Consider the following 57469-nt stretch of genomic DNA (forward strand, 5'->3'; position numbering starts at 1 on the left):
CATAGTGCATGAGCCCCCCCCCCCGGGGAGGGGGCTCATGCACTATGCCTTCAGGAAGGCGCCCCAGCGCTCCTCCCCCACCATTGCCGGATGCATCCGCTGATGGTTTACTGCTGTCAAAACCCGGAGAGCCGCCTGTGAAGTTCAGACATTTCTTTCTCGCCACGCTCGTTTTGATCGCGGGTCTTTACGGCTGGTTTTCCTGGGGCCAGACACTGTTCCGCCCCGCAGCCGGCGACAACGAAGCGGAGCTGATCGAATGGCTGGATTCTCGCGGATTTAAATGGATTGATTACGAAACCGGGTCTACCACCGTGAGAGGCCTTATCGATATGAACAACAACGTTGGCGTTGAAATAATCAAGCTTGGTGAACGAAAACGAAACGGGACGGTTCTCACCACAGTGGCGAGCAAGCGCACAAGCAGTGGCATCTGTGGTGACATCTATTCGATGATTTTCTGGCGCGTAGATCCGGACCAGACTATCGCGGAAATACATTACGACACTTATTGGTGTTTCGTCTGAAACGGGCAGATCCGCACGTAAGCGCCACCTCCATCGCAAACACGCGCCATTGCGATCACCACGCACTTGCGCGGCAGAGCCGCGCAGCATCCCCATCCCCCCCAGGGGGGATGCTTTTATGCCATGCTGTCAGGACGGCACCACCGAACACCATTTCAGAACCACTGCACTTGCACATCTCTGATGTGCAGCCCCCTCCCTCCCCCCATGGGGAGCGGGCTTATGCGCTATGCTGTCAGGACAGTTGATAATATACGAACAATCCGCACGCTCGCTTACGGTAACGTCAAAGCGTCAGTCTAAACCGCCGGCAAACCGACGTTCCCCCGGCGTTCCCGGTTTTGCACAACCCGGGCCCCCGATTGTGCAATTTTCACATAAGTGCGCCGCCCTTCCGCCGGGGTGAGCACAGCGGGCGGGGTCTTCATATCTGAACCGCGGCAAGGCGCGCCAAAAACAAGCGCCCGCCCGGTTAACAATCGGGTTTACTGATACTCGGCCAGACGCGCCACATAGCGCGCCAGCGTATCGATCTCCAGATTGATCCGGTCGCCAACAGTGGCATCGCCCCAGGTGGTCACCTCTTTGGTGTGCGGGATGACATTGATGCCAAAGCGATTGCCCTCAACCTCATTCACCGTCAGCGAGGTGCCATTCAGCGTCACCGAGCCCTTGGACGCGACAAATTTGGCAAGCTCTTCAGGGGCTTCAAACAGCATCCGCGTGCTGTCGCCCTCGTCATGCAGCTCGACCAGATGGGCCAAACCATCGACATGCCCCGAAACAATATGACCGCCGAGTTCATCGCCAACCTTCAGCGCACGCTCCAGATTGATGCCCTTGCCGACCGCCCAGTCGCCAAGATTTGTCCTCGACACGGACTCAGCGGATATCTCAACGTCGAACCAATTGGCCGGCGTATCGCCCAGCGCGATCACCGTCAGACAGACGCCGTTACAGGCGATCGAGGCGCCCAGGTCGATACCATTGATATCATACACAGTTTCGATGCGCGCCCGCAGATCTCCGCGCTGTTCCAACTCGGTGATCCGGCCAATATCGCTGATGATACCTGTGAACATGGGGCTTCCTTTTCTTACAACCGCCTCTGGCGTAACGCGCAATCCCGGCACTGACAAGCCCCGCTCCCACAACGCTTCCACAGCACCCCGCGGCAGGCGCCGCCGGCGGCAGGTCAAATATTAACGCCCCTGTGCCAGGTTGAAGGCTGGACGCCACAGAAACGCCGCGCTTTATGGTTAATGACAAATTGCGGCCACCTGGTTAGACAGAGACAAGAGCAAAGAGATACAGGCACAAATGACGCAACACACTGAAGCAAAGAAGAAATTCCTGTTTCTTCAGGGACCGCATGGTCCTTTCTTCAACCGGCTGGGCCGGATGTTGCGCATGGCAGGTGCGGACACGTACCGCGTCGGCTTTAACGCCGGGGATCAATTTTTCTGGTCGGATGCAAAGACTTACATGGCTTTCACCGACACCCCGGAGGCGTGGCCCGGCTATTTTTCCGACCTGATTGCGCGCCTGGGCATCACCGATATCGTGCTTTATGGCGACACCAGGCCCATTCACGCTGAGGCTGTGAAAACGGCGCAGAAAAATGGCCTGCAAGTACATGTTTTTGAAGAAGGATATCTGCGCCCCTACTGGGTCACCTATGAGCGCGGCGGCACCAATGGCCATTCCCGCCTGATGGGTCTGAGCGTGGAAAACATGCGCGAAGCGCTGGCCGGATCGGATCACGACAGGACCGAAGCGCCCGACCATTGGGGCGACATGCGCCAGCACGTGTATTACGGCGCGCTTTACCACTGGTTCGTTATGTTCAGAAATCAGCAATACAGCCAGTTCAGACGCCACCGGGATTTGCCGGTTTCGCGCGAGTTTCAACTGTATTTCAAACGCTTGCTCTTGATGCCGCTGCATTGGGCGGACCGGACCCGGGCCACCGCACGCATCCGTAACGGCGGCTACCCGTACCACCTGGCTTTGCTGCAACTGGAGCATGATTCCAGCTTTGTGATGCACAGTCCTTTTGCCGAAATGAGCGAATTTCTCAATCTGGTGATCGAAGGCTTTGCCAGTTCCGCTCCGCGTCATCACCACCTGGTGTTCAAGGCCCACCCGCTGGAAACCGGGCGGCGCAACCTGCGCGGTGAAATACTTGAAATCGCAACAAAATACGGTGTGTCTGACCGGGTCCACCATGTGCGCGGCGGCAAACTGGCGGCATTGCTGGACCATGCGCGCTCGGCCGTCACGGTGAATTCCACCGCCGGACAGCAGGTGCTCTGGCGTGGCCTTCCACTCAAGGTTTTTGGCGAAGCTGTTTATGACAAACCCGAATTTGTCTCGACCCAGCCGATCACAGAGTTTTTCAAATCCCCCCACCGCCCCACAGCCGGCGCCTACGGGGAATTTCGTCAGTATCTGCTGGAAACGTCGCAAATCGCCGGCGGGTTTTATTCTCTGCGCGGGCGGCGCCAACTGCTGCGCCTGGTGGTCGATCTGATGTTGGCAGCCGATGATCCCTATGATGCTCTCCTTGCCGGAACCGCAGCACCCCGTCAGGCGCTGCGTGTGGTGAGCTAGGCTAATCACAATATCCAGGGGGCATCTGCTATTCCAATTCTATCCCCAGGCATCGCGCGCCCCTGGTGCAACACATCCCGCAGCAAAGATCGCAGCACTGGATTTTGCCTCAACTTTACCGTACCTTAAGAAAAAAAGACTGAGGCAGACTTCAGGTTCAGGAGACCAGGCAGTGAAAATCAAGACATCACGCGGAGCGAGGCTCGCGGCGGCTCTGGTGCTGAGCGCCATTGTTTCAGCCTGTGCTTTGCCACGATCCGGACCCAATAAACGTGAAATTTTTGCCGGTTCCGTGCAGCGCGACGGGGATGCATTTGTGATTGCCGTGAACGACAGGGTGACCCGGGCGACCGCTGTGGTGCCGTCCCTGGGCTTTTCAGAGGCCTTCCAGCGCGCCGGAAAGGTTGGCTCAGATACCATCCGCCCTGGCGATACGCTCGGGCTGACCATCTGGGAAAACGTCGATGATGGCCTGTTGACGGTCCAGGGCGCTGCCGCGACTTTGGAAGAGGTCCAAGTCGATGATTCCGGTTTTATATTCGTACCTTACGCCGGCCGGATCAAAGCGTCCGGCAACTCTCCTGAGGCCATCCGCCGCCTGATCACCCAAAAGCTGGACACCCAGACGCCTGATCCTCAGGTGCTGGTGCGCCGGCTTGCCGGGGACGGATCCACCGTATCAATTACGGGTGCGGTAAATGGCCAGGGCGTTTACGCCATTGAACGGCCAACGAGGACTTTGACAGCCATGCTTGCGCGCGCCGGCGGTGTTGCCATCGAACCTGGTATTGCACAAATCACCGTGATGCGCGGCAGCCAGAAAGACACCATCTGGTTCGAAGATCTCTATGAAAATCCACGCTTTGACATCGCGCTGCGCGGCGGCGACCGTATTCTGGTGGAAGAGGACAGCCGGGCGTTTACTGCCCTTGGCGCCACCGGATCGCAACAGCGTATGTCGTTTGACAGCCAGACTCTTTCCGCGATTGAGGCCATTGCTCAGGTTGGCGGTCTGAACACCAATCTGGCGGATCCCACCGGGGTGTTTGTCTTCCGCAATGAATCCGCGGAAATCTCCAACCAGGTTCTGGCGCGCGAAGATCTGACCGGTGATCAACGCATGATTTATGTGCTGGATCTGACTGAGCCGAACGGCATCTTTATTGCCCGGGATTTTGTGATCCGGGACGGCGACACGGTTTACGTCACCGAAGCGCCATTCTCGCAATGGTCCAAGACACTTAACGCAGTCACTGGCACGTTGGCCACTGCTGACTCGATCAATTCCCTCGCCGGTGGCTGACCCGGTCCGATGAAACATACTGCAAATACCAATGCCGCCGGAGAAGATGCCCTTCCCCGGCGGCTTTACGTTTATAACGGCGGGTTTCTGACCCAGGGACGCATCCGCCGGATCCTGAAGCTCGCAGGCTGGGAGATCCGGCTCGGCGCGCCCTCGGAACCGGACACCAGGCCGGGCATCGGCCGGGACACGGGCTGGGTCGGGATCTGGGGCAAGTCGCCCACCTCCCACCGGGGTGAATCTGTAGCCCGAAAACGTGAAGCCCCGGTATTGCGGGTCGAAGACGCCTTTCTGCGCTCGGTTCACACCGGGCGGGAGGGCGATGCGCCACTGGGTCTGTTGCTGGACCAGAGCGGGGTGCATTTTGACAGCAGTTGCGCCTCGGACCTTGAACAGATCCTGGCGACACATGCGCTGGATGACACCGCGCTGTTGGATCGGGCTCGAAATGCCGCCGATCACATGCGGTTGTCGCAATTGTCCAAATATAATGCCTTTAATCCACAAACCCCCTGCCCGGATGCCCCATATGTGCTGGTAATAGATCAGACCCGCGGCGATGCATCGATCCGGTTTAGCGGGGCGGATGAGATGCGGTTTCGTGAAATGCTGGTGGTGGCGCAGCTGGAACACCCCGGCGCAAAGATCCTGATCAAGACCCACCCCGAGACTGTGGCCGGGCACCGTCAGGGCCATTTCACCGCGAAGGATGAAAGCGACCGCATCCACCTGGTCACCGAAGCGCTCAGCCCCTGGGCTCTGCTGGAAGGCGCCATCGCGGTCTACACCGTCAGCTCGCAACTTGGCTTTGAGGCAATCTACGCCGGTCACCGCCCTCGGGTATTCGGGCAACCGTTTTATGCCAGCTGGGGGCTGACCCAGGATGAATACCCGGTGGCCAGGCGCCGTCGCAAGCTGACCCGGGCACAGCTGTTTGCCGGTGCGATGATCCTGTACCCGACCTGGTATGATCCCTGCCGCGACCAGATCTGTTCGCTGGAAACAGTGATGGCGCAGCTGGAGACAGACGCGGCGACCTGGCGCCAGGATCAGCACGGTTATGTCGCCTCCGGCATGCGGCTGTGGAAACGACCGGCGCTGCAGGGTTTTTTCGGCCAGAGCAAGCGGCTGCGATTTGAGAACAAGGCACCCCAGGCCAACCGCCTGGCGCAGCGCCTGACGCGGCCGCATATGAGCTGGGGCGGCAAATCCGGGGGGGCTGACATTACCATCTCGGTTGAGGACGGATTTCTGCGCTCTCGCGGGCTTGGTGCGGCGCTGACACCGCCGCTGTCACTGGTGGCAGACGATCTCGGCATCTATTATGACCCGACACGGCCCTCCAGGCTGGAACAGCTGATCACCGCGCGCAGCCCGCTGCCCGCCCATGCGCGCGCGCGGGTGGAACGTCTTATTTCCGGGCTGATCCGCGCCGGAATTTCGAAATATAATCTGGGTCGTCCGGGGCCGTCTTTGCCCGAGGGCCACCGCATTCTGGTACCAGGCCAGGTTGAAGACGATGCGTCCATCCTGAAAGGTTGCAGCGATGTGGCCAGCAATCTCGGGCTGCTGCAAGCGACACGTGCCGCCAACCCGCAGGCGATCATCCTGTTCAAGCCCCACCCCGACGTGGAAGCGGGCTTGCGCGCCGGTGCTGTGGACAGGAGTGAAGCACTGCAACACGCCGATGCGGTGATTGAGGACACTGACCCGGTGGCGCTGATAGATCTTTGTGACGAGGTCTGGACCCTGACTTCACTGCTGGGCTTTGAGGCGTTGTTGCGTGGCAAACCTGTGACCTGCCTCGGGGCGCCGTTTTATGCCGGCTGGGGGCTGACACAGGATCTCGGCAAGACCCCGGCAAGACGCGCTGCCCGCCCGACGCTGGCGGCGCTGACCCATGCCACACTTATTGATTATCCACGCTATTTCGACCCGGTCTCGCGCAGATTATGCCCGGTCGAAGTGGTGGTGCAACGGCTGGAACATGGCGATACCGGCGGCGCCAGCCTGGTCAACCGCCTGCTGTCAAAGACCCAGGGCGCGCTGACGAGTTATTCCTGGATCTGGCGCTGATCTGCGCGTTTCCAGTGGTGCAGCACATCCTCTCCCACCGCGCGGCAGGACTGCAGCTTGTAGCGGGACGCCTCGGACAGGTGGTTCAGGCCCAGACCGCCAAGCGCCGGACGCCCCTCGGCCCCCAGGGCCAGACCGGCCGAGAACCAGATAAGTTCATCGACCAGATCCGCCTTCAGCAGCGCCGCAGCGAGCGCGCCGCCGCCCTCGCAGAACACCCGGGTCAGCCCGGCGCGACCCAGCGCCTGCAACGCCGCCGCCGGATCCAGCTGGCTACTGGCGTCCAGCGCGCTTTCAATCAGGACCACACCAGTGTGCTGCCAGGTCCGCAGGAGATCCGCCGCCACATCCGGCCCGTGGCAGATCCAGACCGGCACCTCACGCGCACCGAGCGCCAGATTGCCGTCCAGCGGCATGTTCAGACCGCGTGACCACACGAGGCGCAGCGGTTGATGCTCAACACCCAGCCCACGCACAGTCAGTGTCGGATTGTCGGCGCGCGCGGTGCCACCGCCGACCAGGACCGCATCATGGCGCGCGCGCATCGCATGCACCAGACGGCGCGCCGGCGGACCGGTGATCCACTGACTTTCGCCGCTGGCGGTGGCAATGCGCCCGTCCAGCGAAGACGCCATCTTCAGCGTCACCATCGGCCGGCCCAGTGTCACGCGGTTCAAAAAACCGACCTGAGCGGCCCGCGCCTCTGCTTCACAGATCCCGGTTTCGACTTTGATCCCCGCCGCTTGCAGTGCCGCGATGCCGCGCCCGTTCACGCGCGGGTCCGGGTCGCCAAGCGCGACCACCACCCGCGCCACACCGGCTGCGATCAACCCGTCGGCACAGGGCGGCGTTTTGCCATGATGGGAACAGGGCTCCAGCGTGACATAGGCAGTCGCCCCGCGCGCCGCAGCACCGGCCTGGGCCAATGCGACGGTTTCCGCATGAGGCCGCCCGCCTGGCTGGGTAAATCCGCGCCCGACGATCTGAGTGCCATTCACGATCACACATCCAACCGCAGGGTTGGGCCAGACACGCCCGAGGCCCCGCTCTGCCAGGGACAGAGCGTGCCGCATGTGCCGGATATCATCAGTCATCTGAGGGGGTTACTCTTCGTGGGCTTCATTGGGGCGAAGTTCAGAGACGAACTTGTCAAAATCATCCGCCGCCTGGAAATTCTTGTAAACGCTGGCAAAGCGCACGTAGGCCACCGTGTCGATACGGGCCAGGCTTTCCATCACAATCTCGCCAATCGTGGTGGAGGGAATGTCGGTTTCGCCCATGCTTTCCAGGCGCCGCACGATGCCGGAAATCATCTGATCCAGACGGTCCTGTTCGATCGGGCGCTTCTGGGTGGCAATGCGGATTGAGCGTTCCAGCTTATCGCGGCCGAAATCTTCGCGCCGCCCGTTGGACTTCACCACCACGAGATCGCGCAGTTGCACCCGTTCAAACGTGGTGAACCGTCCGCTGCAGGAAGAACAGAACCGGCGCCGGCGAATGGCCACGTGATCTTCTGCCGGACGGCTGTCTTTAACCTGAGTATCTGTATTTCCGCAAAACGGACAGCGCATGATGCGTCCCCTTATCCACTTTATCTCTGCCACCCCCAGGGGAATTACCCGGGTTATCCACAGGCACTATATGGCAGTGCCTGGGTTTTGGGTAGAGTCAAAAGAAAGCACACCAGATAAAGGAAATTCCCGGTTTTAATTCTTTATAGAGGTGAATCGCAGCAAAATCGCAGGCGACACGCACAAGGCATTTGAAAATATGAGCACGCATTCTTCTCCCCGGGAATTTATTCACGGCTTGCTGAGCGAAATCGGCAGCAATGCGGTGGCCAACACCACTGCGACACAACAGCGTAAACAGCGCAACCAAACGCTGTTGAACGACGTAAAGGGTGCGCATGACAATCTGAACAACGTGCGCAACTCGCAGCTGCAGATCACCGAAAACACCCAGGCAGCGGCAGGCTTCATGCAAGAGGTGTCCGACTTGCTCGGGGAGCTGAACAAAGGCACCGGCACCGGTCTTGAGCGCCTCGGCCAGATCAATGAGGAAACTGACGCGCTGCGGATAACGTTTGAACAGGTCCGCGCATCCAGTGAAGCGATGGCTCAGGTGGCCCTCACTGCCAACCTGTTGTCGCTGAACGCTTCGGTTGAGGCTGCCCGCGCGGGGGAACACGGGCGCGGTTTTGCGATTGTGGCTCTGGAAATGCGCAGTCTTGCCAATAATTCGCGCGAACGTTCCCAGGAGATTTCCGACCAGATGGAAGCCCTGTCCGACCGGCTGAAACATATCACCCAGCTGTTGGACGCCAATGCCGGCTGGCTGCGTGACACTTCAGAACGCACTGGCACGGCCGTGCACCGCTCGGAAACTATTCAGGTCGAAATCGAAGACGTGGCACAGCGGGTGCATACCAACCGGCGCAGTGTGGCGGAAGGTGTTGATGCGCTGAACCACATGAGCATCGCGCTTGAGGAAAACCTGACCGCCATTGACCAGACCCTGGTCAACACCCAGCGAAATGTGGAGTTAAGCGAAAGCGGGCTTGCGGTACTGGCGCATCCGCGCCGCTGACCCGCCGCGGATAAATGCCCCTTCGCTATCCCCCGCGCAGCAGTAGCGCCGCCACCTGGCGGTGGTGCGGCGCATTGCGGTGTTCAAACAGATAGATCCCCTGCCAGCGCCCCAGCGCCGGTCGTCCGTTGATGACCGGAAGCTGCAGGCTGACCGGCAACATCGCCGCTTTGATATGGGCTGGCATATCGTCGGGCCCCTCATAGGTATGGGTCAGATAACCCATCGACGGATCCGTGGTTGGCGGCACCAGCCGGTGGAAAAACGCCTGCAAATCACTCTGAACTTCGGGATCAGCATTTTCCTGGATCAGCAATGAGGCCGAGGTATGCTGCACAAATAATGTCAGCAACCCGTCGCCCTGCGGCGCGCACCAGTCACTGACCTGTTGGGTAAATTCATAAAGGCCGGGGCCCGATGTGGTGATGTTGAATGTGCAATGCATAAGCAGAGTGTCGCCGATTGCGTGCTGCCAGGCCAGAAAAACACAACAATATCACCCCGCTTTCCACTTTAACGTGTTATTTGAACGGCAAGGGCGATAATGCGGCCGGTTTTCTGCTGCTTTTCCGCCTGTTGAACAGGAGGAAATTATGACCCGGATGACAGCAAAAGACTTTGATCAGGAACTGCTCGACCTCTATGATTTCTATGCCCATGGCAAAATCACCAAACGCGAATTTCTCGACAAGGCCGGCAGGTTTGCGGTCGGAAGTGTCACCGCGCTGGCACTGTTAAAAATGCTCAGCCCCAATTACGCGCTGGCGCAGCAGGTGGCGGCTGATGACGCTGGCATTGACGCCGGCTACATCACCTATGACTCCCCCGATGGCAATGGCGAAGTCCGCGCCTATCAGGTGCGCCCTGCCGGCGTCGACGGCCCCCTGCCCGCCGTGTTGGTGGTGCATGAGAACCGCGGGCTGAACCCCTATATTGAGGACGTCGCGCGCCGCGTGGCCAAGGCAGGATTCCTGGCGCTGGCACCGGATGGGCTGACTTCGGTCGGGGGCTATCCTGGCAATGACAATGACGGGCGGGCGCTGCAGAAAACCGTTGATCGCACCAAATTGATGAACGACTTTTTCGCCGGCGTCGAACACCTGCTGGCGCGCTCTGACATCAGTAAAGTCGGGGCGGTCGGCTTTTGTTACGGCGGCGGTGTCTGCAACGCGCTCTCGGTGGCCTTCCCGGAACTGGCCGCCTCAGTGCCGTTTTATGGCCGGCAGGCCAGCGCGGCAGACGTGCCGAAAATCCAGTCGCCGCTGCTCCTGCATTACGCCGGGCTGGATGAGCGCATCAATGGCGGCTGGCTCGACTATGAAGCGGCGTTAAAAGCCAATGGCAAGACTTACACCGCCCATATCTATGACGGCGTCAACCACGGGTTCCACAACGACACCACACCGCGCTATGACGAAGAGATGGCGGAACTGGCCTGGACGCGCACCATCGCATTTTTTGGCGAACACCTGAGCTAAACGGACGTCTGATCCTGGCCGGCAGGTGATGCAGGCCATCACCAGACAGCAAAAAGCCCCGCAGGTTTGCGGGGCTTTTCACAATTGGAACAACCGCTAAGGCTGAAGTGCTTACTGATCCAGGAAGCTGCGCAGCTTGCGCGAACGGCTGGGGTGTTTCAGTTTGCGCAACGCTTTGGCTTCGATCTGACGGATACGTTCGCGGGTGACCGAGAACTGCTGGCCGACTTCTTCCAGCGTATGGTCGGTGTTCATGCCGATACCAAAACGCATCCGCAACACCCGCTCTTCGCGTGGAGTCAGGCTGGCCAGAACCCGCGTGGTAGTTTCCTTCAGGTTTTCCTGAATGGCCGAGTCCAGCGGCAGGATCGCGTTTTTGTCTTCGATAAAGTCGCCGAGCTGGCTGTCTTCTTCGTCGCCAATCGGAGTTTCCAGCGAAATCGGTTCCTTGGCGATCTTCATCACCTTGCGCACTTTTTCCAGAGGCATCTGCAGCTTTTCAGCCAGCTCCTCGGGAGTCGGTTCGCGGCCGATTTCATGCAGCATCTGGCGCCCGGTGCGCACAAGTTTGTTGATCGTTTCGATCATATGCACCGGAATACGGATGGTGCGGGCCTGATCCGCGATGGAGCGGGTGATCGCCTGCCGGATCCACCATGTCGCATAGGTGGAGAATTTATAACCGCGGCGGTATTCAAACTTGTCCACCGCCTTCATCAGGCCGATGTTGCCTTCCTGAATCAGATCAAGGAATTGCAGACCGCGGTTGGTGTATTTCTTGGCGATCGAAATCACCAGGCGCAGGTTGGCTTCGACCATTTCTTTCTTGGCCTGGCGCGCTTCTTTTTCGCCCTTCTGGACCTGCTGCACGATGCGGCGGAATTCGCTGACATCCACACCGATATACTGACCAACCTGGGCCATTTCGCCGCGCAGCTCTTCGATTTTCGGAGTGAACCGTTCGACATAAGTCTGCCAGGCGCGGCCGGTGTTGGCGCCCATGCGTTCCAGCCAGGTCGGGTCCAGCTCGCTGCCGCGATACGCATCGACAAATTCACGGCGGTTGATGCGGGCCTGGTCTGCCAGTTTCACCATATTGCTGTCGATCGACATGATGCGGCGGTTGATGCCATAAAGCTGGTCGATCAGCGCTTCGATCCGGTTGTTATGCAGGTGCAGCTCATTCACCAGCAGCACGATCTGAGAGCGCAGTTTCTGATAGGCCGCCTCCGATGCATCGCTGAAAGAGCCGTCCTGGTTCAGGGTCGCGGACATGCGCAGATCCTGCATTTCCGACAGTTCTTCATAATCATGGGCGATGATTTCCAGCGTTTCCAGAACCTGCGGCTTAAGCACAGCTTCCATCGCGGCGAGCGACATGTTGGCCTGCTCGTCTTCATCATCATCGTCATCGTCGACCTGAATCGGATTGCCGTCCGCATCCAGCTCCTGTTTGACTTCTTTTTTCTCTTCAGCGGCCGGGGCGCCCGCGACCACTGGCGCAACCACACCGTTATCGTCGTCGCCCTCAACACCGCTGCCAAATGTGGCATCCAGATCGATCACATCGCGCAGAAGAATGTCTTCTGACAGAAGTTCGTCGCGCCAGATGGTGATCGCCTGAAAGGTCAGCGGGCTTTCACAAAGCCCGGCGATCATCGTATTGCGGCCGGCCTCAATGCGTTTGGCGATGGCAATTTCGCCTTCGCGGGACAGCAGTTCAACCGAGCCCATTTCACGCAGATACATGCGCACAGGGTCATCGGTGCGGTCCAGTTTTTCCGCCGCGGCGGTCGACACCGCAACATCGCGGTTGGCGTTGGCCTCGACCAGAGCGGTGGAGCCTTTGCCCTCTTCCTCTTCGGCCTCTTCATCTTCGATGATGTTGATACCCATTTCTGACAGCAGAGACATCACGTCTTCGATCTGTTCAGATGACACCTGTTCCGGAGGCAGAACTTTGTTGAGCTGGTCGTAGGTGACGTAGCCTTTTTCGCGCGCCTCAGCGATCATCTTTTTGACGGCGGCCTGGCTCATGTCCAGACCTTCGGCGTCCTGATGGTCACGTTTCTGTTCGTCGGTGTCTTTAGCGGCCATGCGGCACTCCTTCAAGAGAGCGGGTCTTTAAAACGATATCTGTGTCCGGCGAAGTGATTCGCCGCAGAGTCGACGTCGAATCAATACCCGTGGTCAGATGATTCGGACAGTCGATATCCCTGATTTCTTTATGTCTGATTCCAGTTGCGGGCAGAATCAGGGGTTATTTGGTTTCTTATAGGTAATTCTGCTCAATAATTCATCAAGCGACCCCCGTTCTTCACGGTTCATAACAGCGCCGTTTTCCCCGGTGTCATATTCCATCTTATCTTCCGATTCGGAGCGGGTTGCTTTGTGGCTGCGCTCGGCGGCCTGCTGCAGGCGCCAGGTCAGTGTCTCACTACCAGTTTCAGCGCTGCGCAAATCCTCCATCGCTTCAGACAGTTCGCGTTTCAGACCCCGGCGCGCATCGAGCTTGGCGAATTCTTCTTCCAGACACTGGCGCGCGATTTCCGCATTGTCACGGTTCCGCACTGCGGGGGCGATCTTTACATGGTTAAGCGCAAACAATGTTTCAAGTGTGTCCGGCCCGAGCGCTTGTTCCATGTCTGCGCGCAACGCCTGACAATCGCGCCCAGGCGCCAGGCGCAGCACCGCGTCCCGGATCAGCATCAGATCTATATTGTCCAGCTCAAGCTCTTCCAGAGCCTCTTCAAAATCCACCACGACCGACGGGGTCGAAACACAGGCGGCCAGGACCACGCAGGCCCGCATGTGCATTTCGATTTCATCATCGCTGGCGCCGACCAGAAAAGAGCTCCGGGCGGTCGGGGATGCCGGTGCCGGCGCGCCAAAGCGGGATTTGGAGAATTTGCCTTTGCTGAATTTTCCTTTTGCGCCACCTGCCCCGCGCGCAGCGCCGCCATAACTGCCGCTGCCACCATAACTACCACCAGCGTCACTGCCGCCGCTGAAATTATTGCTAAAGCCGTCGCCATAGCTGTCACCGCCATAGCGGTCACCGCCGCTGCCGCCATTGCCGCTGCCGCTGCCGCTGCCGCTGCCGCTGCCGCTGCCGCTGCCGCTGCCGCCACTGCGGAAATCGTCTTCATAGTTGCCGCTGCCAGCACGGAAATCATCGCCATCGCGGAAATCGTCGCTGCGCCAGTCATGATCGTCGCCGGGACGCTGGTCCTGGGTCGACGGTTTGCCGCCACGGAACAGCTGCCAGCGCAGATCTTTGATATCGTCGCCATAATGCTGACGGATTGAGCTGTCTTTGATCTTGCGGATCGCCTGGCGCAATGATTTGTCCAGCGCCGCTTTGCGCTCAGGGCTGTCAAACACCTTGCCTTCGGTCTCGCGTTGCCACAACAGCTTCACCATCGGTACAGCGCCATCAATCACAGCCTGCATGGCTTCGCGTCCCTGGTCCTTGATCAGATCATCGGGATCGAGCCCGTCGGGCATGATGGCAAAGCGCAGCGCCTGCCCGGCTTCCAGCAATGGCAGCGCCAGATCAATCACCCGCATCGCGGCGCGCAGACCCGCCTTGTCCCCGTCCAGCGCGATCACCGGCTCCGGATGAATACGCCACATCAGCCGCAGCTGGTCCTCGGTGATCGCCGTGCCCAGCGGCGCAACGGTGGCGCCAAAGCCGGCTTCTGCCAGCGCAATCACATCCATATAACCTTCGGCGACGATCAGCTGCTGATCTTTGCCCGAAGCCTCACGCGCGGGGCCGTGATTATAGAGGCTGCGCCCCTTGTCAAAAAGTTCGGTTTCCGGACTGTTCAGATATTTCGCCCGCGCGTTGGTATCCATCGAGCGTCCGCCCAGCGCGATACAGCGCCCGCGCGCATCCCGGATCGGAAAAATTATCCGGCCACGGAACCGGTCGTAAGGTGCGCCGCCATCATCGGGTTTCGCCGCCAGACCAGCGTCAATGATCAGATCCGGCGCAATGCCCTTGTCGCACAGATGGCGAAAGGTTGCCTGGCGCCCGTCCGGCGCATAGCCAATGTCAAACCGGCCACGGGTGGCAAGCGACATGCCGCGCCGGTCCAGATAGTCCCGTGCACCCTGACCGGCTGCAGTTTTCAGGGACATGGTAAAAAACTGCACCGCTGCTTCCATCACTTCGGTCAGCTGGGTGCGGCGGTTGGCTTTTTTCTGCGCCTGGGGGTCGCGCGCCGGCATCGCCAGCCCCGCTTCGCCGGCGAGAATCTGGACCGCCTCCATAAAACCGACATTCTCGGTCTCCTGGACAAAACTGATCGCATCGCCTTTGGCCTGACAGCCAAAACAGTAATAAAACCCTTTACGGTCATCGACGTGGAAACTGGCGGATTTTTCCTGATGGAACGGGCACGGCGCCCACATGTCGCCTTTGCCCTGATTTGATTTGCGCACATCCCACATCACCTTGCGCCCCACGACCTGGGTCAGCGAGGTTCGGGTGCGCAACTCATCAATAAATCCGGGGGGCAAGCTCATAGGCACAATATCGGATGCCCGCGAGCCAAAGTCCAGACACGTTGCGGACATGGCCCCGCTTCTCATTGTTCACTTACTGGAAACAGTTATCCGGACCGTTCCATTTTGTGGCAAATCGCGCCTCAAATTCCCTTTTTAAATAGTTAACGGCCTTAGTTTTGCCACGACTCGATGGTTTCTGGGATGGCAGAAATACGCCCGGGGTTGGTAAAATACGGTTCAGTTTTTCAGCATCTCCGCCCCTGCAGCCCAGACCACACCGAATGGGAGACCGCCAGAATGACACAGACACCTAAATTGCCGGGGTCGCGCCGCCGGAAACCCCGCCTGCCGGTCTTGCTGGCATTTGGCCGCGACGAAAACGGCTCTCTGGTGGTGTTCAGCCTGTTTATTTTTGTCATGATGGTGCTGGTTGGCGGCATGGCGGTTGATTTTATCCGCTTTGAAAACACCCGCACCCGGCTGCAAAACACGCTGGACCGCGCCATTCTGGCCGCCGCAGACCTGAACCAGACCTTGCCGGCCAAGGACGTGGTGCTCGACTATTTCGATAAGGCAGATCTGTCAGAGTATATTTCAGAAGATGACGTCATTGTTGAAGAATCGACGACTTACAGAACGGTGACAGCCACGGCGACAGCCGAGCTGCCCTCACTGTTCCTGAATGCCATAGGCATTGACACTCTGGCTGCACCTGCCGCCGGCTCCGCGGAAGAACGCATCAGCGACCTGGAAATTTCGCTTGTGCTCGACATATCCGGCTCCATGGGCAGTTACAGCCGGATCAGCAATATGCGCACCGCGGCGCGCAATTTTGTCGACACTATTTTTACAACCAGCGAAGACGGCAAAGTCTCGATCTCGGTGCTGCCCTACTCCACGCAGGTGAACATGAGCGGCATGTTTTTGCAAAACTACAGCCGCAGCCACGCCCAGAGCAATTCGTTCTGTGTTGACTTTGACGGCTCCGATTTCAATTCCAGTTCAGTTTCCCCCACCACCGTGCTGAAACAAACTGCGGAACTCGATCCGTGGAAAAGCTACCGCTCCGGCCAGACGCCGACAACCCGGGTCTGCCGCACCGGCAGTTCTGCAGAAGCGCTGATCATGTCCGGCAATCAGACCGCGATCAAAGACAAGATCTCGGCCCTGACCGCCAGCGGCAATACCTCCATCGATATCGGGGTGAAATGGGGCACAGCTCTGCTTGATCCGGCGACACAACCGATCATCAACAGCCTGAGCGAAGCGGGTTCTGTTGCCGCGAATTTTGCGGCCCGCCCAGCGCCCTACAGCGACACACAAACTATGAAAATTCTGGTGGTGATGACCGATGGGGTGAACACGTCGCAATATTACATGCCTGACCTGTATTCGAGTGGCCCCTCCGGGCTGTTCAAGGATCCCGACAGCGGGCGTATCTCAGTTCCCTATGACAATTGGGTGTGCGACGGCGGCTGCGGTTATCAGACCTGGTATTACGAAATCCGGAGCAACACCCGCGCAGCAGAGCCCTATGGCGACACCAGCGGTGACCCGGCGCTTGAAATGGACTGGCGCGATGTCTGGAGCGAAATCACGGTCAACTATCATGCCTACATGCGCTACCGGGCGGAAGGCAGTTCCAGCGTCTATTACAGCTGGCGCGATGCCACCCGGCCCAAGGTCAGCAGCAGCACCAAGAACGCCCGGCTGGATTCGATCTGCACCGCCGCCAAGAACCAGGGCATTCTGATTTTCACCATCGGATTTGAAGTCACCGACAGCTCGGCGGTTATTATGGAAAGCTGCGCCAGCTCGGCCTCCAATTTCTTTCGGGTCGCCGGCACTGAGATTGACGATGCCTTTGCTTCAATCGCCACCAAAGTTCAGAGTCTGAGGCTGATCCAATGATGTTGAAACGCGCAAAATCATTTCTGTGCCGCGATGAGGCCGGCACGGCGACGATCGAATTCGTCATCCTGTTCCCCATTTTCATGACGCTGCTGCTTTCGGCCTTTGAAGTCGGAATGTTCATGACCCGCCAGGTCCTGCTGGAACGCGGCGTTGATCTGGCGGTGCGCGACCTGCGGCTGGGGCTGATGGTCAACCCGACACCAGCCTCGCTTAAAACTGCGGTCTGCGAATATGCCGGCCCGTTGGCCGGCTGCGCCAGCACGATCAGCATTGAGCTGCGCCCGATCAGCAAAGAGACTTGGGTCCTGCCCACAGCAATTGTGCAATGCATCGACCGTAACGAAGAAATCAACCCTGACCTCACCTTTGATACCGGCACTGAAAACGAACTCATGCTGGTGCGGGCCTGCATGGTGATCGACCCGGTGTTTGCCACTTCGGCCATTGTGGCACAGATGCCCAAAGATGAGTCGGGCGGCTATCAGATCTACTCCAGTTCCATATTTGTAAACGAGCCGAACACATGACCCGTTTTTCCCTGCTGAAAGCACGCCTGCGCGGCTTTGCTGATGATGCCACCGGCACCCTGTCTGTTGAAGCGGTGCTGATGTTCCCGCTGCTGGCCTGGGCCTATGTGGCAATGTTCACTTATTTTGATGTTTTTAAGGTGCGCAACATTTCGCAGAAATCGGCCTATGCGGTGTCCGATGCCCTGTCGCGCGAAACCGATGCGGTGGACGAAGCCTATATCAATGGCTTGCAGAGCCTCTACGCCTACCTGACGCCTTCGGCCGACACGACGCGGCTGCGGGTGAGTGAAGTGAAATATGCGGTGGACGCAGATACAGGCGAGGGAGACTATTCAGTGACCTGGTCTTACGCCACCGGGACCTCTTACAATATGACCACTACAGAGCTGCAGGGCTTTCTGAACAGACTGCCGGTTATGGCCAACGGGGAACGTGCCATCCTGGTCGAAACCCTGTCCAGTTGGGTGCCGGTGTTCAATATCGGGCTCGACAGTTTTATCTTCAGCGATTTTGTGGTCACCAGCCCGCGATTTGCGTCGCAGCTCGCCTGGTCCGGACTTGCCACCTTTACCGGTGGTGGCAGCGATAACAATGACCTGGTTGGGGTCTATGACAGTGACGACGATGATCCGTCCGGTGTGTACGAATCTTACTGGCAGGGCGGATAGCCTGGTCCCGGAAATCGCGCTGGCCCCGGCCGGCACCAGCAGATCCTGATGCTCCCGGCCAGTGGGCGGCGCTTAGTCTTTCTGCAGTTCCATCAGCTGCGCCTGCATCACTTCGGACATGAACTTGCTCTGGCTGGCCGGGGTAACGCCGCCAATACCGATCGATTTTCCAATCCGCCACCACACACCGGGCGCCCAGTGGCGCGGACCAGCGGTTTTGGTCCGGATCAGAAAACCATTGGATGGTTTCAGTGCAAAAGTACCGCGGTTGATCGAAGTAATATCTTCGATCCGGCAGATCACCTGACCGCCCTGAACCCGCAATTCGGTCCCGGTCAGCTCCAGCGTCATCGCCGAAGCGCGCCACGTTGCCTTGCCGAGCCACAGGGCACCAAACCCCATCAACCCCAGCAGGATCTGCCAGCCAACGGAAGAGGGCGGCGTCGAGAATGTGAGGTAGAGCAAAACAACGCCCAGCACCACCAGCACGCCAACACCAAAATAGCGGCGCGCAGTCGCAGATGAAATTTCAGCAATCACAGTCTCGGGCGAAATAGAGGGCATGGGCATGGCTTTCCTGTCTGGTTGCCATGACATAGCCCCATATGGGGCCAAATACCAGTCGGTGCTACTGGGTAGGGCCAGCGCCCGTCCCTGCCGCCCCGACGGCGCCCCGGACCATATCCAGGTAGATTGTTTCCACGTCAGAAGCACTGAGGCGGCCGCCCTCGCGATACCAGGTGTTCACCCCGGTCAGCATCGCGATCACCGCCAGCGTGGCCAGTTTGATATCGGGCACCGAAAACACCTGCGCGGCGGCGCCCTGCTGCAGGATGGCTTCAAGCGCCTGTTCATAGCGGCGGCGCAACGCCTCGATGGTGGCGAAATTATCCTCTGACAGGTTGCGCAGCTCCATATAGGCGATGAACACATGATCAGGCCGGTTCAGGTGGTAACGGATATGAAAACGCGCGAATGATTCCAGCTGCGCCAGCGGTGCCTCGCCCTTGTCCAGAGCTTGCCATTCCGCCAGAAGATGCTCCATATGCTCGCGCATCAGATCAAACAAAAGCGTTTGTTTGTCCGGAGTATAAAGATACAGCGCCCCGGCCTGCACGCCGACCTCCGCCGCGATCTGGCGCATCGACACCGCTGCGTAACCGTGGCGGGCGATCAGTTGCCGGGCGGCGGCGCGCACCCTGGGACCGGTGATATCTGAATGTGAACCTGTTTTACGTGCCATGCCCTTTCATGGCCCGCGCCGCCGCCCGGGTCAACGGCTGGCGCAGCACCGGGTGCACACCTCGCGCGATGTGTGCGAAAGTGCACCGCCACCAACCCGGGCTGAAACCAGTTGGCCAGCCGTTTCCCCCGCGCTGATCACTTGCGCTGGCCCGCCGTCCAGCGTTAAAGTCGCGCTGACCGCTGCCCGGGGAATTTTTAGTGCGTATTCTGACCTGCCTGCTTACCATTTCTGCTGCAATCGGCCTCTCCGCCTGCACCCAGTTCCCTGAACTGGAAGGCAGCATCAGCGCCAGCGCGCGTCAGGCGCCCTACCCGACATTGCTGCCCGATGCGCTTCTGGGCACCGTGCAACCGGTCGAAGACGCACCAGATATCGCAACATCCCTGACCGGCCGCGCTGCTAACCTGCGGGCCCGGGGCGATATTTTGCGCGGCGCCCCCATCGTAGATCCGCAAGACCGCGCCGCGATGATCGCTGCGCTTGAACGACTGGGCGGTTGATTGCGCCCAAGTTCTGTTGCAAGCCGCTCCGGATTTCAGTACAGAGCACCAGGACAGAATACGCCGCACCCTGCGGCCCGAAAGACAGGACACAGCCGACATGACAGCTCCCCTCCGCCTTGGCATTGCAGGACTTGGAACCGTCGGCATCGGTGTCGTCAAAATTATCCGCCAGAAAGCCACCTTGCTGGAGCAGCGCTCGGGTCGCCCGGTGGTGATTACTGCGGTTTGTGCGCGTTCGCGCGACAAAGACCGCGGCGTCGATCTTTCGGCCTATGGCTGGGAAACCGACCCGGTGGCACTGGCCACACGCGACGATGTGGATGTGTTTGTCGAGCTGATGGGCGGCCATGATGGCCCGGCGCTTGAGGCAACAAAAGCCGCGATTGCCGCCGGTAAAGACGTCGTCACCGCCAATAAGGCGATGCTGGCGATCCACGGCCAGGCGCTGGCCGAATCCGCCGAAGACCACGGCCATGTGATCCGCTTTGAAGCCGCAGTCGCCGGCGGTATCCCGGTGGTCAAAGCGCTGACCGAAGGCCTTGCGGGCAATGACATCGTCCGGGTCATGGGGGTGATGAACGGCACCTGCAATTTCATCCTGACCAAGATGGAAAACGAAGGTCTCGGCTATAACGCCGTTTTTGATCAGGCGGCCAAGCTGGGCTACCTGGAAGCCGATCCTAATCTGGATGTGGGCGGCATTGACGCCGGGCACAAACTGGCGCTGCTGGCGTCGATCGCCTATGGCACAAAGGTTGCGTTTTCCGACGTCGAACTGGAAGGCATTGGCCGCATCACCATTGAGGACATCCATCAGGCCGCCGACATGGGTTTCCGGATCAAATTGCTTGGCGTGGCACAGATGACTGGCCGCGGTCTTGAGCAGCGTATGTCCCCCTGCCTGGTACCAGCACAGTCGCCGCTTGGCACCCTGGAAGGTGGCACCAATATGGTGGTGATCGAAGGCGACCAGGTCGGCCAGATCGCCCTGCGTGGCGCTGGCGCCGGCGAAGGCCCCACCGCCTCGGCCGTTTTGTCAGACGTGCTTGATATTGCCCGTGGCATCCGGGTGTCAACCTTTGGCGTTCCCGCCCGCTCGCTGGTCGCCGCGAAGCCCGCCGCATCGACAGCGCCCGCGCCCTACTACCTGCGTATGGCGCTGATGGACAAACCCGGTGCCCTGGCGAAAGTGGCGACCATTCTGGGCGATGCCGGAATTTCTATCGACCGGATGCGCCAGTACCGCCATGATGAACCCAGCGCGCCGGTTCTGATCGTGACCCATAAGGTCACCCGCCAGGCGCTGAATGAGGCGCTGGAGGCGCTGGACAGCACCGGTGTGCTGACTCAGACCCCGGTGTCGATCCGCATCGAAGACGAATAAGCGCGTTTGCCGCACCACTGTTAGCGTACACTCTCCCTTCTCCGGCCTTGTTTCCGCCCAGCCACACAGGTTATGGCTGGAAACACCGCCCGCAACCCAGATGGATCAAACCATGACCAATCACGTTGAATTTCAAGACCGCATGCTGTCCCTGGGCCTGGCCCGGGTGTCCGAGGCTGCCGCCGTTGCCTCTGCAAAACTTATCGGTCGCGGCGATGAAAAAGCCGCCGACCAGGCTGCGGTCAACGCCATGCGCGATCAGCTGAACATGCTGGATATTGCCGGCGTTGTTGTCATCGGCGAAGGCGAACGCGACGAAGCCCCGATGCTGTTCATCGGCGAAGAGGTCGGCACCGGCAAAGGTCCTGCCGTGGACATCGCACTGGACCCGCTGGAAGGCACTACCCTGACCGCCAAGGACATGCCCAACGCATTGACCGTAATCGCGATGGCGCCACGCGGCACCCTGCTGCACGCGCCAGACGTCTATATGGACAAGCTGGCAATCGGTCCGGGTTATGAAAAAGACATCGTGTCACTGGATATGAGCCCGCGCGAACGGGTGGAAACCCTGGCCCGCGCCAAAGGCTGTGAGGTGTCTGACATCACCGTTTGTGTGCTGGAGCGCCCGCGTCACGAAGCCATGGTTGCCGAGCTGCGCGAAGTTGGCTGCGCCATCCGCCTGATCACTGACGGCGATGTGGCCGCCGTGATCCATTGCGCCGAAGCCGAAATTACCGGCATCGACATGTATATGGGTTCTGGCGGTGCGCCAGAGGGTGTGCTGGGCGCCTCGGCTCTGAAATGCATGGGCGGTCAGATGTGGGGCCGGCTTATGTTCCGCAATGATGACGAGCGTGGCCGCGCTGCCAAAGCCGGCATTACCGATCTGAACCGGGTCTATTCCCGCGATGATCTGGTGACCCAGGACGTGATCTTTGCCGCCACCGGCGTCACCGACGGATCTGTTGTCGCCGGCATCAAACGCGAGCCGGGTTACCTGACCACCGAAACCATTCTGATGCGGTCCAAAACCGGCTCTGTGCGCCGGATGATCTACCGCAACCCTACAAAATAAGGGCTGATATGAAAAACGCGCTGCTGCTGATCGACCTGCAAACCGGTATGGATTCCCCACAATGGGGACCCCGCAACAATCCGGATGCTGAACAGAACGCCGCGCGATTACTGCAGCACTGGCGGGCGCAATCTGCGCCCGTTTTTCATGTGCGCCACCTGTCAACGACACCAAGCAGCCCGCTGCACCCGGATCAGGGCGCCATCGCTTACAAAGCAGAGACCGCGCCCCTGCCTGATGAGCCGTCTTACGACAAATCGGTCAACTCCGCTTTTATCGGCACCACGCTTGAGGCCGATCTGCGTGCCGCCGGCATTACCGCGCTGACCATCTGCGGCTTGATCACGCCCCATTGTGTGTCCACCACCACCCGCATGGCAGCCAATCTGGGGTTTGCGGTCACGCTGGCCCATGACGCCTGCGCTGCCTTTGCCGCCGCCGCCGATACCAGCTGGTGTGGCAGCGCGACCTTCAGCGCGGAACAGGTGCATGTGATGGCAGTGTCAGAACTGCATGGCGAATTCGCCACCGCGCGCAGCACCGATGATATTCTGAGGACCTGATGACTGCATTTCTCAACGTCGAATCTTCTCTCACCGGCCGCCGCTGGGTTGGTCCTTCTGCTGGGGAAGACCGGCTGGCTGAAGCGATGGAACAGAGCACCCGTCTGCCGCTGCCCCTGTGCCGGATCCTGGTGAAACGCGGCGTTGAGCCCCATGAGGCTGAAAATTTCCTCGCCCCGTCGCTGCGCGAACTGCTGCCCGATCCGCTGGTGCTGAAGGACATGGAGGCCGCCGCCGGCCGCTTCCTGACCGCCCTGAAAAAACGCGAAAAAATCGCGGTATTTGCCGATTACGACGTGGACGGCGGCACTTCGGCGGCGCAGTTGCTGATCTGGTTACGCCAGATGGGGCATCAGGCCACGCTCTATATCCCCGACCGCATTGACGAAGGCTACGGCCCCAATATCCCGGCGATGGAGGGGCTTGCGCGCGAGCACAGCCTGATCGTCTGCGTGGATTGTGGCACCCTGTCCCATGAGCCCATCGCCGCAGCTGTGGCCAAAGGCGCCGATGTTGTCGTGCTCGACCACCACCTGGGCGGTGAGACCAACCCGGAATGCACCGCGGTGGTCAATCCCAACCGCCAGGACGAAGATGGCGCGCTTGGACATCTCTGTGCTGCCGGCGTGGTGTTTCTGATGCTGGTCGAGGTCAACCGCCAGATGCGGACTGAGGACATGAAAGGCCCTGATCTGATGGCGCTGCTTGATCTGGTGGCGCTTGGCACCGTGGCCGATGTGGCGCCCCTGATCGGCGTCAACCGGGCGCTGGTGCGTCAGGGTTTAAAAGTGATGGCCCGTCGCGAACGCCCCGGCATCGTGGCACTGGCCGATGTGGCCAAGATGGACACCGCCCCCACCTCCTATCACCTGGGGTTTCTGCTTGGTCCCAGGGTCAACGCCGGCGGCCGTATTGGCGCGGCGGATCTGGGCGCCCGGCTGCTGGCCACTGACAATGCCCAGGAAGCCCAGGGCATGGCGGCACGACTGGATGATCTGAACCGCGAAAGACGCGAGATTGAAAACCAGGTGCGCGAAGCGGCGATGGCGCAGGCGGAAGAACGCGGCACCGAGGGAGCCCTGGTCTGGGCTGCTGGTGAGGGCTGGCACCCCGGCGTGGTGGGCATTGTCGCCAGCCGGATTAAAGAAGCCAAGAACCGCCCCGCCATTGTCATCGGCTTTGACGGGGATCTGGGCAAAGGCTCCGGCCGCTCAATATCCGGTGTTGACCTTGGCGCCGCCATCCAACTGCTGACCGCAGAAGGGCTGCTGCTCAAGGGCGGTGGTCACAAAATGGCCGCAGGCCTGTCGGTGGAGCGCAGCAAGCTTGAGCCGGCGATGGCGCGGCTGTCTGAGTTGCTGGCGCGCCAGGGCGCGGATCAGGCGGGGCCTGCGGATCTGTCGCTCACTGGCCTGTTGATGCCGGGTGCGGCCACGGTGGATCTGATCCGCCTGCTGGAAGGTGCCGGCCCGTTTGGCGCCGGGGCCGCTGCGCCGCGCTTTGCTTTTGCCGACCAGGCCATCCTGCACGCGCGCCGCGTTGGTGAAAGCCACCTGAAGATCAGCTTTGGCGACGGCTTGGGCGGCAGAATCGATGCGATCGCATTTGGCGCTTATGACACCGAACTGGGGCCGCGGCTTGAAAATCACAAGGGCGCACGTTTTCACCTGGCCGGCCGGCTGGAGATTAACAGCTGGGGCGGGCGCCAGTCGGCACAGCTGCGGCTGGAAGATGCGGCAGAGGCGATTTAATTGATTGTTTTCAGTCCATTGAAGGCAGTCGATCTGGCGGGAAATAATTCCGGAAAAAACCGGCAAAAACCTCTTGCGCCGCCGCGCTGTATTGCCTAGAAACCGCCTTACAACAGCGCTGGCCCGTTCGTCTATCGGTTAGGACGCCAGGTTTTCAACCTGGAAAGAGGGGTTCGATTCCCCTACGGGCTGCCAGTTTCCCCCTGAAATCAGACCCTGACCCGGCGCGGACACTTCGTGAAGCGGTCAAATTGCATCCGCCCGCCGGCTGATTTCACAATAAAATCTTTTTGTCTGCTTTGCTCATTTCTCCTCTTGCGCCGCCTGCGCAAACTACCTAAATACCGCCTCACGGCAACCAAGGCCCGTTCGTCTATCGGTTAGGACGCCAGGTTTTCAACCTGGAAAGAGGGGTTCGATTCCCCTACGGGCTGCCATTTCCCCACCATCTCAGCACAAAATTCTCGCCCCCCCGGCGGGCCCGCGCCGAGATGCTGAGTCAGATCGGCAAGACGCCGCTGGTTGAAAATTTAATCAACATTTTTTGCGTTACACAGCACTTGTACCGCCACCGGCCCTTTACCTCAGTTTTGAAATCCGGATATGGTCCGGACTGAGAGAAGGATCCCGTTTTGAACCGCACCAACGCCAGCCTGATTGCCCTGCGTAAAATTTTGCGCGCCACCGAAATGTATGGGCGCAAACTTGCCCGCACCGCCGGTCTGACCCCGGTTCAGATCCGCGTGCTGCAGATTGCGGCCCGCAGTGACGACGTCACTCCAAAACAAATATCACAGGGGATGAAAGTCTCGCCGGCAACGATCTCTACCTTGCTGGACCGTCTGGCTGCCAAGAACATGATCGTGCGTCAGAGATCAGACCAGGACCGCCGCAAAATCAACATTATCGTCACCGAAGATGGACTCAAGTCGATTTCTGCGGCACCAGACGCGCTCCAGAGCAAATACAGCAAAGAGTTTGAGTTGCTGACCGACTGGGAACAGGCCATGATCATCGCCTCGCTCGAACGGGTGGCGGGCATGCTGGACGTCGAGGACTATGACGCGGCACCGGTTCTTACCGTCGGTGACCTGACCCCGACATCCTGATCAGTCAGCCACGACGACGCCCTGCGCCTCCCGGGCGCTGTTCAGCTGCTGACAGCGTTCGTCAGTTCCGGCAAATCAGAGGGTTCCGGCAAAGGATTCGCCCGCAATTCCGGCGAATATATCGTGACGCGGGCGCGCCCGGCATGTTTGGACGCATACAGCGCCAGATCGGCATCCGACAGGATTTTATCCACATCAGGTTGGTCATAAAATGAACTGATCGCAAGACCGACAGAGCCGGAAATAATGCAGGTTTTGCCTTCAAACACCACCGGCTCTTCCAGCCTGGCAATAATGCGTTCCGCTATTTTCACCAGCTGGTCCACATCATCCATCTGATCAAAGATCAGTACAAACTCATCACCACCAACCCGGGCCACCAGATCAATCATCCGTGTCTCGTTTGTCAGAATTTGCGCCACAACCTGCAACACTTTGTCCCCGGCCGCATGGCCCATGGTGTCGTTGACCGCCTTAAAGAAATCCAGATCCAGCTGCATCACTGCAAAGGACGAATTCAGAAAGCTCATACGGGCCAGAACCTCGTCCATGGCACGGCGGTTTTTCAAGCCGGTCAGCGTGTCGGTGCTGGCCTGCTGCTCTGCGGCCAGGCGCGCACCTTGCAGCCGCATATTCAATTTCTTGGATTCATCCAGCACGGCAGTGTTGGCCTCAACCAGATAGAGCATTTCCACGGCAAGATCGGTGGGAGCAAAATCAGACGACGTCAGACGATATTCCCGCACCGCGTCGATTACAGCAATGCCAAAGGACAGGTTCAACAGGTACCCACCGTCAGGCATCGGCATCAGGATGCCTTTAAACGTGGTACAGGGGGGACGGCAAAAATGCAGGCGCAATCGCGAATGGACCAGGTCTTCCAGCTGCGCGGACCAGCATTTTCCGCCTCCGCGCCGCAACGCGAACACGTCATCAAGGCGTTGTCCGGTCAACGTTTCATCGCCGCGCAATTTTTCCAGTGTTGGTCCGACCCGGGTGATGACACCGGCCGCATCCAGCAACAAATGCATCGGCAGCAGACGGTCCAGAATTTTCGGCGGCATAGAAACAACCGGATCACACATCCCCATGCCTATACCCCTATAGCAAGATCGAATGTCCGCCCTTCAGCGAAACTTGATTCCAGCAGTTGTACCGACACGATTTCATTTCCGTGTTGCAACCCGGCATATTCCAGATACACCAGCGCACCGTAATCATCAGCCATCGCGCGCAATATCCCCATTGCCACATGTCCAAAACCAAGCGGTTCCGCCGCCATCACAAGCGAGAACGCCCCGGGGGACACCTCGCTCAGTTCAAGCGCCGGTAATTTCAGCTCAGGGACCGCCAGCCGGGCACGGTCAGGAAGTTCATCCACAGAGAGAAGAAACTCCAGAAATGTATCGCCGCCAAAACGCAGCAGGCGTCGCAGATAGCCAACGTTTTTATGGCATATCAGGTAGGTCCCGATGTCTTCCAACATTGTATGCGCCGGTTTGTCCAGAATCTTCGCTGCGGCAAAAATCACCTGGTGAGTGACCGAATCCTCATAGCTCAGCATGGCCTCGAAATTATCGAAGCCAAGCTCAGCAGCCTGTACCACTGCCTGCCATGTGTCCATCCCATAAGTATCACGTATGAAACACTGGATGGACCGGTTCACCAAACCGTGCATAACTAACTAATCCTTGTCCAATCAAGTCTGAGACTACCCGGCGAGACTTAAGAAAGTCCAAACAGGGACAGAGGGCAGAGCCTGGCACAACTTCTGATGCCTGTTTTGCAATGCAGTTTGGCAATGGCATGCCAACCACTCAAGGCTAAACACTTTTATCTGGTAGCGCGCCTGGGATCCCGGCTAAATTCGTCCGCAAGCCAGCACACAGGACGCCTTCACCACTGCGAAATTTCCCAATTTGCGAAAATTAATTTGCCGTCCCTTTTGATCAGCTTCTTCGACTTGCCCGCCGAGCGTGCAGGCAGCCGAGCGTGCAGGCAGCCGAAAGCACGCTCCCTATAGTTGCCAAACCCGTACAACCCGTCCCGCTCAGCTGTTGATGGAGCGAAGTGACTTCTGCTGGCATCCACCGCTTTGCCACCGCCGCGTCAGCGCGTCCGTCTGCCCCGGAGGCCGACACCGGTCGCACATAAGGTGACAGGGCCACAGCGTCCGGCGGCGCGGCTCAGATCCCAAGCCAGGCCGGCAGATGCGAAATATCTGCCAGCACCACATCGGCCAGCGGCGCCAGTTCATCCCGCTCCGCCACCCCCGTCAGCACTGCAACTGTCGCCATACCTGCGCGGCGTCCGGCCTCCAGATCGTGGCAGCTGTCGCCGACCATCACGCAACGAGCTGGCTCCAGCTGCTGATCCTCGGCGAACGCCAGACACATACCCGGAGCGGGTTTGGCGCCGTAACCGCTGTCATATCCCGCAATGAAGTGAAAATCCGCCTCGATGCCGACACTGGCCAGATGCGCCCGCGCCGGCGCTTCGGCGTCATTGGTCGCCACGCCCAGCTGCAGCCCTGTGCCGCGCAACCGCGCCACAAATGCTTGAAGCGGCACCGCTTCGACCTGACGCGCCCGTGCCGCAAGACCATTGAGCCGGCTCAGCAGTTCCGCTTCTGTCGGCTGGCCCGGCACCCAGGGCATCAACAGCCGGGTGATGTCTCCCGGCGTGCCGGCAATCACCGCACTGGCCGGACGCAAACGCGACAGTTCCAGATCAAAATCGATTGCGGCCGCCAACTTTGCAACCAGCTCTTTATTCCCTGCAGCCAGTTCGTCAAGCAAGCCAGCAGTCCAGGCCGACCAGGTGGCGTGGAAGTCAAAAAGCGTGCCGTCTTTGTCAAACAGCACCCCGTCAAATTTGCGCATTTACTGCCCTGCCTGTTTTGCCTGCTAATTGCTGCCGGACGCCGTCGTGGTTTCGGATTCAAATGTGCCGCGCCTCATGTCCAGTGGATCTGCGCGCCCCCGGGCAATTGCTGGCGCGCGCTCATCGGCGCGTCATAAGCCAGCCCGGTTGAGTCGCAGAATTCCATCACCCACTGATCATTCATGGTTAAGAAGTCCAACACCGATGCGAGGAACGCAGGGTCGCTGGCCCCGGCACGCAGATCATCGGAAGAAACCCCTGAAGCGCCAAGAAAAACAGGCATCAGCTCCTCATGGGAGACCAGCCAGCTCAGGGCCTGGATCGCCACAGTTTCGGCGGAATTCTGCTTCATTTTTGCGCTGCTCTCTTAAGATAGAAACTATATCTTAACTAAACTGAACAAAGACTGAGGGTAACCAGTCAAATTGGAATTAAATGGAAAAGGGCGAATGGCAGGACGAATTCTAATTGCAGATGACGTTGCCACGAACCGTATCGTGATGAAGGTGAAGCTTGCTTCTGCCTTCTATCAGGTGATCCAGGCCGCGAGCGGGGACGAGACGCTGCGTATGGCGCAACAGGACAATCCCGATCTGATTATTCTCGACGTGAACCTTGGTGACATGGGCGGTGTAGATGTGCTGCGCGCGCTGAAGGCCAATGCCAGCACCGCCGCGATCCCGGTGATTATGGCCACAGGCGTCGCTGATACCCGCACCAAGCTTACCGCGCTGGATGCGGGGGCCGATGAATTTCTCTGCAAACCACTGGATGAGATGTCGCTGCTGGCCCGCGTCCGCTCCCTGCTGCGCGCGCGCACCACCAGTGAAGAGCTGCGACGCCGGGAAAGCACCGCGCGCGAACTTGGATTTGCCGAAGCGCAACAGGGCTTTGGCCGCGCCGGCCGTGTCGTGATGGTGGCCGACCGTCCCGAACGGGCGCTGGTCTGGCGCCAGGGGCTGCGTGGCCTGGTGCGCCACAAGATGGAAGTGCTGCCAAAAGAACGCGCGCTTGAGGCTCTGCCCGGCATGGCGGTTCCGGATATTTTTGTCATTGCCGCCGATCTGGGCGACCGTCAAAGCGGGCTGCAACTGCTGTCTGAACTGCGCTCGCGAGATGCCACCCGCCATTGCGCGGTGCTGGTTGTGCATGAGTCAGAGGACCGCAACAGCGCCATCATGGCGCTGGACCTTGGCGCCAATGATCTGATCAGGTCTGACGTCACCGCCGAAGAAATGGCGCTGCGCCTGCGCACTCAGATGCGGCGCAAACATGAAAGCGACCGGCTGCGCGAAACCGTTGATGACGGGCTGAAACTGGCGCTGGTGGACCCGCTGACCGGGCTGTACAATCGCCGCTACGCGATGCCTTACCTGAACCGGATTGCGGCCTCTGCCGCCCATAAAACTCAGCCCTTTTCGGTGATGCTGCTGGATCTGGACCGTTTCAAATCCGTAAATGACACCTGGGGCCACGCGGCCGGCGACGCTGTGCTGGTCGAAGTTTCCCGCCGTCTGCTCAGCTATATGCGGTCTGAGGATATGGTGGCGCGTTTTGGCGGCGAAGAGTTTGTTATCGCCCTGCCCGATACCAACCTCGCCGAAGCACGCAATGCGGCCGAACGGCTGCGCCGGGTGATTTCGGAAACGCCAATCCCGCTGCCCGGCGGCAATGCCATTTCAATCACCATGTCTGTCGGAGTTTCGATTGGCGGTCAGGCCGGCCGCCCTGCCCTGTCAGTGGAAACGCTGATAGAAGATGCCGACCGCGCCCTTTTTGCGGCCAAAGCCGAAGGCCGCAATCAGGTCACCCTGGGCGCCTACGCCGCCTGAATTTGGCCGCGCGCTCTTATGCCCGACGACCAGAACCTGGTTTCAGGCCAGTGCGACGGCGCCGGTGATGTCAGCAGAAATGAGCCCATGACCGGCCGCTTTGACCCCGGGAGGGCGCTGAGCGGACGGACCACCACATTTTGTGTTTATCGGAACCTTGGCAGCGATCAATCCGCAGAGCACCGCGTGGTTGTGGCTGTGGCTGTGTCTCAGCGGTTGTAGATGACAGGGAACCAATCTTCGCGCAGCACCTGGCCAGCTTTCATATCGTGCCCCGGGAAAGGTGGCGATGTTGGGCCTGGCCGTTCAACATAGCGGGCATCATCCCCGACGAGCCGCAGCGAAAAAGCGCGACGGCGTGTTTCAGTCGTATTGCCACGGGCACCATGCAGGGTGCCAAAGTGAAAGGCGACAGCGTCTCCCGGTTCCATGTCCCATTCGAGGATGGTCATACCCTCAGCATCGGGATCCGGAACCGGCATATATTTGTCATCCTCGGGGTAGAAGCTGGATTCGGCCAGCCAGCGGGTGGGGAGCACCGGTTTTTCCCAGGCGTGGCTGCCCGCAACGCAGCGCAGGCTGGCCTGTTTGACCGGATCCACCGGCGACCAGAAGCTGACGTTTTGAATGCCGTCGACAAAGTAATAGGGACCGTCCTGGTGCCAGGGGGTCGGTTTGGATGTGCCAGGCTCTTTGACCAGCACATGATCATGGAAAACCTGAACGCGTTCCGATCCCATCAGCTCAGCCGCCACCGCGGCAGCGGGCGAGTTGCGGATCACCTCTTCGAACTCAGAAATGCGGGTCCAGTTGCAGTAGTCATCAAAAAAGCGCCCGCCTTCGCCCTCTTTCAAATTCTCGGCGGCGTAAGGACCTGGTTCGGCCATATTGCGCTCGATCCCGGCACGGATGGTTTCGACATGGCCTTTAAACAGGCCTTTGACCAGGACGGCGCCATCGCGCTGGAAGGCTTCGATCTGGTCCCGGGTGATAAGCGGGTGTGGCATGGCTGGTCTCCTTTTGAAGGACAGGTTACCGATGGATGGAATTAGCTTCAAATAACAAACAGAGATACTATTATTAGCCCCATGTTATATCTCACACTCCGTCAATACAGTTATGTTGTGGCCGTTGCCGAGGCAGGCAGCCTGACTGCGGCCGCCGCCGTGCTGCATGTTTCCCAGCCCTCTCTTTCGGTAGCGATTACCCGCGCTGAAGACAGGCTGGGACAGCGGATCTTTGTCCGCGGCAAAGGAACGGCGATTGCGATTACCCCTTTCGGGTATCGTCTGGTCGAACAAGCACGCCATTTGCTGCGGCTGGCGCGAGATATTGAAAACGGGTCCGAGGCCGAAACGCCATTTGTATTGTCCTGTTTTGAAGACATCGCCCCCTGGTATCTTGCCCCTGCGCTGGAGGCCTTAAAGGCCGCGTTTCCCGCCATGACATTTCGCGGCGAAGAAGGCCGTTTCACCGACCTGGCCTCTGGTCTTGCCGAGGGGCGCGCCGATCTTGTGATCTCTTATGATCTGGGCTTTGGCAGCGATTTTAAGCGCCTGAAACTGAAAGATGTCGCCCCCGTCGCGTTCGTAGCTGCGGATCACCCGTTTGCCGCAGCGGGTTCGCTCGAATTGCACCAACTGGCCGGTTGTCAGCTTATCCTGTTCAATGAAGACCTCTCGATGGGTCACATGCGGGACCTGTTCACACAGTTGGGACTGGAGATGCGGGTCGCGCACAAAACGACGTCACTTGAGATGATGCGGTCTCTTGCCGCGCATGGTGCCGGGGTCGGCATCAGTTATTCGAAGCCACCGGTCGATATAAGCTATGATGGGAAACCTTTGGTGACGGTGCCGATCACGACGCCGCAGGCCGTCGCTGAAATTGTTCTGATCTGGTCCGGCCTGAGCAAAACCCATCCTCAACGCGCTGAGATCGTGGATGTGCTGGCATCACTTTGACCGGCAGGACTGCCGGGGCGCTGTGGGTGTTCAGCAGCAGTTCACAGTCTCATCGCAGATTTGCTCCTGGCTGACGCTCATGAAAAGAGCTGCCGCAGCCCGAAGCGAAAGAGGCAAACGGGTACAGATATCTCCGCCCGGCGGGTGATGCCAGGCGGAGGACTGAATTCGTGCAAGCGGCGGGAGCGGGTTTGCCCCTCAAAGCTGCAGTTTGTCCGCCCTGCCCGTTTTCACCCGATATCCTCTGACCGGCCCAACAGGCATTACTTGCCCTTCCAGGGCACCAATTTTTTCTCTGCCATCCGCATCAGAATATCAATACCAAAGCCAATGACGCCAATGAGGATGATCCCCATGATCACGATATCGGTCAGCTGGAATTTGGAGGCTGCAACGATCATTTTACCGGCCCCCTTCTCCGCCGCGACGAGTTCGGCGGCAACAACCGTGCCCCAACACACACCCATGGCAACCCGCGCACCGGTGAAGATTTCCGGCAGTGAATTTGGCACGATCACATGCCTCAGAACCTGCCGCTTAGAGGCGCCAAGTGAATAGGCCGCATGCACCTTTGTTATATTCACGCCGGAAACACCCGCGCGCGCAGCGATGGTCATGATCCAGAGCGCTGCAAGGAATAAGAGAATGATTTTACCGGTTTCTCCGATGCCAAACCAGATGATGACCAATGGGATCAGTGCCAGCGGCGGCACCGGGCGCATGAATTCGACGATGGGATCAAACCACCCCCGGAACCAGCCGGAAAGCCCCATTGCATAGCCAAGTGGAATACCCACGACGCTGCCGGCCACAAAGCCTGCGACAACGCGGATCAGCGACCAGCCCAAATGATCTGCAAGCGTTATGCCCTGATATCCCTGCCCAAGTATTTCCACGAAACGCGACCAGACGGCCTCGGGGGCTGGCATCCAGATCGGTTCAATCTGCAAACCTTTTGAAGGGGTGAAATTCAACGATCCTTTGGCCGTCAGCGAGACGTCACCGTCGGCAATTTCGACTGGCATGCCAACTTCAATAGGCACGCCGTTGACGGCGACGATCTGATAGCCCTGTTCTTTGCCGCCCTCATCATTGTTCTTCGCTTTGATCAACTTGCTGCGCCAGGCGCCGATTTTTGCACTGTTATTCCTGGCAAACCCATCGCCCGGCGCGATCTCGGGGGGCGATACATCCTGGCCGAGTCTGTACACAACGATACTAACTGTCGCATCATCCGTCGCGCCTGCAGCATTGATGGCGGTGTAGCTGAAGCTCGTTTCCCCGACAAAAGGTCCGGGAACGTGGATGGGGGTCAGTTTTGACCCCGTGAACGCGCCCCAGATCAGGAAGATCGTGAGCACCGAAATAATGGACGCAGCCCTGTTTGGTGTCACCGCGCTTTCATCGCCAAACGTGACAGTTTTCAGGCTGGTATAATCTTTGACCTGGCCAAAGCGGGAGGAAAAGTATTTTACAGCAAAGAATGCAACAACAAAAACTACGACATATAACAGCAGGATCATCATGCCACGTCCTCCGTGCGGCCCATGATTTCGTCTTCCATTTCCCAGATCATCGACAGAATTTCGTCCCGGGTTTCGACAAAGCCGTCAGATTTTTTGACTTCACGAAGGTCGCCGCCGACGCCGCGTTCGGCAAAGGGCAGCCGGTATTCTTTCAGGATGCGGCCAGGCCGTGGCGCCATGACCAGAAGCCTCTCGCCCAGGAGCAATGCTTCCTCGACCGAATGGGTGATCAGAATAATCGTTTTGCCGGTCTCCCGCCACAGGTCCAGCACAAGGCCCTGCATTTTCTCCCGGGTCAGCGCATCGAGCGCGCCGAGCGGCTCATCCATCAGGATCACATCGGGCTCATTGGCCAGACAGCGAGCCAGTGCCACGCGTTGCTGCATCCCGCCCGACAGCTCATAAATGGCTTTGTCTTTGAAATCGCCCAGGCCGACCGTTTCCAGCAGATGATCGGTGATCTGATCGCGCTCTTTTTTTGGCGTGTTCTTCATGCGCGGGCCAAAATCGACGTTCGCCCGGACACTCATCCATTCAAACAATGCGCCGTTTTGAAAGACCATGCCCCGTTCAGAACCGGGGCCGGCAACTGTATTGCCATTCAATACAATTTTGCCTTCGGTCGGAGCCAGAAATCCGGCCAGAATATTCAGGAGTGTGGACTTGCCGCAGCCCGATGGCCCAAGCACGGACAGAAGTTCGCCGTCTTTCAGCTCCAGGGAAACGTCTTTTAGTGCCTGTATCGACGTCCCGTTTGGCAAGTCAAAGCGCATCGAAATACTATCAATTGAAAGTCCCAAAGTTCATCCCCTGTGAAGCCACGCAATCAGATACATGGGCCGCGGCGTCTGTGAACGCCGCAACCCATCAAAATTTTTCTGTTACAGACCCTACATATCCGCAGCTGCTTTGAGCGCGGTCACGTCCACAGCTGCATCATAGGAGTCTCTTGCGGAATCGATGCTGCCTGCCTCAACAAAGACATTGGCGACGCCCTTCATAAATTCCTGCGATCCGCCACCGAGCCATTTTTCACTCAGTTGATCTTCGACGGAGGGGAACACAAACGTCGCCATCGTTTCGGCGGTTGAGGCCTCATCCATGCCGGAATCCCTCGCGATGACCGGGATCATTTCGGCATTGTTTTCGCCGGAATTCCACATGGCGTTCATCTCGGCGGTCACGCTCAGAAACTTGGCCAGCAATTCACTTTCTTCCGCGACAAAGCTTGCGGGGGCACTGGTCACATCGAACACCAGAATACCGAGCGCTTCTTTTTCGGCCCCTGTCAGCAACACATTGCCGTGTTCTTTCATCCGGCGCAGAGCCCCGCCCCAGCCACAGACCATATCAAGGCTGCCCTGTGCAAAAGCAGCAGCACCGTCCGCCGGCGCCATATCGACCACTTCCATCGAACCGACATCGACGCCAAAATACGCCATCTGTTTCAGAAAGCCGTAATGCGCTGCGGTGCCGATCGGAACAGCGACTTTTTTCCCGGCCAGTTCACCGGCGCTGTCTTTGTCGATTTCGAGCGCTTCGGCGACAACACAATTGTCGTTGTCAGCGTAGCTTACCGCGACATCCACAATCTGCAGATCCTGGCCCGCAGACGCAGCGACAACAAAGGGAGGCACACCCTGGCTGACAGAAATTTGCACATCCCCGGAGGCCATCGCCGCCGACATCGCGGTACCGGCATCAAACGACACCCACTTCACGGTGACGCCCAGCGCTTCGTCATACAGACCTTTGGCTTTTGCATACTGGAACGGCATCGGCCATTCGAGGAAATAAGCAACTGTCAGCTCCTGGGCCTCAGCTGCTGTGGTCGTGGAAACTGTTGCTGTGAGTGACCCAACTGCAATCAATGCTGCAGTACTTACCCCTGTAAGAATGCGACCAAAATACGTAGCTTTACTTAGTAGTTTCATGTTCTTATCCCCGTTTGTCGGCTTCGTTTGTTTACTGATACTTCCGCTAATCCTGCTATTTCGCTCTTACCTGCAGCTCTCGTGACCGCTCCTTGAGGCATTATCAGGCCTGAAGTGGCCAATATTGCGGGTGTGTTTGTCAAGAATTACCGGTTAGATTAAGTGAACTTGAATCATTCGTCCGCAAATCCGGAATACCCTGGGATTTTGTTGCGCCATGCCCCGCGGGTGAATAAATTTTCAACTAATACCGGGCCAGGCGGGGAAACAGGAAAGTGCGGCTGTATGTCCGTGGATAAATGTCTCCACAATCCTCAAAAGGATACCATGGCTAATAAAAATTTCCCCGAAATTAAATTACGCGGTCTGCGCGCCTTCGTAGCGGTCGCGGAAATGGGATCTGTCATTGATGCAGCCAGACGATTAGACGGCAGTTCTTCAGGCGTTTCGCAGCAAATTACCGCCCTGGAAGCCGCTGTCGGCACGAAGTTGTTTGACCACAGTTGCCGCCCGATGAAGCTGACAGCCGCCGGTTATATGCTGCGCACCCATGCCTATCGAATTCTCGAAGCTGTCTCCGACGCCCAGGCAGATCTTTCGAAACACAACCTCGCAGATCTGCGTAAACTTACGCTCGCGGTTATCGATGATCTGGATATGTCATTCACGCCCGCGCTGGTTTCCAAGGTACAGGAGCGGTTTCAGGGGTGCTTTGTCAGTGTATATTCCGGCCGTTCTGATCAGGTCGTCGGAATGCTTCAGCACAACGAGGCTGACATTTGTGTCTCTGCAACCTATCCGGATGATGTTGAAGTCTTCCGGACCATCCCAATTATGCGCGAGCAGTTTATTCTCGTAACGGCCAAAGGTTTGCTGCAGCAAGGCGACGACATTTTGGCCCGGTTGCACCAGGCGCCTTTTGTGCAATATTCTGATTCAGTTCCAATCGGGCGTACGATCACTCAGCATATGCGGCGCCTGCGACTGAATTTTGCCCGCAAGTTTGCACTCGAAGCTTCGCGGTCTGTCATCGCCATGGTCGTGCAAACAAACGGTTGGGCGCTGACGACACCTCTCAATCTGTTGGACGCAGAGCGCTTTGTAAAACAAGTTGATGTCCTGGAAGTCCCTTTTTCGGCCTTTTCAAGGCAAATTTATCTGGTGTCTCGTCACGCTGAACTTGGCGACCTGCCCGACCATCTTGCAGATGATTGCCGCCAACTTGTCACGGAACAAGTTATTCCCCGTTTCGCGAACCTCGTTCCAAAACTGGCCGGCACGATCGAAGTCAGCCCCAGATAGGTCCGTTGATTTCCACGTTACCGGAATGCTCCATTCAGTTTAGTTGAACATATCCCATTTGGCTGGATTTTCCTGACCGGAACGCGCTTGTTTCCAGCAGTGGTCCGGATGCCGGGCCAGACCTAATCAGTGATTTCAGGACGTCGGGACAAGTTATGGAATACATTAAAAGTTCGGAAAATGATGGTGAGACTGAAAACAGGCAGGTTCGTCAAACGGTTGAAAAAATGTTGTCGAACATCCGCCAAAACGGTCCGGCCGCTGTCATTGAATATGCAAAGGTCCTGGACGGTTGGAACGGTGCCTTTGTATTGTCGGAAGATAAAAAACAAAAATTGATCGCAAAGGTCACTGAGGCGGAGAAAAAGGACATCCGGTTCGCCCATGCCCAGGTGAAACGATTTGCCGAGGCCCAAAAACAAAGCCTGACCGAGTTTTCAATTGAAACCGAGCCAGGTGTCATTCTGGGCCAGCGGATCATACCGGTGTCCTGTGCCGGCTGTTATGTGCCAGGCGGACGATACGCGCATATTTCCTCTGCAATCATGAGTATCGCCACCGCAAAAGTGGCCGGTGTTTCCTTTATTATTGCGGCATCGCCACCGCAGGGGGACGCCATTTCTCCCCAGGTCGCCTATGCAATGGATCTCGCCGGCGCCGACATGATTTTGGAAATGGGCGGTGTGCAGGCCATTGCGTCCATGGCGTTTGGACTGTTCGGGGCCAGGCCCGCTGACATGCTTGTCGGACCTGGAAATGCCTATGTCGCTGAGGCAAAAAGGCTTCTGTTTGGGGACGTTGGCATCGATGTTTTTGCGGGTCCCACTGAAAGCGCCATAATTGCGGATGAGACCGCCGATCCGATGACGGTCGCGATTGATCTTGCCGGTCAGGCAGAACATGGCACCAATTCACCGGTTTGGTTGTTCACAACATCGCGCGAGCTGGCAGAGTCCGTGGCCCGTATCATGCCTGAAATTGTTAAAGAATATCCAAGTGGCAAAGTAATCGACGCCGCCTGGCGGGATCATGGCGAGATCATTCTTTGTGACAGCCGCGAAGAGGTTTGCGAAATCTCGGACCGGTATGCCAGTGAACACCTGCAGGTCATCGCGAAAGACCTGGAGTGGTGGAAAGCACAGCTGAAAAATTATGGCTCTTTGTTCCTGGGCGAAGGTGCCAATGTCACCCATGGCGACAAATGCTCCGGTACCAATCACATTTTGCCCACCAAAGGGGCCGCCCGTTATTCAGGTGGGCTTAATGTATTGAAATTTCTGAAGGTTCTGACCTGGCAGGAAATCAGCGAGGAGGCAAATCTGGAATTTAGCGCCGTCGCCTCCCGCCTCAGCCGGATGGAAGGCATGGATGGGCACGCCCGCAGCTGTGACTGGCGTCTGAAAAAGTACTTTCCGGAAAAAACATGGGATTTCACCGTCGCTGATCAGCCGCGTTATGACTGAGACCGGCTTGGTTTAAGTTTTTCCCCGGCCTGAATTTCACCTTTGGATGGCCATGAAGGAGAGTTTTATGGAAATGTTTGCCAAAGCATTCACCCAACAAGAACCGATTTCTGAAGAAGCGATTGCCCAGGCGGTTGAGGTGATGCGCTCCGGCCGTCTCCACCGCTACAATACCGTCGATGGTGAACCGTCGGAAACCGCGCTGCTGGAAAAAGAATTTGCCGCTTATCTGGGGGTAAAATACAGCCTTGCCTGCGCGTCCGGCGGCTACGCGTTACACATCGCGTTGCGCGCCGCAGGAGTGCGCAACGGCGACGCCGTTTTGTGCAACGCATTTACCCTGTCACCGGTCCCGGGCGCCATCAACAACGCCGGCGGAGAGCCCGCCCTCGTCGGGACAAACACCGATTTCAAAATCGACATCGTGGATTTGCGCGCAAAGGCGGTCACAAGCGGCGCGCACGTGCTGCTGCTGTCTCATATGCGCGGGCATATTGCTGATATGGACGCCGTCATGGAGATTTGTGACGAACACGGTATCGTATTGATTGAAGATTGCGCCCACACGCTTGGGGCCCGCTGGAAGGGGCGCCCCAGTGGCAGTTTTGGCCAGATCGCATGTTTCAGCACCCAGTCCTATAAGCACTTAAACTCAGGCGAAGGTGGCTTTTTGACCACCAGTGATCCCGATATTATCGCAAGTGCCGTGCTCTATTCGGGCTCCTACATGCTGTATGAAAAACACCCTGATATGCCAGCAAAAGAAGTGTTCTCAGAACGTCGGCTTGAGACACCAAACTATAGCGGCCGCATGGATAATTTGCGTGCCGCCATTCTGCGGGTACAGTTGCGTAGCCTGGATGAAAACTGCCACCGCTGGAACGAGCTTTACGCGGTGATTGAACAGGGGTTGCGGTCGCTTGCGGGAATTTCGCTGCCGTTCCGGCCTGCATACGAGGAGTTTGTTGGCAGTTCGGTTCAGTTTTCGCTGCCGGGCTGGCGACCACAGAAAATCTCATCCTTTATTACCGAATGCAGCACGCGCGGTGTGGACATAAAATGGTTCGGCGACAACGTCCCCCGGGGCTATACCAGTCGCTTTGAATCCTGGCATTACCTCTCGGACCAGGGGGATCTTGGCCAGACCAGCACCATTCTTGACGGGCTTTGCGACCTGCGTATCCCGCTGACCTTCGACCGGAAGGACTGCCAACAAATCGTGGCTGTCATAACGGAAGCGTTGTTGTGCACCGAGGCAGCACATCCCTGCCTATGAGTTGATCGCCCGGGTCTGACTGTGCAGACGGTTCTGTCTCCTTGCGCAACGGCCTTCTGGCTCTATCGCATCTTCACACTGGCCCTATTGGGCCGGGGTCATCCCATGTTGTCATATTGAAAAAGCCAAAGCGAAAATCGCGCCAAACCCGCCCCACCACAGCAATAAGGAAAATTGATCATGAACATCGGCTTATCCAGCAATGACCTCACCGATGTCATCGAATCAGATCGCGCCCATGTGTGGCATCACCTGATTCAGCACAAATCATTTGAAACCAATGATCCCCGGATCATGGTCGAAGGCAAGGGCATGCGGGTGTGGGACGCCCGCGGCAAGGAACACCTTGATGGGGTGTCCGGCGCTGTCTGGACCGTCAATGTCGGCTACGGGCGCGAATCCATCGCCAATGCCGTGCGCGACCAGTTGCTGAAGATGAACTATTTCGCCCAGACCGCCGGATCTGTCCCCGGGTCCCTTTTTGCCAAACGCCTGCTTGAAAAGATGCCGGGTCTCAGCCGGGTCTATTATTCAAACTCCGGCTCTGAGGCGAATGAAAAAGTTTTCAAAATGGTGCGCCAGATCAGCCATCGTCACCATGGCGGCAAAAAATCAAAGATCCTCTATCGCGAACGCGACTATCACGGCACCACCATTGCCTGTCTTTCAGCGGGTGGCCAGGAGGAGCGCAACGCGCAATATGGCCCCTACACGCCGGGTTTTGTCAAAGTTCCTCATTGCCTGGAATACCGCAATCAGTTCCCGGAGGCCGCCGACTACGGCATCGCTGCCGCCAATGCGATTGAAGAGGTGATCCTGCGCGAGGGCCCCGATACCATCGGCGCAATCTGCCTGGAACCCGTCACAGCAGGGGGCGGTGTGATCACCCCACCTGAAGGATACTGGGAACGGGTTCAGGAAATCTGCACCAGGTACAACATCCTGATCCATATTGACGAGGTTGTTTGTGGCGTGGGGCGCACCGGGGAATGGTTTGGCTATCAGCATTATGGCATCAAACCGGATTTTGTGACGATGGCCAAAGGTGTTGCCTCAGGCTACGCCGCGATTTCCTGCACGGTGACAACAGAAGCGGTGTTTGAGCAGTTCAAAGACGCCCCAGATGATCCAATGAGCCATTTCCGCGACATTTCAACTTTTGGTGGCTGCACCGCAGGGCCGGCAGCGGCGCTTGAAAATATGCGCATCATTGAGGACGAAGGCCTGCTGGAAAATACAAGGCTCATGGGGAAGCGCACCGTCGACAATCTCAACGCACTGATGGACAAGCACAAAGTCATCGGTGACGTGCGCGGCAAAGGCCTGTTTTGCGGCGCCGAACTGGTCACCGACCGCGCCACCAAAGAACCGATGGATGAAAAGCGGGTTCAGGCGGTGGTTGCCGACTGCATGGCACAGGGCGTGATCATCGGCGCCACCAACCGCTCGCTTCCTGGCTTTAACAACACGCTCTGTCTCAGCCCGGCGCTGATCGCCACCGCCGATGATATCGACCAGATTACAGATGCGATTGATGGAGCGCTGACGCGGGTGTTTTCCTGATCCGAGCACCTTCGAAACGGCACAGGGCGGCGTAATCCAGGTCGCCCTTTGTCGCCCGAAACCTGCGCCGGGCAACGGGGCTTCGTTTTGCACCGCGTCCTGACAGAGCCTGTCGGCAGAACGTACTGGAATTATTTTGCACGATACGCAGCTGTATTTATGTGTGGCATCCTGGCGAACCCGGCCCTAATCTTAGGTCCAGATCACCTCGCCCATAAGGCCAATCATGCATATCGCTGAAGAAACATTCTTTTTGGACCCCTCCTTTGAGGGCACATTGCAACAGCAAATCCAGCGGATGGTGACGCAGGGTATTTTGACGGGACGGTTCCGCGCGGGCCAAAAGCTCCCCTCCAGCCGCAAACTGGCCCTTCGCCTCGGGATCAGCCGGATCACAGTGACACTGGCCTATACTGAGTTGCTGGCCGGGGATTATCTGACTGCACGCGGACGCTCGGGCTATTATGTGTCCGCAACAGCGCCCCGCCCGCCTGAACTGGCGCTGCCACAGGCCAGAGAACATGACACCGTTGACTGGAACCGGGCCATTGGCCAGCGGTTTTCCGGCGCGCGCACCATAACCCGCCCGCCCGACTGGCGCAGCTATCCATACCCGTTCATCTATGGGCAGGCGGATGCGTCACTGTTTGATCACCAGAACTGGCGGCAATGTGCATTGCAGGCGCTGGGTCAGCGCGATTTTGAGGCTATGACAAGTGATTATTACGAACGCGACGACCCAAAACTGATCGAGTTCATCGCCCGTCACATCCTGCCCCGTCGCGGTATCAACGCGCGCCCACAGGAAATCATGCTGACTTTGGGGGCGCAAAATGCCCTGTGGCTGAGCGCGCAGGTCCTGTTGACTCAGCGACGCACCGCAGCGATTGAAAACCCCTGTTTTCAGGGCCTGCGGGACATCCTCATCCAGACGCGCTGCAAACTGACCAGTGTCGACGTTGATGAAGACGGGCTGCCACCTGATCGCTTGCCGGCCGGGGTCGACGTGGTGTTTACCACCCCCAGCCACCATTGCCCCACCAATGCCACCATGCCACTGGAGCGACGCAACGCGTTGCTGGCGCTGGCCGCCAGGAATGATTTCATACTGGTCGAGGATGACTATGAATTTGAGATGTCCTTTCTCACCCCCCCGTCTCCGGCGCTGAAATCCCTGGATAAAGACGGCCGCGTGGTCTACATCGGCTCGTTTTCAAAGTCGTTGTTTCCGGGACTGCGGCTGGGTTATCTGGTGGGCTCGGAACCTTTCATCAACGAGGTACGCGCCCTGCGTGCCACCGTTTTGCGCCACCCGCCGGGTCATATTCAGCGCACCGTGGCCTATTTCCTGTCGCTGGGCCATTATGACGCCCTGGTCACCCGCATGGGGCAGGCCTATAAACGGCGGCGCGCGACCATGGACAGCGCCATTCGCGAGCACGGGCTGACCATTGCCGGCGGCGATGTAAATGGTGGCTCCAGTTTCTGGATGAAGACCCCGGAACATGTGGACACGTCGCATCTGGCGCAGGAGCTTGCATCCAAAGGCGTGCTGATCGAACCAGGGCGCGTATTCTTTGACCAGTCGGGCGGCCCGAACAATTATTACCGGCTGGCCTATTCCTCGATTCCGTCCCGCAAAATCTCCGCTGGCATCGCCCTGATTGCCCAGGCCCTGCGTGAAACTGGACCTGGTTAGCCGACATAACTGGCCCTATCTGACAGCCCGGTCGCCGGAGTAAACTATAGCGGAGCGCTGCGACCATAACCATGGCGTCAGCTACATACCCCCGGGAGCACACCTATGAAAATGACCACCGAAGAGGCCTTTGTAAAAGTTCTGCAAATGCATGGTATTGATAACGCATTCGGGATTATCGGTTCGGCGATGATGCCGATTTCTGATCTGTTTCCGGTGGCAGGCATCACCTTCTGGGACTGCGCCCATGAATACAGTGCCGGCATGATGGCTGACGGCTACAGCCGCACCTCCGGCAAAATGTCGATGATGGTGGCCCAGAACGGCCCCGGCATCACCAACTTTGTCACCCCGGTGAAAACAGCGTACTGGAACCACACGCCGCTGCTGCTGGTCACGCCGCAGGCGGCCAACAAGACCATCGGACAGGGCGGTTTTCAGGAAGTCGAACAGATGAAACTGTTTGAAGACATGGTCGCCTATCAGGAAGAAGTCCGCGACCCGAGCCGCATCGCCGAAGTGCTGAACCGGGTGATCCTGCAGGCCAAACGCGCCAGCGCGCCGGCTCAGATCAACATCCCTCGCGATTACTGGACTCAGGTCATCGACATCGACCTGCCGGCGATCGTCGAATTTGAACGCCCGGCGGGGGGCGATGAGGCCATCAAGGCCGCAGCTGAGTTGCTGTCCAACGCCAAATTTCCGGTGATCCTGAATGGAGCGGGCGTGGTGATCGGCGGCGCCATTCCGGCGTCAATGGCGCTGGCGGAACGGCTCGATGCACCGGTGTGTTGTGGTTATCAGCACAATGACGCCTTTCCCGGCAGCCACCCGCTGTTTGCCGGCCCGCTGGGCTATAACGGCTCTAAGGCAGGCATGGAGCTGATCGCCAAAGCCGATGTGGTTCTGGCGCTCGGCTCACGGCTGAACCCATTTTCCACCCTGCCCGGATATGGCATTGATTACTGGCCCTCTGAGGCCGCGATCATTCAGGTCGATATGAACCCGGATCGTATAGGTCTGACCAAAAAGGTCACTGTCGGCATCGCCGGAGATGCCAAAAAAGTTGCCAGCGCCATTCTTGAACAACTGTCCGGTTCGGCTGGCGACACTGACCGCGAAGCACGCAAGAATACCATCGCGCAGACCAAGTCCGCATGGGCACAACAGCTCAGCTCTATGGACCATGAGGACGACGATCCCGGCACCACCTGGAATGAACGCGCCCGCACCGCCAAACCCGAGTGGATGTCGCCGCGCATGGCCTGGCGTGCGATCCAGCCGGCGCTTCCCAAAGGGGTGATCATCAGCTCAGATATCGGCAACAACTGCGCCATCGGCAATGCCTACCCCACATTTGAGGCGGGCCGGAAATACCTGGCGCCAGGGCTGTTTGGTCCCTGTGGTTATGGTTTCCCGTCAATTATGGGCGCCAAGATTGCCAATCCTGACACCCCTGTTGTGGGTTTTGCCGGCGACGGTGCATTTGGCATTTCGATGAACGAGATGACAGCGATCGGGCGCGAAGAATGGCCGGCAATGACGATGGTCATTTTCCGCAACTATCAGTGGGGCGCCGAAAAGCGCAATACAACGCTTTGGTATGACGACAACTTCGTCGGCACTGAGCTGAACACAGAAGTGAACTATGCCGGCATCGCCCAGGCCTGCGGTCTGGTTGGGGTGCAGGTCACCACAATGGAAGATCTGACCGAAGTGCTGAATGGCGCGATCAGAGCGCAGATGGAAAATGGCACTACGACCTTCATCGAAGTCATTCTGAATCAGGAACTTGGCGAACCATTCCGCCGGGATGCTATGAAAGCGCCTGTTGCCGTTGCCGGCATCAGTGCGGCAGACATGCGCCCGCAGCCGGGGGCCTGAATGACACTGCGGCAGGACCAAAGCAGCGGCGACATTCTTGTCCTCAATGCCGGGTCCTCCTCGATCAAGTTCGCGCTTTTTGACAGCGCTCTTGGGCAAAAACTGTCAGGCGCCGTCACCGAGATCGGCGGCGCCTCACGGCTACAGATCGGTAAAGATGCCCGCAGCGTGGCCCTTTGCGACCATCATGCGGCCCTGAGCGCCATCCTCAGCGCGCTGAAGGAACGCGGCACCTCGCTGACGGATCTGCGCGCCGCGGCACATCGTGTGGTGCATGGTGGGTGGAAACTGACGCAACCCGTTCACATAACACCGGAGATCCTGGCCGAGATCGCGTCCTGTACCCCGCTCGCCCCCTTGCACAATCCGCATAATCTGGCGGCCATTGAGGCGCTTGCGACTCTCGCGCCTGAGCTGCCGCAATACGCCAGTTTTGATACATCATTTCACGCCACCAACCCCGAGGTCGCCACCCGCTACGCCATTCCGAAAGCCCTGGAGGCCAGGGGCATCCGCCGCTACGGGTTTCATGGTCTGAGTTATGCCAGCCTGACGCAGGACCTGCCCAGGATCAGCGGTCAGAAACTGCCTGCGCGCCTGTTGGCATTTCACCTGGGAAACGGGGCCAGCATCTGCGCGGTAAAAGACGGGAAGTCCGTCGCAACAACAATGGGTTACTCGCCACTTGATGGTCTGACGATGGGCACCAGATCGGGCGGCATTGATGCCAATGCCGTGCTGCGGCTGGTAAAGGACTACGGACAGGAAAAAACCGGTGCTATGCTGAACAATGAAAGCGGGCTTCTGGGCCTGTCGGGCGGAATATCAGACATGCGGCAGCTGATTCTGGACGGCTCTGAAGACTGTCGCTTCGCGGTGGATCACTTTTGTTATTGGGCGGTGCGCCACGCGGGCAGCCTGATTGCGGCACTGCAAGGGCTGGACGCCATCGCTTTCACCGGCGGCATTGGCGAAAATGCAGCCGCTGTGCGCGCCAATATCCTGCAATCGCTTGGCTGGATCGGGGTGGAGACGGATTTGGGGGCCAATGAACGTGGTGAGCACCAGCTGCACACAGACACGTCAGCGGTTCAGATCTGGGTCGTACCAGCCCGGGAAGAACACATGATCGCGCGGAATGCGTTGCGGTTGATGGAATTTACCCCGGGATCCAAATCTGAGCCATAGCCAGCATCGCTGCGGTCGCTGCCGTCGCCTGTCGCCTGTCGCCTGTAGCCTGTAGCCTGTAGCCTGTAGCCGCAATGATGTTCTCATCCGATGGCTCTGTGCAAACCTGTTTGGATTTGCACGTGTAAGATGTGCCCTGGCCGTCTCCCCCGAGCGTCCTCGTTTATGTGTTGGCTCTGTTCAGGATTTGCTCTTCTTTTGACCGGTCAACATTTTCCGGCGCTGTCATGCCAGCGAGGCCGGAACGGGGGCGGTTCCGAATGAAGTCAGCCCGTCATTCGGCCAATAAGTCGCGTGCACAGCGCAGGCAGTCGAACAAATGCCCGTTCAGACATTTGTCGCTCATGCGCCCGTTGAAGCTCACGACAAAGCCGCACTGCATCGGTTTTCCAGGCGTGAAGGACAACCGTGCCGTCTTATCAACGATGCAAAGCGCGCAAAATCGCAGCGACACATCTGATCCGGCGAAACCATATGTTTTGCAAAAGTCAGGTGGGATTGTGGACCAGACGCGACGCAATTTTCACGCAACGCCGGAAGTTGAATTCGGCCGCCCCATTGGTCAAAACCATACGATCGGCCTGCGTGGAAAGAATTCGTCGGACGGGCCGAAATTGGAGTTTTTCAACAAATGCCCGGATAAGGCCTTCGCAGAGCTGCTTTTAATACCCGATTTGAATTCCAAAAAGGTATTCGAATTGCGATGATTTGCGCAAAAGTAAACCAGTCAGGCTTGATGAAACCCCACACAACGTGCGCCTACACGTCATGAGCAACCCAGACAACACTCCATTGAATGCATTGGTCAATGACGCTGCGCTGAATTGCGCCTGTTTCCAGGTCCGCAAAATTTCAAGGCTTATTACCCGTTCATATGATACGGCCCTGGCCGGCACAGTCTGAAAAGCACCCAGTTCACCATGCTGGTTGCAATCATTCGTTCAGACGAAGGGCGCAGCCTGTCGGAAGTGGCCGAACAGTTGGGAATGGATCGCACCACTTTTAGCCGCAACATGGCGCCTCTGATCAAGCTTGGATTTGTCGAGCACATGGACACATTGAAAGGCCGGAGCCGGAATGTCCGTGCAACCGAAGCTGGCAGGCAGACGTTTGCCGCAGCCGCTCCGGCCTGGCAAAAGGCACAGCGATCGTTGCGCCGTCAGTTAGAGCAGTCGGACCAGGCGGGATTTCTGGAGGCACTGGCCTCGACCGCAAATAATATCAAACTCTAACGGAGCGCGTTCAATGTTCCGAATGCAACCTATTAACGTGTATATGCACGATGCAGACCCCCAATATCAAGCCGGAGATACGCAGATCGATCAACTCTCATCCAGCCGACACGATGGAGTCTGCAATATCCAATATTGAAACTGCCTGCAGTGGCACGGGAAAGCCGAACACCCGATACCCCCAGCTGAATGCCGATGTCCGAAGCATCGCGTTGCTGACGGCGCTGGCGGCCGTGGGCCAGTTCGCTTCCAACATCTACACCCCGTCACTTCCTTTTGTGGCCGCCGAGCTGAATATCACAGCAGCCCAGGCCCAAAGCACGTTTGGCGTTTTCCTTCTGTCATTTGCTGCGATGCAATTGGTCTATGGCCCGCTGGCGGACCGGTTTGGCCGCCGCCCGGTTCTTTTTACCGCCTTTACCCTGTTCCTTTTGGGAACGATCATCTGTGCGATGGCGGCCACTCTGCAGATTCTGCTGGCCGGGCGCACGGTTCAAGCCGCAGGTGCCGCAGGTGCCGCAAGTGCGCTGATCGTCTCAAGGGCCGTGACCCGGGATCGGTTCGACGGGATCGAACTCCAAAAGTCATGACGACGATTACGATCGCCTTTGCATTGGTGCCGGGCCTGACGCCCCTGCCGGGCGGCGTGACACAGGAATTGGCGGGATGGCGCGCCGCGTTCTGGCTCACGCTTGTCCTGGGTGCGGTAACGGCGGCCGTGGCTTTCCGGCGGCTGCCGGAAACCAACACCTCAGCGCCGCAGCGATTAAAGCCCGGCGCGACTCTGAGCAGCTACGCAACGGTGCTGGCTGATCGTGTTGCGCTGACCTATGCGGTGACCACAGGACTGTTATTTGCGGCTATGTCTGCGTATTTCGCGCGTCACCTGCCCTGTTCATCGGACACCTTGGGGTCGCGCCCGCCGAATACGGGCTGTATCCGCCGATTGCGGTCACCGGGTTCATCTTCGGTGGCATCGTCACACGCCGCTTTGTCGGAAAAGTACCGCCGCAACGCATAGCGGGTATCGGTTTAGGCCTTACTCGCTCAATTCATGCGGTTTCCGGATCTGGAAACTCTGACGGCGGACAGGCGTTCAAAATCTTTCCGACTGTTCCGGATCGACAGACGCCGACAACGCATTCTTCCGGGAACACCAATTACGGCCTCACCTCGATGCCTGGAAATATCAATCGCTGCCGGGAGTTGCAAAACTGGGGCGTAGTCCTGCCGGCTTTCATCTGCGCGGGGTCTGAGCAAGACGCTTCGATCAACTCTTTCAGACTCCCGGCGATGTCTGCGAACTCTTTCCGCCAGTAAATGCCAGAACGATTTCAAAGCCGCAGGATGTGACGCAACATAAGGTCCAAACGCCTTGGTTGATCTGAACGGCTCTGGCCCGGAAAACGCGCCGGGAGTATCGCTTGATACTGGGGGAATCATTCATTGGCGGTAACAGGTCAGATGATCCGTTAGAAAGCTCGGGCGAAGGTAAAGAATGGGCTGATCTCTGCCCGGGCGAGCCGCCGGGCCAGCGGTACCACGAGGACCAGGGGGCGTAAACCCGCACCCATATTCTCCCAGCCCCGCTTCGCTCACCGGACGTCTGACCGGCGGGAAATGCCTGCAAAATCGGGTGGGCGGCCGCAGAGCGACAGTCGGACTGACCCACTGATGCGCTTTATCTGCGACCGACGGAGCGAGGCTGACGCTAGGAAATATCAGATGTTTGTGCTACGGTCGCCGGGCGTTTCCGGGAGGTATAATTCTGCTCAGACGCCTAAGCCTTTGCATTCTGATTACAACCCATATCTGGATCGCGGCACCGTTGCGCGCCTGCGAATTGGCACTGGTGTTGGCGGTCGATGTTTCGGCTTCCATCAGTTCCGGCGAATACGCGCTTCAGATGCAAGGGCTGGCAGATGCTCTTGATGATCCCGTCATCGCGCACGCGTTGGTAAAAGGACAGACCGCGTTGACCCTGGTGCAATGGTCCGGAGTGAGTGAGCAGGATGTCTCGATACCCTGGCAACGCATTCTGACCCAGCAAGATGTTGATGAATTTGCGCGTACAACGCAGGAGTTGCATCGAAAATGGCGCAATGGGTTTACCGCAATTGGCAGTATGCTTGATTTTGCCGCTCCCCTGTATTTGGCGGTTCCGGACTGTCGTCGTTTGGTCCTCGACGTTTCCGGCGACGGAATAATAAATGCCGGGGTGCCGACACGTGCAGCGCGCGACATGCTGATTGCCAAAGGTGTCACAATCAACGGCATTGCAATCGACCGCAGAGGTGACACTGTCAATCAATACTTCCGCTCGGATATTATTGGTGGAGCGGACGCTTTCGTAATCCCTACCCGCGGGTATGCAGATTACGTCCTCTCTATCCGGGAAAAACTGTTCCGCGAACTCATTGAACCGGTATCATGACAGGTCCAGACCTGGCTTGAGATATTGAGACGCCAGGTCGGCGCCACCCTGGTTTCTGTCCACTGATCCGGCAACCGTGCTTCTAATGAACGCCAAGAAGGAAATCTGATTTGATGGAGGCGCAGGACGATCAGAAATGATTTCCTCCTGTGTTGAAATGACCGTCAGACCGCAAATCACCGCTCTTATCTGTGCAATGTATCCGTGGCCCGTCAGCTCAGACAGGGCGCAATGTGGCAGCGGGAGTTCCGGGCAAAACCCTAATAACCTCCGCTGCGGATTTTCCCGAGAGCCGCGTTGGCGCCTGCTTCCAGAAACCGCGCGTCCGAGCCAATGGTCACCAGCGAAAATCCAATGTCTTGCATACGCCTGGCATAAGCAGGGCTGCCGCAATGAATACAGGCCGGAATGCCGAAGGCCTTGGCCCGTGCCAGAATATGCGCGATGAGGTCCAGCATTTCGGGTTCTTCACGGTCAAATCCGGGGAGAAAGCCACAGACCAGTGACAGGTCGGCGGGGCCAATATAAATCCCGCCCAGCCCGGGCACCTGCAGGATATCGTCCAGTTGGTCCACGGCTTCCCTGGTCTCGATCATCGCAATCGGCAGCACATTGGCGTTGGCTTCAGCGGCGTAACTGTCCCCGTATGCCAAACGCGCCCGCACCGGACCAAAGCTGCGCGCCCCTTCTGGCGCGTAGAGGCAGGCATCGACAAAGGCCATGGTGTCTGCCGCACTTTCAATCATCGGGGCAATGATGCCGATCGCCCCGGCATCCAGCGCCCGCATGATGTGCTCCGGCCGGTTCCACGGCACCCGGACCAACGCCGCGGTGCCGGTCTGACCAATCACCGGCAGCATGGTCAGCAGATCGGCGTAATCGGCGGTGCCGTGCTGCATATCAATGGTAAGACTGTCCCAGCCTGCGCGGGCCATCACTTCGGCAGACAGCACGCTGGGAATAGCTATCCAGCCATTGACGGCGGATTTGCCCTCGGCCCAGAGCTGTTTCAACGGGTTTTTAAATTGCATATTATTACCAGGTAAAATGGGTCATTTTAGTGTTGAGGTAGTCGTATATGGCTTGTCGTCCACCTTCGCGCCCCATGCCCGAGTGATCAACGCCACCAAACGGTGCTTCGGCATGGGCGATCATGAAATTATTCACACCAACCATGCCGGCGTGCAGCCCTTTTGACAGGGTTTCTGCGGTTGAATGGCTGCTGGTGAACGCATAGGCCGCAAGCCCGAAGGGCGTCGAATTTGCCCGCGCTATCGCGTCGTCCAGACTGCGGAACGTGGCAATCGGCGCCACCGGGCCAAAGGGTTCTTCCCGCATGATCCGGGCATCGTCCGGCACATCTGAAAAAATCGTCGGCTCGATATAATACCCCTGGTTCAGATGCGCGGGTCTGCCGCCGCCGGTTTCCAGCCTGGCCCCGCTTTTGATCGTATCTGCAATCAGCGCTTCGATCCGGTCGCGCTGCGTTGCCAGCGTCATCGGCCCCATGGAACTTTCCGCCGCCTGACTGTCACCGAGCACCAATGCACGTGCGCCTTCGACCATTTTGGCAACAAATTGCTCTGACTTGCTTTCGTGCACGTAGAACCGGTTTGGCGAAATACAGACCTGACCAGCATTGCGGAATTTGAACTGGGCGCAAAGATCGGCAGCCGCATCAATGTCTGCATCCTCGCAGATTACCACTGCCGAATGACCGCCAAGCTCCATCGAGGTCCGTTTGACCGTTTTTGCCGCTTCGGTCATCAGCATCTGTCCGACGCGGGTCGACCCGGTCAGCGAAATTTTTCTGACATCATTGGAGGCCATAATCGCCGGGGTTATGTCCCCTGCACGTCCCAGCAACAGTTGCACCACGCCTGCAGGGGCGCCGCCTTCCACACAGCATTCAGCAATGATCGTAGAGGTCATCGGGGTTTGCTCAGACGGGCGGCAAATGACCGGACAGCCCGCGGCCAGCGCCGGCGCAATTTTGCGGGCCATCAGGTTGATCGGGAAATTCCAGGCGGTGAAAGCAGCAACAATGCCCACCGGCTCATGCTCCACCACCAGACGCCCGCCCTGGCGTGACGGGATGGTTTCACCAAACAGCCGTTCGGCCTCACCCGCGAACCATTCGAACTGTTCAATTGCGACATTGGCTTCGCCTTCAGACTGCGACAGCGGACGACCAATTTCCAGCGACAGGGCCATTGCCAGATCTGCCTTGCGGCGGGTCATCGCCGCTGCAATCCCGCGCAGAACCTGGGCCCGCTGCCAGCCGTGCACGGCAGACCAGGATTTCAGCGCCGCCCTGGCGTGCGTCAGCGCTTCGGCTACATGTGTTTCGTCACAGGCCGGCGCTTGCCAGAGAAGCTCTTCATTGCAGGGGTTGATCACATTGAGCGGCGCAAGGTCCGTTGTGGTACGGAAGTCTCCGCCGATCAGGATTTTCGGAGTAAAATCGGTCATGTTCTTGATCCTAAACTATTGACGCAGCATGCATTACAGAATTTCCGGCTCGGGCACGGGCGCCCCAAATCCGGTTTCGAGATAGTCAAAATCACATCCAACATTGGCTTGATTGATGTGGCGGGCGAACATCCATCCGTACCCTCGCTCAAACCTGTCTTCGGGCCGCACCCAGGCCGCGCAGCGGCGCGTCAACTCACTGTCCGGCACCGCCATATTGAGGGTGCGGGCATCCACGTCGATGTCGATCATGTCACCGGTCCGGACCAGGGCCAGCGGTCCGCCAATATGCGCTTCTGGCGCGACGTGCAGAATGCAGGCGCCATAGCTGGTGCCACTCATCCGGGCATCGGAAATACGGATCATATCGCGCACCCCCGCTTTCAGCAGCTTTTGCGGGATCGGCAACATGCCCCATTCCGGCATACCCGGGCCGCCAACCGGCCCTGCCCCGCGCATGATCAGTACAGTGTTTTCGGTCACGTCCAGATCGGGATCATCAATTTCGGCTTTCATCTGTGCGTAGCTGTCAAACACCAAAGCCGGCCCGCGATGTTTCAGAAACTTCGCCGCACAGGCTGAGGGTTTGATCACACACCCGTCGGGCGCCAGATTTCCGCTGAGCACCGCCAGCGCCCCCTCGGCGTAGACCGGGTTGTCCAGCGGGCGGATGACATCGTCGTTCCACACTTCAGCGCCTGAAATGTCAGACCCGATCGTATCCCCTGTCACCGATCTGGCGGACAGGTCCAGCTGATCTTTCATCCGCATCATCAGGGCGGGCAGCCCGCCGGCGTAAAAAAAGTCCTGCATCAGATAGGTGTCACCCGATGGCCGGATATTAGCCAGCACCGGAATGTTGCGGCTGACCGCTTCAAAATCGGCAAGCGAAATGTCGAACCCCGCGCGGCGGCCCTCTGCAATCAGGTGGATGATTGCGTTGGTTGAACAACCGACCGCCATCGCCACTTTGATCGCGTTTTCAAAGGAGGCGCGGGACAGGACATCGGAGGGTTTCAGATCCTCATTCACCATCTCAACGATGCGCCGGCCCGAAGCCGCGCTCATGCGGATATGGTTGCTGTCCGGTGCCGGAATGGATGACGCCCCCGGCAATGACAGCCCCAGGGCCTCAGTCGTTGCAGTCATGGTGCTGGCAGTGCCCATCGTCATGCAGTGGCCATAGCTACGGGCAATACCGCCCTCGACCGCCTGCCATTCCTTTTCATCAATCTCCCCGGCGCGGCGCTTGTCCCAGTATTTCCAGGTGTCCGAGCCGGAGCCCAGAACCTCTCCGCGTAAATTGCCGCTGAGCATCGGTCCTGCAGGCACATAAATCGCCGGCAGGTCCATGCTGATCGCCCCCATCAGCAATCCAGGCGTGGTCTTGTCACAGCCGCCCATCAACACTGCCCCATCAACCGGATGCGAGCGCAGCAGCTCTTCAACTTCCATCGCCAGCATATTGCGGTAGAGCATGGTGGTGGGTTTGACGAAATTCTCCGACAGCGACATTGCGGGCAGTTCGATCGGAAACCCGCCTGCCTGAAACACACCGCGTTTGATGTCCTCAACACGCTGTTTAAAGTGGGCGTGGCAGGGGTTGATGTCTGACCAGGTGTTTATGATTGCAATCAGAGGCTTGCCGGACCAGTCCTCCTGACCATAGCCCATCTGCATGATCCGGGACCGATGGCCAAAACCACGCAGATCGTCTGCGTCAAACCACCGGGCGCTGCGCAGTTTCCGGGTCACTGACACGCAGTTACCCCACCATCGATGTAGATCGTCTGCCCTGTGATGTAACTGCCCGCCGGCGCCGCCAGAGCGATCACCTGCCCGACAACCTCTACCGGATCGCCGATGCGGCCAAGCGGGTTACGCTCGAGAATGAGCTCGCGGAATTCTTCGCGTTCCAGGTGCGGTCTTATGCGGTCAGACAGGATGAATGTCGGTGCAATACCGTTGACCGTGATGCCATGCGGCGCAAGCTCCATCGCATGCTGTTTGACCAGCATGACAAGCGCCCCTTTGGTGGCGCAATAGGCAGAATATCCGCGGTCCCGGAGCGCCAGTTGCGAGCGGACAGAGGCCAGATGGATCTGACGTCCCCCATTGCCGCCGGCAATCTGATGGCGGGCGACAGACTGGGCAAGGAACATCGCCGAGCGCAGGTTGGTCTCATACATGGCGTCAAACACGTCTGGCGTCACATCCGCCAGTTTTTGCTCCTTGTTCACACCGACGCAGTTCACAAGAATATCAATGCCGCCAAGCCGCTCGGCAACCTGATCGGTCACCGCTGCAATTTCTGCAGTGTCGCGTGCGTCCATAGCAAATCCGTCGGCCAGGCCTCCGGCCGCGCGGATGGCATCGGCAAGAGCTGTCGCCTTGTCAGGCTTGGGCCCGGCGATCGCCACATGCGCCCCGTGTTGGGCAAACCCCCAGGCAATCGCCTCGCCCAGCGCGCCGTAGCCGCCAGGAATAAAGACCTTTTGCCCGGACACATCAAACAGCCTGCCCAATGCAGGCAGATCGACGGAAGGCGTCAATGTATCCACAGGATTCATGAGGTGACCTCCACCCCGGCTGCGTCATACACACTTTCCATCAACCGCAGGGTCTGAAGATTGTCCTGCCGGTCTGTCTCAAAGGGAGTATTGTGCTGAACCCCCTCTACAAAGGCCCGCGTGATGGTGTCAAAACACTCCTGATACCGGCCCGTCAGATCCACTTTGATTGCCTTGTCTTCCTGCCCGACAATGAACACACGGTTGTAGTCCATGATGATGGTACCTGTGGTCCCGATCACCTCAAGCCGGTCTCCGTGCAACTCGGGATAGCCCGGGGCACAGATGCAACCATCGGCGGTGGCGATCAACCCGTCGGCGCCCTCCATCAGGATGGACGCGGTGTCTTCTCCTGGCAGGCCAGTCGCCAGACGGTTCAGCCGCGCCGCCACAACACTCAGCGGGCCGGCAATGGCGCGGCAGACATCCAGATGGTGAATCATCGTTTCAAACACCAGATTTCGTTTGAACCCCTTCAGATAGGGCTGGCGCTCGACCAGAAATGGTTCTGCACCGTCGCGGGGACACAAGCCCGATCCGCGGCAGGACATCGCGATGTGACGCACCTTGCCAATACGCCCGGCGCCGATCCAGTCGCGGACAGTCATGTAATGCGGCCGAAACCGGTAGTTTTCGTGGATCATGAAGCGGACTTTGTCGCCGACATAGTCGACAAGCCGTTCCGCTTCGGCCACCGTTTCGACCATCGGTTTTTGCAGGATGACGTGGACGCCGTGATCCGCTGCCATTCTGGTTACAACGTCATGCGCCGTCACCGAAGCGGCAATATCGACCAGGTCAAAACCGCCGTCGGCGAACATCTGCGCCGGATCGTCATAGACCCGGGCAATGCCGAACTCTTGTGCCCGTGCTTCAGCCGCGTCGCGATTGATGTCACAGATCGCCACCATGGGCACACCCGCGGCTTGCCAGGCCCGCAAGTGATACAGGCTGATCATTCCGGCGCCCACAAGGGCAGCCTTCATCGGAGACTCTGTCATCCGTTTTCTCCCCAATGACCATAACCGTAAAACCAGACACTGCCGCCCTGCGAGTTGGTTTTCAGAGAATGCACCGCACCACGGGGGATACGCACGAGATCGCCGGCTTCACAGTCGGCAGTTTCAGTGCCCACGCTTATGCTCAGCTCGCCTTCGGCCACCACAACAAATTCGTCCTTGTCGTGAACAAAATCGTTCCATTCCTGGCCCGGCCTGTCGCGGAAAACGCCAAACCCAAAGCCCTCTTTCTGCCACGCGGTTCTGACATCTCCGGCGACAACCGGAAGCGCAAAAGCGCCTTTTATAAATACCTCACTCATGCTGCACGATCCGTCAAAAGTTGCCCCAGATAATCCCGGGCGGGTTCATAGTTCAAAACGTCCTCATAACTGGCGTGTTGGGTCACTACGCCTTTTTGGACAAAGATAAATTGCTCACATATCTCTTGCAGAATCTCGAGGTGGAACCGTTCATTCGGATGCACACAGAGAAACACCAGACGCCCGTCGGCCCGCAGTTTGCGGAAGAAATCCAGCATGAAACCAATGTATCCGTCCTGCGTGTTGAACTGCGGCTCATCAAACAGATGCACCAACGGGTAATCGGAGCCGGCGGGTTGCATCAGCATATTTGGCTTCAGCGACCGGAAACTGCGCACCTGATAGGACTGGTGATAATGGATCGCCAACCGATCACGCTGGTCGGTGCGCACCTTGTGGATATTTTTGCCCTGAACCAGCACTTCGCCTGCGGTCGGGCGGTTTGAGCCGGTGATCAATTCGAACAATGTTGTTTTGCCCGAGCCGTTCGGGCCCATCATGCCGACGATCGACGGCTTTTCGATCACAAAATCTGCGCCCAGCTGAAACGTCGGCGTGCGGTCAAACCGGGCCTTGAAATAGGTCTTTTGCAGGGCGTTTACTTCTAACATCGCGCTCATTTTCACATTCCAATCAACTTGCGCCGCAGCGGCTCATTTTCGCGCAGTTCTTGTGCCGGGCCTTCATGGATGATCCGGCCGCGGTCCATCACATAGACCCGGTCCGAGACCTCCAGCGCCGCCAGCGCATTTTGCTCAACAATCAACACCGCGATGCCTTCGTTTTTCAAACGCGTCACGGTTCGCAGAACGTCCTGTACAATCTTCGGGGCCAGGCCCTGGCTGGGTTCATCAAGCAGCACCAGACCGGGGGACCCCAGCAAAGCGCGTGAGATCGCCACCATCTGCATTTCACCGCCCGACAGGTTTTCGCATTCGCGGGTCATCAGGTATTCAAGCGCCGAGAAAATGCCGAACACATCGTCGATATCCCACGATTTGAAACGGGTTTTTTTGACGCCGATCTGCAAGTTGCGCGCCACGGTCAGCGACGGAAAAATTCTGCGGTCATCGGGCACC

Annotated in this window: 53 protein-coding genes and 2 tRNA genes (1 of these 55 cut by a window edge); 31 read left to right on the top strand and 24 right to left on the bottom strand. The window is 58.4% G+C overall.

The genetic code is table 11. The features are described from left to right. The first annotated feature begins 137 nt into the window (after positions 1 to 137). Positions 138 to 527 (top strand): hypothetical protein, encoded by a 390-nt coding sequence (locus tag DWA01_RS16830; RefSeq protein ID WP_114286973.1) that lies wholly within the window; start codon positions 138 to 140, stop codon positions 525 to 527. Positions 528 to 1012: 485 nt separating this feature from the next. Here DWA01_RS16830 and DWA01_RS16835 read toward each other — a convergent pair whose 3' ends face one another. Next, positions 1013 to 1609 (bottom strand): riboflavin synthase, encoded by a 597-nt coding sequence (locus tag DWA01_RS16835; RefSeq protein WP_114286974.1) that lies wholly within the window; start codon positions 1607 to 1609, stop codon positions 1013 to 1015. Positions 1610 to 1847: 238 nt separating this feature from the next. Here DWA01_RS16835 and DWA01_RS16840 point away from each other — a divergent pair, with 238 nt between their 5' ends. The 3 genes from DWA01_RS16840 to DWA01_RS16850 all read left to right on the top strand — a co-directional run bounded on the left by DWA01_RS16840 (position 1848) and on the right by DWA01_RS16850 (position 6519). Next, positions 1848 to 3140, top strand: a complete 1293-nt coding sequence (locus DWA01_RS16840) for a capsule biosynthesis protein (protein WP_114286975.1) — start codon at positions 1848 to 1850, stop codon at positions 3138 to 3140. Positions 3141 to 3312: 172 nt separating this feature from the next. Continuing rightward, entirely contained in the window at positions 3313 to 4443 is a 1131-nt protein-coding gene (locus DWA01_RS16845) for a polysaccharide biosynthesis/export family protein (RefSeq protein WP_235008593.1), read from the top strand. A 9-nt stretch (positions 4444 to 4452) separates the two neighbouring features. After that, positions 4453 to 6519, top strand: coding sequence for a capsular polysaccharide biosynthesis protein (locus DWA01_RS16850; RefSeq protein ID WP_114286976.1), 2067 nt, complete (start codon positions 4453 to 4455; stop codon positions 6517 to 6519). Here the strand turns inward: DWA01_RS16850 and ribD are convergent. Both ribD and nrdR read right to left on the bottom strand, forming a co-directional pair. After that, a complete protein-coding gene (gene ribD / locus DWA01_RS16855) occupies positions 6498 to 7613 on the bottom strand; it encodes a bifunctional diaminohydroxyphosphoribosylaminopyrimidine deaminase/5-amino-6-(5-phosphoribosylamino)uracil reductase RibD (RefSeq protein ID WP_114286977.1) in 1116 nt (371 codons plus the stop codon). The two genes, DWA01_RS16850 and ribD, sit on opposite strands and share 22 nt — an antisense overlap. 9 nt (positions 7614 to 7622) lie before the next feature. Further along, positions 7623 to 8090, bottom strand: a complete 468-nt coding sequence (gene nrdR, locus DWA01_RS16860; protein ID WP_114286978.1) for a transcriptional regulator NrdR — start codon at positions 8088 to 8090, stop codon at positions 7623 to 7625. Between the two features lie 199 nt (positions 8091 to 8289). Between nrdR and DWA01_RS16865 the strand changes: the two genes are divergently transcribed. Next, positions 8290 to 9108: a methyl-accepting chemotaxis protein gene (locus tag DWA01_RS16865; protein WP_136057773.1), complete on the top strand. Its 819-nt coding sequence runs from the start codon at positions 8290 to 8292 to the stop codon at positions 9106 to 9108. Positions 9109 to 9133: 25 nt separating this feature from the next. On the opposite strand, the gene DWA01_RS16870 is transcribed toward DWA01_RS16865, so the two are convergent. Continuing rightward, positions 9134 to 9553 carry a secondary thiamine-phosphate synthase enzyme YjbQ gene (locus tag DWA01_RS16870; protein ID WP_114286980.1) on the bottom strand — a complete coding sequence of 140 codons (420 nt, stop codon included), beginning with the start codon at positions 9551 to 9553 and terminating at the stop codon, positions 9134 to 9136. Positions 9554 to 9701: 148 nt separating this feature from the next. On the opposite strand from DWA01_RS16870, the gene yghX reads away from it, so the two are divergent. Further along, positions 9702 to 10586, top strand: coding sequence for a YghX family hydrolase (gene yghX, locus DWA01_RS16875; RefSeq protein ID WP_114286981.1), 885 nt, complete (start codon positions 9702 to 9704; stop codon positions 10584 to 10586). A gap of 111 nt (positions 10587 to 10697) precedes the next feature. On the opposite strand, the gene rpoD is transcribed toward yghX, so the two are convergent. Together rpoD and dnaG are read right to left on the bottom strand one after the other, a co-directional pair. After that, the gene (rpoD, locus tag DWA01_RS16880; protein WP_114286982.1) at positions 10698 to 12683 is read right to left on the bottom strand and encodes an RNA polymerase sigma factor RpoD; all 1986 of its coding nucleotides are present in this window, start codon (positions 12681 to 12683) and stop codon (positions 10698 to 10700) included. A gap of 156 nt (positions 12684 to 12839) precedes the next feature. After that, positions 12840 to 15119, bottom strand: a complete 2280-nt coding sequence (gene dnaG / locus DWA01_RS16885) for a DNA primase (protein ID WP_114287024.1) — start codon at positions 15117 to 15119, stop codon at positions 12840 to 12842. A gap of 279 nt (positions 15120 to 15398) precedes the next feature. Here dnaG and DWA01_RS16890 point away from each other — a divergent pair, with 279 nt between their 5' ends. Genes DWA01_RS16890 through DWA01_RS16900 form a run of 3 tightly spaced genes read left to right on the top strand, consistent with a single transcriptional unit; the run spans position 15399 to position 18213 of the window. Next, positions 15399 to 17012 carry a pilus assembly protein TadG-related protein gene (locus DWA01_RS16890; protein ID WP_160116070.1) on the top strand — a complete coding sequence of 538 codons (1614 nt, stop codon included), beginning with the start codon at positions 15399 to 15401 and terminating at the stop codon, positions 17010 to 17012. Beyond that, the gene (locus tag DWA01_RS16895; RefSeq protein WP_114286984.1) at positions 17009 to 17542 is read left to right on the top strand and encodes a TadE/TadG family type IV pilus assembly protein; all 534 of its coding nucleotides are present in this window, start codon (positions 17009 to 17011) and stop codon (positions 17540 to 17542) included. The genes DWA01_RS16890 and DWA01_RS16895 overlap by 4 nt, the downstream gene beginning before the upstream one ends. Then, positions 17539 to 18213, top strand: coding sequence for a TadE/TadG family type IV pilus assembly protein (locus tag DWA01_RS16900; RefSeq protein WP_114286985.1), 675 nt, complete (start codon positions 17539 to 17541; stop codon positions 18211 to 18213). The genes DWA01_RS16895 and DWA01_RS16900 overlap by 4 nt, the downstream gene beginning before the upstream one ends. A gap of 72 nt (positions 18214 to 18285) precedes the next feature. Here DWA01_RS16900 and DWA01_RS16905 read toward each other — a convergent pair whose 3' ends face one another. Together DWA01_RS16905 and DWA01_RS16910 are read right to left on the bottom strand one after the other, a co-directional pair. After that, a complete protein-coding gene (locus DWA01_RS16905) occupies positions 18286 to 18777 on the bottom strand; it encodes a hypothetical protein (protein WP_114286986.1) in 492 nt (163 codons plus the stop codon). 64 nt (positions 18778 to 18841) lie between these two features. After that, positions 18842 to 19456: a TetR/AcrR family transcriptional regulator gene (locus tag DWA01_RS16910; RefSeq protein ID WP_114286987.1), complete on the bottom strand. Its 615-nt coding sequence runs from the start codon at positions 19454 to 19456 to the stop codon at positions 18842 to 18844. A 200-nt stretch (positions 19457 to 19656) separates the two neighbouring features. On the opposite strand from DWA01_RS16910, the gene DWA01_RS16915 reads away from it, so the two are divergent. The 8 genes from DWA01_RS16915 (at position 19657) to DWA01_RS16950 (ending at position 25847) form a co-directional block, all read left to right on the top strand. Further along, entirely contained in the window at positions 19657 to 19959 is a 303-nt protein-coding gene (locus DWA01_RS16915) for a hypothetical protein (RefSeq protein ID WP_114286988.1), read from the top strand. Positions 19960 to 20059: 100 nt separating this feature from the next. Next, entirely contained in the window at positions 20060 to 21346 is a 1287-nt protein-coding gene (locus tag DWA01_RS16920; protein ID WP_114286989.1) for a homoserine dehydrogenase, read from the top strand. Between the two features lie 112 nt (positions 21347 to 21458). Continuing rightward, the gene (glpX, locus tag DWA01_RS16925; RefSeq protein ID WP_114287025.1) at positions 21459 to 22424 is read left to right on the top strand and encodes a class II fructose-bisphosphatase; all 966 of its coding nucleotides are present in this window, start codon (positions 21459 to 21461) and stop codon (positions 22422 to 22424) included. Positions 22425 to 22432: 8 nt separating this feature from the next. Further along, positions 22433 to 22987, top strand: coding sequence for a cysteine hydrolase family protein (locus tag DWA01_RS16930; RefSeq protein WP_114286990.1), 555 nt, complete (start codon positions 22433 to 22435; stop codon positions 22985 to 22987). Further along, a complete protein-coding gene (recJ, locus tag DWA01_RS16935; RefSeq protein ID WP_114286991.1) occupies positions 22987 to 24738 on the top strand; it encodes a single-stranded-DNA-specific exonuclease RecJ in 1752 nt (583 codons plus the stop codon). The genes DWA01_RS16930 and recJ overlap by 1 nt, the downstream gene beginning before the upstream one ends. A gap of 120 nt (positions 24739 to 24858) precedes the next feature. After that, a tRNA-Glu gene (locus DWA01_RS16940) sits at positions 24859 to 24933 on the top strand. 167 nt (positions 24934 to 25100) lie between these two features. After that, positions 25101 to 25175 (top strand) — tRNA-Glu (locus DWA01_RS16945). A 195-nt stretch (positions 25176 to 25370) separates the two neighbouring features. After that, the gene (locus DWA01_RS16950) at positions 25371 to 25847 is read left to right on the top strand and encodes a MarR family winged helix-turn-helix transcriptional regulator (protein WP_235008594.1); all 477 of its coding nucleotides are present in this window, start codon (positions 25371 to 25373) and stop codon (positions 25845 to 25847) included. Positions 25848 to 25888: 41 nt separating this feature from the next. Here the strand turns inward: DWA01_RS16950 and DWA01_RS16955 are convergent, their stop codons facing one another. The 4 genes from DWA01_RS16955 to DWA01_RS16970 form a co-directional block, all read right to left on the bottom strand. Then, positions 25889 to 26911 carry a diguanylate cyclase domain-containing protein gene (locus DWA01_RS16955; protein ID WP_114287027.1) on the bottom strand — a complete coding sequence of 341 codons (1023 nt, stop codon included), beginning with the start codon at positions 26909 to 26911 and terminating at the stop codon, positions 25889 to 25891. A 29-nt stretch (positions 26912 to 26940) separates the two neighbouring features. Continuing rightward, positions 26941 to 27525 (bottom strand): heme NO-binding domain-containing protein, encoded by a 585-nt coding sequence (locus DWA01_RS16960; RefSeq protein ID WP_114286992.1) that lies wholly within the window; start codon positions 27523 to 27525, stop codon positions 26941 to 26943. 508 nt (positions 27526 to 28033) lie between these two features. After that, the gene (locus tag DWA01_RS16965; protein WP_114286993.1) at positions 28034 to 28729 is read right to left on the bottom strand and encodes an HAD family hydrolase; all 696 of its coding nucleotides are present in this window, start codon (positions 28727 to 28729) and stop codon (positions 28034 to 28036) included. 74 nt (positions 28730 to 28803) lie between these two features. Then, a complete protein-coding gene (locus DWA01_RS16970) occupies positions 28804 to 29082 on the bottom strand; it encodes a DUF3572 domain-containing protein (RefSeq protein ID WP_114286994.1) in 279 nt (92 codons plus the stop codon). A 97-nt stretch (positions 29083 to 29179) separates the two neighbouring features. Between DWA01_RS16970 and DWA01_RS16975 the strand changes: the two genes are divergently transcribed. Further along, positions 29180 to 30562, top strand: a complete 1383-nt coding sequence (locus tag DWA01_RS16975) for a diguanylate cyclase (RefSeq protein WP_114286995.1) — start codon at positions 29180 to 29182, stop codon at positions 30560 to 30562. A 209-nt stretch (positions 30563 to 30771) separates the two neighbouring features. Here the strand turns inward: DWA01_RS16975 and DWA01_RS16985 are convergent, their stop codons facing one another. After that, a complete protein-coding gene (locus tag DWA01_RS16985) occupies positions 30772 to 31569 on the bottom strand; it encodes a phytanoyl-CoA dioxygenase family protein (protein ID WP_114286997.1) in 798 nt (265 codons plus the stop codon). An 81-nt stretch (positions 31570 to 31650) separates the two neighbouring features. Here DWA01_RS16985 and DWA01_RS16990 point away from each other — a divergent pair, with 81 nt between their 5' ends. Next, positions 31651 to 32526, top strand: a complete 876-nt coding sequence (locus DWA01_RS16990) for a LysR family transcriptional regulator (RefSeq protein ID WP_114286998.1) — start codon at positions 31651 to 31653, stop codon at positions 32524 to 32526. A gap of 263 nt (positions 32527 to 32789) precedes the next feature. Here the strand turns inward: DWA01_RS16990 and DWA01_RS16995 are convergent, their stop codons facing one another. The 3 genes from DWA01_RS16995 to DWA01_RS17005 form a co-directional block, all read right to left on the bottom strand. Further along, positions 32790 to 34052 carry an ABC transporter permease gene (locus tag DWA01_RS16995; RefSeq protein ID WP_114286999.1) on the bottom strand — a complete coding sequence of 421 codons (1263 nt, stop codon included), beginning with the start codon at positions 34050 to 34052 and terminating at the stop codon, positions 32790 to 32792. After that, positions 34049 to 34825, bottom strand: coding sequence for an ATP-binding cassette domain-containing protein (locus tag DWA01_RS17000; protein WP_114287000.1), 777 nt, complete (start codon positions 34823 to 34825; stop codon positions 34049 to 34051). The genes DWA01_RS16995 and DWA01_RS17000 overlap by 4 nt, the downstream gene beginning before the upstream one ends. A gap of 117 nt (positions 34826 to 34942) precedes the next feature. Next, on the bottom strand, positions 34943 to 35986 hold the full coding sequence (locus DWA01_RS17005; protein ID WP_114287001.1) for a taurine ABC transporter substrate-binding protein: 1044 nt from the start codon (positions 35984 to 35986) through the stop codon (positions 34943 to 34945). 327 nt (positions 35987 to 36313) lie between these two features. Between DWA01_RS17005 and DWA01_RS17010 the strand changes: the two genes are divergently transcribed. The 12 genes from DWA01_RS17010 (at position 36314) to DWA01_RS17070 (ending at position 50027) form a co-directional block, all read left to right on the top strand. After that, complete coding sequence (locus DWA01_RS17010; protein WP_160116071.1) at positions 36314 to 37288, top strand: LysR family transcriptional regulator; 975 nt, start codon at positions 36314 to 36316, stop codon at positions 37286 to 37288. A 155-nt stretch (positions 37289 to 37443) separates the two neighbouring features. Further along, entirely contained in the window at positions 37444 to 38751 is a 1308-nt protein-coding gene (hisD, locus tag DWA01_RS17015) for a histidinol dehydrogenase (RefSeq protein ID WP_114287003.1), read from the top strand. A gap of 67 nt (positions 38752 to 38818) precedes the next feature. Continuing rightward, positions 38819 to 40027, top strand: coding sequence for a DegT/DnrJ/EryC1/StrS family aminotransferase (locus DWA01_RS17020; RefSeq protein ID WP_114287004.1), 1209 nt, complete (start codon positions 38819 to 38821; stop codon positions 40025 to 40027). Between the two features lie 180 nt (positions 40028 to 40207). Beyond that, positions 40208 to 41590, top strand: coding sequence for an aminotransferase family protein (locus tag DWA01_RS17025; RefSeq protein WP_114287005.1), 1383 nt, complete (start codon positions 40208 to 40210; stop codon positions 41588 to 41590). Between the two features lie 226 nt (positions 41591 to 41816). Beyond that, on the top strand, positions 41817 to 43289 hold the full coding sequence (gene pdxR / locus DWA01_RS17030) for a MocR-like pyridoxine biosynthesis transcription factor PdxR (RefSeq protein WP_114287006.1): 1473 nt from the start codon (positions 41817 to 41819) through the stop codon (positions 43287 to 43289). Positions 43290 to 43394: 105 nt separating this feature from the next. Beyond that, positions 43395 to 45173 (top strand): sulfoacetaldehyde acetyltransferase, encoded by a 1779-nt coding sequence (gene xsc / locus DWA01_RS17035; RefSeq protein WP_114287007.1) that lies wholly within the window; start codon positions 43395 to 43397, stop codon positions 45171 to 45173. After that, complete coding sequence (locus DWA01_RS17040; protein ID WP_114287008.1) at positions 45174 to 46361, top strand: acetate/propionate family kinase; 1188 nt, start codon at positions 45174 to 45176, stop codon at positions 46359 to 46361. Between the two features lie 260 nt (positions 46362 to 46621). Next, positions 46622 to 47068, top strand: coding sequence for a hypothetical protein (locus DWA01_RS17050; protein ID WP_235008595.1), 447 nt, complete (start codon positions 46622 to 46624; stop codon positions 47066 to 47068). A gap of 192 nt (positions 47069 to 47260) precedes the next feature. Then, positions 47261 to 47593 carry a MarR family winged helix-turn-helix transcriptional regulator gene (locus DWA01_RS17055; protein WP_268807749.1) on the top strand — a complete coding sequence of 111 codons (333 nt, stop codon included), beginning with the start codon at positions 47261 to 47263 and terminating at the stop codon, positions 47591 to 47593. Positions 47594 to 47706: 113 nt separating this feature from the next. Continuing rightward, the gene (locus DWA01_RS17060) at positions 47707 to 48183 is read left to right on the top strand and encodes an MFS transporter (RefSeq protein WP_160116072.1); all 477 of its coding nucleotides are present in this window, start codon (positions 47707 to 47709) and stop codon (positions 48181 to 48183) included. After that, complete coding sequence (locus tag DWA01_RS17065; RefSeq protein WP_114287013.1) at positions 48180 to 48614, top strand: MFS transporter; 435 nt, start codon at positions 48180 to 48182, stop codon at positions 48612 to 48614. The genes DWA01_RS17060 and DWA01_RS17065 overlap by 4 nt, the downstream gene beginning before the upstream one ends. A gap of 807 nt (positions 48615 to 49421) precedes the next feature. Then, entirely contained in the window at positions 49422 to 50027 is a 606-nt protein-coding gene (locus DWA01_RS17070; RefSeq protein WP_160116073.1) for a DUF1194 domain-containing protein, read from the top strand. A 260-nt stretch (positions 50028 to 50287) separates the two neighbouring features. Here DWA01_RS17070 and DWA01_RS17075 read toward each other — a convergent pair whose 3' ends face one another. The 8 genes in view from DWA01_RS17075 to DWA01_RS17110 are tightly spaced (at most 33 nt apart) and all read right to left on the bottom strand, a layout consistent with a single transcriptional unit that may run on beyond the window. Continuing rightward, positions 50288 to 51058, bottom strand: a complete 771-nt coding sequence (locus DWA01_RS17075; protein ID WP_114287015.1) for an HpcH/HpaI aldolase family protein — start codon at positions 51056 to 51058, stop codon at positions 50288 to 50290. A gap of 4 nt (positions 51059 to 51062) precedes the next feature. Continuing rightward, positions 51063 to 52499: an NAD-dependent succinate-semialdehyde dehydrogenase gene (locus DWA01_RS17080; RefSeq protein ID WP_114287016.1), complete on the bottom strand. Its 1437-nt coding sequence runs from the start codon at positions 52497 to 52499 to the stop codon at positions 51063 to 51065. A gap of 33 nt (positions 52500 to 52532) precedes the next feature. Further along, entirely contained in the window at positions 52533 to 54254 is a 1722-nt protein-coding gene (gene araD, locus DWA01_RS17085) for an L-arabinonate dehydratase (RefSeq protein ID WP_114287017.1), read from the bottom strand. Next, positions 54251 to 55069 carry an SDR family NAD(P)-dependent oxidoreductase gene (locus tag DWA01_RS17090; protein ID WP_114287018.1) on the bottom strand — a complete coding sequence of 273 codons (819 nt, stop codon included), beginning with the start codon at positions 55067 to 55069 and terminating at the stop codon, positions 54251 to 54253. The genes araD and DWA01_RS17090 overlap by 4 nt, the downstream gene beginning before the upstream one ends. Continuing rightward, complete coding sequence (locus DWA01_RS17095) at positions 55066 to 56070, bottom strand: Gfo/Idh/MocA family protein (RefSeq protein WP_114287019.1); 1005 nt, start codon at positions 56068 to 56070, stop codon at positions 55066 to 55068. Before DWA01_RS17095 ends, DWA01_RS17090 begins: the two co-directional genes overlap by 4 nt. Then, positions 56067 to 56390, bottom strand: coding sequence for a cupin domain-containing protein (locus DWA01_RS17100; RefSeq protein WP_114287020.1), 324 nt, complete (start codon positions 56388 to 56390; stop codon positions 56067 to 56069). The genes DWA01_RS17095 and DWA01_RS17100 overlap by 4 nt, the downstream gene beginning before the upstream one ends. Beyond that, the gene (locus DWA01_RS17105; protein ID WP_114287021.1) at positions 56387 to 57010 is read right to left on the bottom strand and encodes an ATP-binding cassette domain-containing protein; all 624 of its coding nucleotides are present in this window, start codon (positions 57008 to 57010) and stop codon (positions 56387 to 56389) included. Before DWA01_RS17105 ends, DWA01_RS17100 begins: the two co-directional genes overlap by 4 nt. Positions 57011 to 57012: 2 nt before the next feature. Next, positions 57013 to 57469: the 3' portion of an ABC transporter ATP-binding protein gene (locus tag DWA01_RS17110; protein WP_200832606.1), read on the bottom strand. It continues 239 nt past the right edge of the window; the window shows 457 of its 696 coding nt (coding positions 240-696); the start codon falls outside the window, past its right edge — the gene reads right to left on this strand; its stop codon occupies positions 57013 to 57015.

This window comes from Candidatus Halocynthiibacter alkanivorans (assembly GCF_003333265.1).
Lineage (GTDB): Bacteria > Pseudomonadota > Alphaproteobacteria > Rhodobacterales > Rhodobacteraceae > Halocyntiibacter_A > Halocyntiibacter_A alkanivorans.

Bases quoted from the DNA above. Each gene is read 5' to 3' on its own strand.
- DWA01_RS16835 (WP_114286974.1), bottom strand. From the start codon at position 1,609: ATGTTCACAGGTATCATCAGCGATATTGGCCGGATCACCGAGTTGGAA.
- DWA01_RS16840 (WP_114286975.1), top strand. From the start codon at position 1,848: ATGACGCAACACACTGAAGCAAAGAAGAAATTCCTGTTTCTTCAGGGA.
- DWA01_RS16850 (WP_114286976.1), top strand. From the start codon at position 4,453: ATGAAACATACTGCAAATACCAATGCCGCCGGAGAAGATGCCCTTCCC.
- ribD (WP_114286977.1), bottom strand. From the start codon at position 7,613: ATGACTGATGATATCCGGCACATGCGGCACGCTCTGTCCCTGGCAGAG.
- nrdR (WP_114286978.1), bottom strand. From the start codon at position 8,090: ATGCGCTGTCCGTTTTGCGGAAATACAGATACTCAGGTTAAAGACAGC.
- DWA01_RS16865 (WP_136057773.1), top strand. From the start codon at position 8,290: ATGAGCACGCATTCTTCTCCCCGGGAATTTATTCACGGCTTGCTGAGC.
- DWA01_RS16870 (WP_114286980.1), bottom strand. From the start codon at position 9,553: ATGCATTGCACATTCAACATCACCACATCGGGCCCCGGCCTTTATGAA.
- yghX (WP_114286981.1), top strand. From the start codon at position 9,702: ATGACCCGGATGACAGCAAAAGACTTTGATCAGGAACTGCTCGACCTC.
- rpoD (WP_114286982.1), bottom strand. From the start codon at position 12,683: ATGGCCGCTAAAGACACCGACGAACAGAAACGTGACCATCAGGACGCC.
- dnaG (WP_114287024.1), bottom strand. From the start codon at position 15,119: ATGAGCTTGCCCCCCGGATTTATTGATGAGTTGCGCACCCGAACCTCG.
- DWA01_RS16890 (WP_160116070.1), top strand. From the start codon at position 15,399: ATGACACAGACACCTAAATTGCCGGGGTCGCGCCGCCGGAAACCCCGC.
- DWA01_RS16895 (WP_114286984.1), top strand. From the start codon at position 17,009: ATGATGTTGAAACGCGCAAAATCATTTCTGTGCCGCGATGAGGCCGGC.
- DWA01_RS16900 (WP_114286985.1), top strand. From the start codon at position 17,539: ATGACCCGTTTTTCCCTGCTGAAAGCACGCCTGCGCGGCTTTGCTGAT.
- DWA01_RS16905 (WP_114286986.1), bottom strand. From the start codon at position 18,777: ATGCCCTCTATTTCGCCCGAGACTGTGATTGCTGAAATTTCATCTGCG.
- DWA01_RS16910 (WP_114286987.1), bottom strand. From the start codon at position 19,456: ATGGCACGTAAAACAGGTTCACATTCAGATATCACCGGTCCCAGGGTG.
- DWA01_RS16920 (WP_114286989.1), top strand. From the start codon at position 20,060: ATGACAGCTCCCCTCCGCCTTGGCATTGCAGGACTTGGAACCGTCGGC.
- glpX (WP_114287025.1), top strand. From the start codon at position 21,459: ATGACCAATCACGTTGAATTTCAAGACCGCATGCTGTCCCTGGGCCTG.
- DWA01_RS16930 (WP_114286990.1), top strand. From the start codon at position 22,433: ATGAAAAACGCGCTGCTGCTGATCGACCTGCAAACCGGTATGGATTCC.
- recJ (WP_114286991.1), top strand. From the start codon at position 22,987: ATGACTGCATTTCTCAACGTCGAATCTTCTCTCACCGGCCGCCGCTGG.
- DWA01_RS16955 (WP_114287027.1), bottom strand. From the start codon at position 26,911: ATGCCGCCGAAAATTCTGGACCGTCTGCTGCCGATGCATTTGTTGCTG.
- DWA01_RS16960 (WP_114286992.1), bottom strand. From the start codon at position 27,525: ATGCACGGTTTGGTGAACCGGTCCATCCAGTGTTTCATACGTGATACT.
- DWA01_RS16965 (WP_114286993.1), bottom strand. From the start codon at position 28,729: ATGCGCAAATTTGACGGGGTGCTGTTTGACAAAGACGGCACGCTTTTT.
- DWA01_RS16970 (WP_114286994.1), bottom strand. From the start codon at position 29,082: ATGAAGCAGAATTCCGCCGAAACTGTGGCGATCCAGGCCCTGAGCTGG.
- DWA01_RS16975 (WP_114286995.1), top strand. From the start codon at position 29,180: ATGGCAGGACGAATTCTAATTGCAGATGACGTTGCCACGAACCGTATC.
- DWA01_RS16985 (WP_114286997.1), bottom strand. From the start codon at position 31,569: ATGCCACACCCGCTTATCACCCGGGACCAGATCGAAGCCTTCCAGCGC.
- DWA01_RS16990 (WP_114286998.1), top strand. From the start codon at position 31,651: ATGTTATATCTCACACTCCGTCAATACAGTTATGTTGTGGCCGTTGCC.
- DWA01_RS16995 (WP_114286999.1), bottom strand. From the start codon at position 34,052: ATGATGATCCTGCTGTTATATGTCGTAGTTTTTGTTGTTGCATTCTTT.
- DWA01_RS17000 (WP_114287000.1), bottom strand. From the start codon at position 34,825: ATGCGCTTTGACTTGCCAAACGGGACGTCGATACAGGCACTAAAAGAC.
- DWA01_RS17005 (WP_114287001.1), bottom strand. From the start codon at position 35,986: ATGAAACTACTAAGTAAAGCTACGTATTTTGGTCGCATTCTTACAGGG.
- DWA01_RS17010 (WP_160116071.1), top strand. From the start codon at position 36,314: ATGGCTAATAAAAATTTCCCCGAAATTAAATTACGCGGTCTGCGCGCC.
- hisD (WP_114287003.1), top strand. From the start codon at position 37,444: ATGGAATACATTAAAAGTTCGGAAAATGATGGTGAGACTGAAAACAGG.
- DWA01_RS17020 (WP_114287004.1), top strand. From the start codon at position 38,819: ATGGAAATGTTTGCCAAAGCATTCACCCAACAAGAACCGATTTCTGAA.
- DWA01_RS17025 (WP_114287005.1), top strand. From the start codon at position 40,208: ATGAACATCGGCTTATCCAGCAATGACCTCACCGATGTCATCGAATCA.
- pdxR (WP_114287006.1), top strand. From the start codon at position 41,817: ATGCATATCGCTGAAGAAACATTCTTTTTGGACCCCTCCTTTGAGGGC.
- xsc (WP_114287007.1), top strand. From the start codon at position 43,395: ATGAAAATGACCACCGAAGAGGCCTTTGTAAAAGTTCTGCAAATGCAT.
- DWA01_RS17040 (WP_114287008.1), top strand. From the start codon at position 45,174: ATGACACTGCGGCAGGACCAAAGCAGCGGCGACATTCTTGTCCTCAAT.
- DWA01_RS17050 (WP_235008595.1), top strand. From the start codon at position 46,622: ATGAAGTCAGCCCGTCATTCGGCCAATAAGTCGCGTGCACAGCGCAGG.
- DWA01_RS17060 (WP_160116072.1), top strand. From the start codon at position 47,707: ATGGAGTCTGCAATATCCAATATTGAAACTGCCTGCAGTGGCACGGGA.
- DWA01_RS17065 (WP_114287013.1), top strand. From the start codon at position 48,180: ATGACGACGATTACGATCGCCTTTGCATTGGTGCCGGGCCTGACGCCC.
- DWA01_RS17075 (WP_114287015.1), bottom strand. From the start codon at position 51,058: ATGCAATTTAAAAACCCGTTGAAACAGCTCTGGGCCGAGGGCAAATCC.
- DWA01_RS17080 (WP_114287016.1), bottom strand. From the start codon at position 52,499: ATGACCGATTTTACTCCGAAAATCCTGATCGGCGGAGACTTCCGTACC.
- DWA01_RS17090 (WP_114287018.1), bottom strand. From the start codon at position 55,069: ATGAATCCTGTGGATACATTGACGCCTTCCGTCGATCTGCCTGCATTG.
- DWA01_RS17095 (WP_114287019.1), bottom strand. From the start codon at position 56,070: ATGACAGAGTCTCCGATGAAGGCTGCCCTTGTGGGCGCCGGAATGATC.
- DWA01_RS17100 (WP_114287020.1), bottom strand. From the start codon at position 56,390: ATGAGTGAGGTATTTATAAAAGGCGCTTTTGCGCTTCCGGTTGTCGCC.
- DWA01_RS17105 (WP_114287021.1), bottom strand. From the start codon at position 57,010: ATGAGCGCGATGTTAGAAGTAAACGCCCTGCAAAAGACCTATTTCAAG.